Genomic DNA, 56,038 nt, shown 5'->3' on the forward strand with positions numbered 1-56,038 from the left:
TCGCAAGCCCGATGACCTTCGCCTTGGACGCCTGTGCCTGCAGCAGGAAAGAGGAGAAGTCGGCGGTGTTGATCGGAGCCTTGACGCCACCGAGCACCTTGCCGCCATTGGCGGTCACGACGGCCGACGTGTCGCGCTCGAGCGCATGACCGAAAGCGTAGTCCGCGGTCAGGAAGAACCAGCTGTCGCCGCCGGCCTTGGTCAGCGCCTTGCCGGTGCCGTTGGCGAGCATGTAGGTGTCGTAGGTGAAGGAGACTGTGTTCGGGGTGCAGGCCTTGCCGGTGAGATCGGCGGTTGCGGCGCCGGAGTTGAGCAGAACCTTGTTCTTTTCCTTGACGAGATTGTTGACGGCCAGCGCCACGCCCGAATTCGGCGTATCCGCGATGGCGTCGACCTTGTCGTTGTCGATCCACTGCCTTGCGATGTTGACGCCGACGTCGGGCTTGTTCTGGTGATCGCCGCTGATGACGTCGATCTTCCAGCCCTTCTTGGTGAGACCGGAATCTTCGACCGCCATCTTGATCGCGACCACCGAATTGGGGCCGCCGATGTCGGCGTAAAGGCTCGACATGTCGTTCAACACGCCGATCTTGACGGTCTTGTCCTGGGCCAATGCTGGCGTCGCGAGGCCGAGCGCGGCCAGCGCCACGGAAGCGGCGAAGCGCCGCGCAATTCTATTCGTCATGGTATTCCCTCCGAAAATGGTTGTTCGCCGGCTCTCTTTTCGGAACCTGCCAGCTGCCCTGCGATAGTATTTCTCGCACGCAGGGGCAATCCACCTATCGTAGCGCGTCGGAGGTCAGCTTGAACTTCTGGATCCGCTTCCCGGTATCCACTTCGGCGGTATAGACGTTGCCCTTGGCATCCACCGCCATGGCGTGAATCCAGTGGAACTGCCCCGCATTGCGGCCATTACGGCCAAAACTGCCGACTACGGTACCATCGTCCCGCTTCAGCACCCGGATTTCGTTGTTTTCGCCGTCGGCGCTCAGCAGATAGGTCTGCTTCGGGTCGGGCCAGATCGCGATATCCCACACCGCGCCGTTGCCACGTGTGTTCTTTTCGTAGAACCATTCCTTAACGAAGGTTCCATCTTTCCTGAACACCTGGATGCGGTTGTTGATGCGATCGCAGACATAGAGCAACCCGTCGTTGGCAAGTTTCACGCAATGCACGGGGTTGGCGAATTGCGGCGGAGCCGGTGCATTGGGGTCGTAGGCCGGCTGCTTGTCGTCGTTCGGCGGGTTGCCATAGGCGCCCCAGTGCCGCTTGTAGGCGCCTGACGCAGCGTCGAACACGATGACGCGGCGATTGCCGTAGCCGTCGGCGACGAAGATTTCGTTGGCGTCCTTGTCGATCGCGGTCTCGGCGGGCTTGCCGAGTTGGGTGGTGTCGTTGGAGCCCTTGCTCGGTGCGATCTTGCCGATCTGCATCACGAACTTGCCGTCGAGGGTGAATTTCAGGATCGCGTTGTCGTTGTCGGCGTTGCCACCGACCCACACGAAACCTTTCTCGTCCACCTCGATGCCGTGCTCGCGGCCGACCCATTCATAGCCTTCGCCGGGTCCGCCCCAGGAGCGCAGCAGATTGCCGTCGGTGTCGAACTCGAGCACCGGTGGCGCCGACACGCAGCATTTCGAGCGAGGCGGGGTCAGCGCGGCACCCTTCTCATCGTCGGTGAGCGAGCGCGGGCGATGGATCACCCAGATGTGGCCCTGCGAGTCCACCGTGATGCCGCCGACCTGGCCGAGGATCCAGTTGTTCGGCAGCGGTTTTGGCCAGGACGCGTCGACGGCAAAGGTCGGGATCTCGCCGGCCTGCGACGAAGCCGGCGCCGCAACAAGCAGTGCAGCGGTGAAGCAGGCAGCGATGGTTCCGGAAAGAGTCAGGCGAGCGCGCGTGCACTTCGGCGTCATGGGTGCCTCCCCGTGATTTTTCTTGGCGGGTTGTCCCGCTTGGAAGGCAGTCAATCGTGCGGAGGTGTGGGAGTCAACGGTTTGGCACCGTCATTGCGAGCCAACGGGTCGCGCGAATGCGCGCCCGATGACAGGCTCCGCGAAGCAATCCATTTGCCGCTTGTTGAGGCATGGATTGCTTCGCTGCGCTCGCAATGACGGAGAAAAACGCTCACGCCGGCGGATGAAAACTCATCAGCGTGCGAGTACCGTAGTCGTAGAGTTTGCCAGTCTCGGCCCACTCCGGCGCGCACATCGGCACGATGAATTCCGCCGCCTGTTCCGGCGTATCCAGCGTCATCGGGTCTTCGCCGGGAAACACGCTGGCGCGCATGCGGGTGCGGATCGGGCCGGGGCTGAACAGATTGACCCGCAGTTTCGTGCTCACGGTCTCGTTGGCCCAGGAGCGCACCAGCGTGTCCAGCGCCGCCTTCGAGGCCGCGTAGGGGCCCTGATAGGCGTTCGCCTTGCTGGCGGCGCCCGAGGTGATGAACACGGCGCGGCCAGCGTCGGAGACCTTGAGTAGCGGATCCATGCAGCGGATGAGCTGGAAGTTCGCGGTGACGTTCACCGCGATGACGTCGTTCCATGGCTTCAGTTCGATATGGCCGAGCGGCGAGGAGGGGCCGGCGACGCCGGCATTGCCGACGAGAATGTCGAGCTTGCCGTGGCGCTCATGCAGCGCCGCGCCCAACCGCGCGATGCCGTCGAAATCGGTGAGATTGAGCGGCACCAGCGTGGCGCTGCCGCCGTCTTTGCGGATCTCGTCGTCGAGCTCCTCCAGCCCGCCCTGCGTGCGCGCGACGGCAACGATGTGCGCGCCGGCCTTGGCGAGCGCACGTGCGGTCGCATAGCCGATGCCGCGGGAGGCGCCGGTGACGAGCGCGATGCGGGTGGCGAGGGGTTTGGTCATGATGCTGGTCCGTCCACGTCTTTGCGGCGGGTTTTACAGACGTGGATGGCCGGGACAAGCCCGGCCATGACAAAAACTCTGCGTCTGAATCTCGGCCTATTCCGGCCCGCCGCCAACCGAAGGCCCACGATCTATGCGATCATCCGGCGTGACCTTCATGCCCTGTCGGAACGCAAAAAAGACAAACCCAACCAACAACAGGCCGCCGACAATTGCGATTATCGGCTGCATCGTTGCGGCCTCGCCTCAGCTCGCTTCCGCCAGCAGCGACAATTGCCGGGGCTGCGCCTCGACCTGGTTCTGGTCGGTAAGGTTGGTCGGATAGGCGCCGGTGAAGCAGTGGTCGGAGAACTTTGGATTGGCGGGATCGCGGCCGGGCTCGCCCATGGCGCGGTACATGCCGTCGATCGACAGGAACGCCAGCGAGTCCGCGCCGATGATGTCGCGCATCTCCTCCAGCGAATGGGTGGCCGCGAGAAGGCCGCCGCGGTCCGGCAGGTCGATGCCGTAATAGTCGGGATAGAGGATCGGCGGCGAAGCGAGGCGGAAATGGACTTCGCGGGCGCCGGCATCGCGCATCATGCGCACGATCTTCTTCGATGTGGTGCCGCGCACCAGTGAATCATCGATCAGGATGATCCGCTTGCCCTCGATCGCGGCGCGGTTGGCCGAATGCTTCATGCGGACGCCGAGTTCGCGCACGCTCTGGGTCGGCTGGATGAAGGTGCGGCCGACATAGTGATTTCGGATGATGCCGAGTTCGAACGGAACGCCGGAATGCTGGCTGTAGCCGAGCGCGGCAGGCACGCCGGAATCCGGCACCGGCACGACGACGTCGACCTCGACATGGCTCTCGCGGGCAAGCTGCGCGCCAAAAGCTTTTCGGACGTCATAGACCGAGCGGCCGCCGACGATGGAGTCCGGCCGCGAGAAATAGATGTATTCGAAGATGCAGGGCCGCGGTGGTTTCGGCGGGAACGGCTTGTGGCTGTGCGCGCCGGCCTCGTCGAACACGATGATTTCGCCGGGCTCGATGTCGCGGACATATTTGGCGCCGATCATGTCGAGCGCACAGGTTTCCGAGGTCAGGATCGGGCGGCCATCGAGGTCGCCGAGCACCAGCGGACGAATGCCGAGCGGATCGCGCGCGCCGATCAGCTTCTTGTTGGTCATCGCGACCAGCGCGTAAGCGCCTTCGATCGCACGCAGTGACTCGATGAAGCGGTCGATGAAGCGGCCACGCCTGGATTGCGCGACCAGATGCAGGATGACCTCGGTATCGGTGGTCGACTGCATCATCGCGCCGCCCTTGACCAGTTCGCGGCGAAGCGTCAGCCCGTTGGTGAGATTGCCGTTGTGGCCGACCGCAAAACCGCCGGCATTGAGTTCGGCGAACAGCGGCTGGACATTGCGCAGGATAGTGGCGCCGGTGGTGGAATAGCGGACATGGCCGACGGCCATAATGCCGGGCAGGCGCTCGATCACCTCGCGGCGGGAGAAGGTATCGCCGACGAGGCCGAGGCGGCGTTCAGAGTGGAAGCGGCTGCCGTCGAAGGAGACGATGCCGGCGGCTTCCTGGCCGCGATGCTGGAGGGCGTGTAGTCCGAGTGCGGTGATGGCTGCGGCCTCGGGGTGGCCGAAAATGCCGAACACGCCGCATTCCTCGCGTAGCGTGTCGCCTTCGAGATCGTCCTGCAACTCGATGCCGAGATCTAGATCAAGGTTTAGATCGAGTTGGCCGGCGGGATCGGAAGGGTTTTGCATCGCGTCCATCGCCTCTCTATTTTGGCCAGAATTAGCGGCCCGCGGGTTTCTCGATCAGCTTTTTAAGGCCGTCACGGGCAGGTTTACTGTAGCCATCGCCGGACGCAGGGGCTGCCTGGTCGGCGTCAGTTTGATCGTCTTCCGGTTTATTCTTCTTGAATCTCTTTAAGATGGTGTTCTCGGGGTCGTCCGGCAAGAGCGACATTAACCATTGCCCGGTTCCATCCAGCACGGTTCGGGACTTCGCGTTGGTGATCCAGTCCGGCCGCTGCTTGTCCGGGACCAGCCAGCTGAAGAACAGGAACGCGACCACCACGATCAAAAGGCCGCGACCCAACCCAAACAGGAATCCGAGCGTACGGTCGAGCGCGCCGATCCGGGAATCCAGGATCATGTCCGAGATCCTGACCGTGATGACGGACACCACGATCAGCGTACCGATGAAGGTGCCCGCAACGACCACCACAGCCGCGATCGTATCGCTGCCGAAATAGGTCTTGGCCGTCGGCAGCAGCTTCGAGAACGCATACAGCGTCACCAGCGCCGCCGCGCCCCATGCCGCGATCGACAGGATTTCGCGCATGAAGCCGCGCACCATGGCGAGCAGCCCCGAAATCAGCATCACTCCGAGCAGGACGAGATCGAGTATCGTTATCGGCATCGGCTGGTCAGGTCCGCTCGTAAGTTCTCAAGCAGCGAATCGGCGGCTCAGGATCACCCCAAGTGAGGGGCAGATGGCGCATCCCGCAAGGCCGGATATCGTGCCATCCCGCCCGCCTTTTGCGCGCGTTGTATAGCGGCGAGGGCGGGGCGCGTCACGCCGCTTTAGCTGTTTTCACGACGGAATCGCGCCGGTGTGGCATTTTTCTCCGTCACACCCTCGCGATTGGTGTCCCGGTTGCCGGTGCCTGCGCCTCTCGGACTGCCACGTGCCGCGATATCGGCAACCAGGCTGGTCAAGCCGCCGATGCTGCTCAGTGCAAGCCCGCCATCGCCGCCGACGTCGCCACGGGCCGATTCGGGCAGAACGGCGCGCCCAAATCCCAGTTTTGCGGCCTCCTTCAATCGTGCCGAGGTCTGCGCCACCGGCCGGACCGCACCCGACAGCGAAATCTCGCCGAAATAGACCGCATCCGTTGGTAACGGTGCGTTCACCAAAGATGACACCAGAGCGGCTGCCGCGGCGAGGTCGGCTGCGGGCTCCTGGATCCGCAGGCCGCCCGCCACGTTCAGATAGACGTCGTAGCCGGACAGTTTGACCCCGCAATGGGCCTCCAGTACCGCCAGCACCATCGACAGCCGGCTCGGGTCCCAGCCCACCACGGCCCGCCGGGGAGTGCCGAGTGTGGTCGGCGCCACCAATGCCTGCAATTCCACCAGTACCGGGCGGGTGCCTTCGATCCCGGCAAAGACCGCGGTGCCCGGGCTGCCCAAGTCGCGTTCAGACAGGAACAATTCGGAGGGGTTGGAGACTTCGCGAAGGCCCAGCCCCGTCATCTCGAACACGCCGATTTCATCGGTGGGGCCGAATCGGTTCTTCATCGCGCGCAAAATCCGGAAATGTTGCGAGCCTTCGCCTTCGAACGACAGCACCGCGTCGACCATGTGCTCGACCACGCGGGGGCCCGCGATCTGGCCGTCCTTGGTGACGTGTCCGACCAGGATGATCGCAGCCCCGGATTTCTTGGCGAAACGGATGAGCGCCTGCGCGGAGGCGCGAACCTGCGTCACCGTTCCCGGCGCCGATTCCACCGTGTCGGTCCACATGGTCTGGATCGAATCGATCACGATCAGGCGCGGCACCGCGCCCTCCGACAGCGTCGAGACGATGTCTTCGACCGAAGTCTCGGCGGCAAGCTGCACCGGCGCGTCCGCAAGCCCCAGCCGCTCGGCCCGCAGCCGCACCTGCGCTACGGCCTCTTCGCCCGAAATGTAAACCACGCGGTGGCCGGCGCGGGCCATCAGGCTGGTCGCCTGCGTCAGCAGCGTCGATTTGCCAATGCCGGGATCACCGCCGACCAGAAGCACCGAGCCGCGGACAAACCCGCCGCCGGTGACGCGATCGAGCTCCGTCATGCCGGAGGACAGGCGAGGGGCGTCCTGAGTCTTGCCGGTCAGCGATTCCAGCTGGAACGTCCGGCCCTTGCGTTTGGAGCGGATCGACACCGGCACGCTGCCGGTCGTGTCCTCCTCGGCCAGCGTGTTCCACTCACCGCAGGACTCGCACTTGCCCTGCCAGCGATTATACGCCGCGCCGCAGTTCTGGCAGACAAAGGAGAGGGTGGATTTGGCCATGAGGGGAAATAGCAGTCTCGGTGGAATGGGCTGCGACTCATAGCATGAAAAGAAGCTGAGGGCGCGATGAGTGCTCATGCATCCATCGCGCGCTTACGCGACGTTGGCACACGTCCAGATGCCGACCGGTTGCTCGAGACCGCGAATGATCTGGGCCGGCTGCTCGACAAGCAATACGAAGTCGGCGCTCGAATGGCTCGATTCCGTCCGCGCCTGCTGCACCAGCGCGTCGCTGACCACGATCGCGCATCCGAATTCGCGGGTGAGCGCCTCGAGCCGGCTCGCCGCATTCACGGTGGTGCCGATTACGGCAAATTCGAGCCGGTTGAGGCCGATGTCCCCAAGCACGACCTGGCCATAGTGCAATCCGACGCTGACCTGGATCGGCGGCTCGTTGCGATCCTTCCGTTCTCCGTTCAACTCCGCAATCGAAGCGATCATGCCTCTCGCGCAACGCAAGGCATTCAACGCGTCGGAATCGCCGGCGAACGGCGTACCGAACGTCGCCATCAGGCCATCGCCGAGATATTTGTCGAGGGTTCCGCCGTGCCGGAACACTTCTCTTTCCATTCGTTCATGGAATTGTCGCAGCGTGCCGATGACCTCCTTCGGGTCGCGTCCATCGGCATAGGTGGTGAATCCCACGATATCGGCAAACAACACGGCGACGTCCTGGGTGTGAACCCGCGTGAGCGGCTCGTCATTTCCAGATAATTGCTCGACGACGTTGGGTGAAAAATAGCGCGCCAGGTTGGTCCGCTCGCGTTCGATCCCGGCGTGGCTGATCAGCAGGGCGTTGGAGCGGCGCACCGCCAGCGCCAACGTCATGGCGACGATCAGGAACACGGTGATTTCCTGGAATCGCGACGGAATGTCGATCGATGAGGGGTTGATGATGTGGAACATCCTGACGTCGGAGCCGACAGCGGCCCGCACGCGTTCCGACAACTCCGCATGGCTTGCGGGCTGCAGGTAGGCCCAGCCGACGCCGATCGCCCACACGGCCGAGGTCCAGAAGCCCATCGCGACCACCGTTCGCCACGAATAGGCAAGGGTCGCGGTTGCCAGGAAGACAAAGAAATAGATGAACGTCTCGAACCGGAATTGCATGCCGATCGGCCAGTTCGCGGCGCTCAACGGATTGGGCACGACCGTGAGCAACGTAATTAACGCCAGATCGCAAAAGATCAGGAAAAGCTCGGGCAACGAACGCCCTACTTTGCCGACGTTCAGTTGGGCCCAGCCGATCACGGCAAAAAGGCCGAGCATCACGATGTAGTAAATCACGTCCCAGTTCGGGTTGATGATCGGCAAGGTAACGGCAATCACCGCGAGCGCGATCCAGCGGGCCCGGACAGCGAGCAGAAGACCCTGGCGCTTGCTGTCCGCAATGGCCGCTTCTGCGAATTTCAGGGTGTCTTGCTCGGCGTTGGTGCGCTTGGACGCTCCGCTCCGAAGATTTGTGATATCGGTCGTTTCCGCCAATGTGCTCAAGACACTCGTCCCCAAACTGAATGTATCGGATGATGCACCATGCCGGGGCACAAGGCACCGTTTACGCCGGCATGATACCACCTCAGCGCATGCGTCCTAGCCCTTGAAAAAGTGCAGGGCGAAACGTTCGACGTCCGACCATGAATGCGCCAGATGCACGGCGCCGGCATCGCGAAGCTTGAGATCATGGCCTTCGCGAATGTGGCTGGCCGCGCACAGGCCGACGACCGTCATGCCGGCGGCAACGGCTGCTCGGATCCCGCCTGCGCTGTCTTCAATCACGAGACACTCGTCCGGGTGCACGCCCAATTTGCTGGCGGCGAACAGAAAAATGTCCGGGTGCGGCTTTCCTCGCGCGACCATATCCGCACTAAAGACATGACCGCCGAATTCCCATTCCAGGGCCAATACCGAAAGGCACAGTTGCAGGCGATCAATCGAACTGGAGGAGGCGATGCATCGGGGGATGTGGGCAAACCGTCTGATGAAATCCGTCGCCCCGCTCACTTCCTTCAAATTCGTCCGGAACCGTTCCAGCGTCGCAAGCTTGAGCTGGCCGGAAAAATCCGAAGGCAGCGGCCGTCCGATCGCCGCTTCGATCTCCGCCACGGCTTCGTCCCACCTTCGGCCGGAATAGCGGGTCAGCGCTTCGTCCAGCGTCGTCGCGTGACCGAGCCTGGTAACGGTTTCCGCCAGAACGGTATTGGCGATCGCCTCGCTATCGGCGATGACGCCATCGAAGTCAAAAATCAGTGCGCCCACAATTTCAATCCGGGAAAGATTCAGGGGTCGGGCATTTAGCATGCGGCCCGGCAGGAAGGGACTCGCGCAGCCGAAAACAGTCGAACACTTTCGGTTGCGTTGTGTGTCAGCGGTCGCCGCGCTTCGCCGTTCGGCCGCGCGGTGCCGGCGCGCCCAATCATCGCCGGTTCTTGGGAAGGTCGCCCTTGCGCTTGCAAAGCAGATAGGGCTTGCCGTCGATCCTGAGCGTGTCGTTTGGACCGGGCGCAAGCTTGATCGTCACCTTCCGGCCGTTGGCGCCCTTGTTGTAGTCGTCCCAGAATTCGAAACAGGTCGTGGTCAGGACCAAGCCGTCGCCGGCCGGCGTCTTGCGATCGACCCGGCAATGATTTTCATATTGATCGACGAGCGGTGCGGGCTTGCCCTTGATGACGTTATCAAGGTCGATGAACGTCTTGCTGTCAGGCCCGTCCTGGTCGCGGCAATCTTTCCTGCTGGTGGCCCACAGCCCGTCAAACGTCTGCGCGGCGTGCGAGGACGTTGGCGCAGCGAGAGCCACAAGAACGCTCGCCAGCGTGACGGTGATGACTTTTCGCATGATCGGTCTCGGATGTCGGATACGTCATGGCGGCGTCCGAGATCATCTCGGGCGCCGCCACATTACAAACTTCAATTCTATTTCACCGAAACAAACGGCACCGCCGAGCCCGGCACCATTGTGGTAGGCAGCACGCCGTTCCAGCGTTCGGCCTGCACCAGGGTAACGAGGTTCGGATTGGTGCCAAGCGCCTTGGCGCGGGCCTCGATGGCGGCGGCTTCGGCTTCGCCAGTGAGCTTGATGTTGGTGGCGCGGGCTTCGCCGTTCAGCCGCAGCGCATCGGCGGCGGCCTGCGCCTCGGCGCGGACGGCGTTGGCCTTGGCGGTCGCTTGGGTGACGGTGATCTGTGGCTGCACCTTCTCGCGCTCGGCATTCTGCTGCAGCTTCTGCACCTCGACCTCGGCCAGCATGCGCTGTTCGATCGAATGCAGATAATTCGCGCTGAACTCGATGTTTTCGAGCTGGACGCTCTCGATCATGATCATCGGGTCGTCCTTCAGCGATCCCGTGATGGCGTCCTTGATCGCGGAGTTCAGTGGCCCGCGCTCCTGGATCGCCTTCACCGCCGTGTAGCGGCCGAACACGATCTTGACCTGCTGGTTGACGGCCGGGCTGACCACCTGTTTCACCGCGGTGTCCAGTCCGCCGAATTTTGCATAGAGATCGGCGACCTTGTCTGGCGAGGCGCGCAGGGTGACGCTGATCTTGAGGTCGGCCGGCTGCTGGTCGTAGGAGTAGGAGTTCATCTTGTCCCAGGCATAGGTGAAGGTCTTGACGCTGACCTTCTCGACGCTGTCGATCAGCGGGACCTTGAAGCCCAGGCCCGGCTGCGCCGTGCCGATAACCGCGCCGTAGCGCAGTCTCACCCCGCGCTCGGTCTGATCGACGGTGTACCAGCTTCCTGCCGCGATGATGACGACGACAATGACGGCGACGACGGCGCCGATAGCTCCCCTGTACATTTCTGTCTCTCCAGACGTAGGTGATGCGAATCCGTGCTGCGCGCCATTGATCCATGGTCGCTTGTCGAACCGATGTGACACGCGTCACTTGGTCGGCAGTTCACCGCAGTTGGTTCAGATCTAGCGGCTGCTTCGGCTGGATATTATGAAAACGCCGCCCAGAGCAGGGAGATGCCGGCGGCGATCATGATGCCGTCCATCAGCAGGCGGAAGATGTCGGGCTCCAGCTTCAGCACGAAACGTTTGGCGATGAAGGCGCCGAACATCAGCGAGGAGCCCGCGATCAGGCCTTTTAGCGCGACGTCCGGCGTCAGCGCGCCAAAGCGTTCGAACGTCACCGATTTGCTCAAGTAGAGCCCGAGCGAGCTTGCGGCTTCGGTGGCGAGAAAAGCGCCCTTGTTCAGCCCGTAAAACAGAAACAGCGGCACGCTGAGCGGACCGGTCGACACCACGATGCCCGTGAGGTAGCCGATGATCGCACCCCCCACCGCAAGGTGCCAGAGCTGCGCCTTGAGCTGATGGCGCGCCAGCCAATGCCGCACCGGCACCATCGCGATCAGAAACAGGCCGATCGCGATATCGACGGCGTGCGACGGCAGCACCAAGAGCGTCCGCGCGCCGAGTGCAGCCGCCGGAATCCCCGTGACCGAATAGGCGAGGCATGCCCGCCAGTCGACCTCGCGCCACCAGGCAAGGATGCGCGAGAAGTTCGCCATCACGGCCGCGACCGCCATGATCGGAACGGCTTCCTTCGGGCCGTACTGATAGATGAGCACCGGCATCAGCATGATCGACGAGCCGGTGCCGACGATGCCTGAGATGGTGCCGGCGAGCAGGCCGACAATGAGAACGAAGATGAAGCCCAAGGATGATTCTCTGGAATGACGGCGAGCCCGTAATCATACAGCATCGCAGGATCGTCAAAGGCGGAACACCGCCGTGCCCACCGTTTTCTTTGACGGCACCGGGCCTCCATCGCCGCGCGTATCGAACTGCCCTTCAGCCTTTGCACAAACCCTTCGGCTTCCACTCTCGCTCCGGTGTCGTGGGCGGCTTGCCGGAATCATGCAGGATGAGCACCAGCGCCTTGCGCTGAACCGTTCCCGTTGCGGTCAGGTGCATCGGCGGTCCGGCGGGCACGATGACGTGGTGACTGCCGGCCTTTCCGACTTGCATGCCATCAGGTGTTTCCAGACATGTTTCGCCGGCAAGCGTGTACCAGGCCTCGGGACCGGAGTGACGATGTTCCGGGGCGGTCATGCCCGGATCAAAAACCGCTTCCATGTATTGCGCGGAATAATTCTCGCCGGCGTTGATCACGAGCGGTCCGATTTCGGCGACGTGTTCGCCGCCGGCCGGTGCATGCCAGTCGCGGTCCTCGATCGAAAGCAGCCATATCTTGTCGAGCGATTTGACGACCGTTCCGTGCGGACCCTTGGCCTGCTCGGCGGCTGCGAGGGTCGGATAGGTGTCCAAATGCCAAAATGTCTGTGGCTGGGTGAACTGTCCGAGCGGCTGGTGCGCGATGATCCAGCAGCCCACGGCGTTGCCGCTTCGCTGCTCGACGGGCCTGCAGATTTGTGCATTTGCGCTTTCAGAAAGCGCCAACAGGCCGATGCAGGCGATCACAAAGACATGAGGACGCATGTTCACCTCCGATGTCCGCGATGGATGATATTCTCGCAGCGGCAGGTTGCAAGGCGGAACAGGGCCAGCTAGCCAATTCTGACCTGACGTGTGCCAATCGCTGCTGCTGACAGCATGCTGTCAGCAGGCCTCGGCTAGGACCTCGGCCATGTCGGATCATTCGGGAGGAACACATCGTGCCAATCAAGGGAAGCTGCCATTGCGGTAACACACAATTCGAGGTGAGCGAGGCGCCGTCTGACGTGACACGGTGCACCTGTTCGCTGTGTTCCAAGCGCGGCGCGTTATGGGCCTATTATACGCCGGCGCAATTTCGCCTGACGTCGCCACCGGAAAATGTCGCGACCTATCTGTGGGGCAGCCGCACCGTCAAACATCATTTCTGCGCCGGCTGCGGCTGCGGCACCTATTCGGAATCGCCGGATTGGTCGACCGGCAAGCCGGACTTCGACAATCCGAAGGTCGGCATCAACGCGCGGCTGTTTGACGATTTCGACCTCGACGCCGTGCCGGTCACCGTCATCGACGGCAAGAACTTATGGTGACGGGCGGCCGGCCAGCAAGACTAGGCTGCGTAAAGCTCGATCGGGTCGTCGAATCCCTTGAGCTTGAATGCCTTCGAAGGGCTGTCCTTTAAATCCGGTTGCGTGCGGTCAAACACAGCCTTCGTCACGAGGATCTGGTCGGCTTCGGCGACCGACTGGGCACGGGAGGCGGTGTTGACCACGGTGCCGATCGCCGTCAGATCCCGATGGGTGTGACCGAATTCGCCAAAGCTGAGTTCGCCGGAGTGAATGCCGATGCCGATCCCCAGTTCGCTCGCGGTGAGGCCATGGGCTGCAACGAGAGCCTCGCGCCGTTCGCGCCAGCCTTTCTGAATGTCGCGCGCTGCCCGCACGGCGTTCCCGGGATGCTCGGCCCGCACCATGGGGAAATTGAAGACGGCCATAACGGCGTCTCCAATCGTCTTGTTGAGGAGCCCGTCATACGCCCAGATCGCGTTGGCGCATTCGTCGTAGAATGCGTCGAGCAGGCTTGAGACGGCATCCGGCGACTGCGATTGCGAGAGGCTGGTGTAGCCGCGCAGATCGGCAAACATGATGGTCGCGTCGATCGTGATCTTGCGGGCCCGCATCACCTTCGTGAACATCAGCTCGCAGATGGTGCAGGTGTTGGGGTTCATTCGGCTCGGACGAACGCCGAACGCGCGAAATGGCGCCGAGATCACACCGCGAAGCGGCACCGGGACATGCATCTGCTCCCAGCACCCTTTGCAGATCACCGATTGTTCCAACTCCGCCATGTCAGCAATGATCCAAGAGAGCAGGAGACATCCTGATCCTACTCGCGGGGGTCAGTGCGGGCAAGGCGACGACATCACCGCAGCGCACACCTGCCGGCTGGCGGCCCAAGGTAAAGCTGCTAGGATCGTGTCAAAATAAAAGGAATGGAGGACCACCATGGACGCCGTGACGCCGCAGACCGCTGACACGCATTCCCATCTTGTCCGCCCCGACAGCATGGAATGGCAGAAGACCCGTTTCCCCGGCTGCGAGGCCAAGACGCTGCTGTTCGATCGCAAGACCGGCCTGATGACCGCGCTGATGCGGTTCGCGCCGGGCGCGGTGCTGCCCGACCACGAGCATGTCAACATCGAGCAGACCTACGTGCTCGAAGGCTCGCTCGTCGACAAGGAAGGCCCTGCGCAGGGCATCGAATGCAAGGCCGGCGAATTCATCTGGCGCGAGGAGGGCAGCCGCCATGTCGCCTGGTGTCCGCAAGGTGGGCTGATGCTCGCGATCTTCCAGGTGCCGAACAAGTTCTTCGAAGCTGACGGCCGCGTCATCGACGCTACGGGCGAGGATTGGGACGCGGCCTGGGGACATACCCGCAAGGGATGATTGATATCCGTTATTCGCGTGATCAAGGGGGCGTTTACCATGGCCCATGTCGGCCGTTCCCGGTGATCATATTAAGCCTTGCTTAGGTGTTCGCCCGCTACCGTACAACCCATAATTGACGGTGCTGGGGATACCGATGTCGCTCTTCAATGCTTTGGATCGGATCTCGCCTGCCGTTGATCGGCAGGCTGCGACAACTCGACTGACGTCATGGCTCTATGCTGCGACGTTATTCGTCTCGGCGCTGCTTCTGTTCTCGATCCAGCCGATGTTTGCGAAGATGGTGCTTCCGAAACTCGGAGGCGCGCCGGCGGTCTGGTCGGTCGCAATGGTGTTTTTTCAGACGGTGCTGCTGGGAGGTTACGCCTACGCCCATTTGTTGAACCGTCTGTTGCTGCCCGGGCGGGCGGTCATGTTCCATCTGCTGCTGGTCGGTGCAACCGCGATGATGCTTCCGATCGCGATTGCGCCCGAATGGGGTGCTCCGCCGCTGGATGGAACTGCGCTTTGGCTGTTCGGCCTGTTCGCGGCTTCCATCGGCCTTCCGTTCTTTACCTTGTCAGCCAGTGCGCCGCTGCTGCAAAGCTGGTTTGCCGCGAGCGGACATCGACAGGCGAGCAATCCATATGTGCTCTACGCCGCATCCAATCTTGGCTCGTTCGCCGCGCTGTTCGCCTATCCGATTGTCATCGAACCGTTCCTGACGCTGAAAACGCAGACGGCGGCCTGGTCCATCGGGTTTGCGCTGCTGGCCGTTCTCTTGAGTGTCGTCGGATTGTTTGCCACGCGCGCGGTGCCTGCCGCGGCCCAGGCCGAGGTTGCGGATGATGTTCGCACGAGTGCCGGGGAGCGGATGCGCTGGATTGCGCTGGCCGCCATTCCGTCGGGTCTAGTCATCGCCGTTACGGCGTACATGACGACCGATATTGCTGCCGCTCCATTCCTCTGGGTCGTTCCGCTTGCGATCTTCCTGCTGACTTTCGTCGCCGTATTTAGCGAGCGGCCATGGATCGCACATGCCAGCGTGGTCAGGTTTGTTCCGTTCGCGGTGGCGCCGCTCGCGGTGAGCCTGATCGGCGGGGAGAAGGTCTTTTGGCTGACCACGATTGCCCTCAATCTCGTCGCCTTCGCGCTGCTGACGCTGATGTGCCACGGCGAACTCTATGCCCGGCGCCCAACCCCCCGACGATTGACCGAATTCTACCTCTGCACCTCGTTTGGCGGGGTGATCGGTGGCGCCTTCGCGGGCTTGGTGGCGCCGCTGATTTTCAACGGCAATTACGAATATCCGATCCTGATCGCGCTGGCGCTGCTGTGCATGCCCGGCTTCTTCGCCGGCGGGCTACCCAAGGCGCTGACAGACGCGACGCCGTGGCTTCTGCTCAGTGCGGTGCTCGCGGTGATCTGGTACGCCACCCTCTTGCAGCCGCCAGCGACCCTGGAGCTGCCGTTTCAAGTGCTGCTCGCGCTACTGGCGGCCGCGATGCTGTTTCAACGGCAGCGGCCGATGCGCTTCTTCGGCCTGGTCGTCCTGAGTTTTACAGTGACGGCCCTGTGGCGACCTGGATTAGCGCCGATCGAAACGGCTCGCAGTTTCTTTGGCGTTCATAAGGTCGCCGAGGTCGGCGACGGTAAAGCCCGCGTCCTTTATCATGGCACCACGATTCATGGTGCCCAGCGCTTGCGGAACGACGACGGCACGCCGGTCAGCGGTCCACTGTTGCCGCAGACCTATTACTATCCGGGAGGTCCGTACTCGGAGGCAATCGGTGCCGCGCGCGCTGTTCGCGGAAATCTGGACCGCGTTGCCATCGTAGGTCTGGGCACTGGTACGCTTGCCTGCCATCGCAAGGGCGGCGAGCTTTGGACGTTCTTCGAGATCGATCCGGAAGTCATTCGCATTGCACGTGATCCGCGTCGCTTCGAGTTCCTGTCACGCTGCGCGCCCGATGCGCCCGTGGTGGCCGGAGACGCGCGCCTGACATTGGAAGCATCGCAGGACCGCTACGACCTGATCGTGCTGGATGCCTTCTCGTCCGATTCCATTCCGGTGCATCTGCTCACGCGTGACGCGCTTGCAGGTTATCTTTCGAGGCTTTCGCCGCACGGTGTTATCATCGCGCACATCTCCAATCGCTACCTCGATCTGGCGCCGGTGGTGGCGAACGTCGCTCATTCCCACGGGCTAGCCGCCTTCATTCGCGAAGACAACAGTGCCGGTGATCTCCCGGTGACATTGAAGGCAAATGCCCGCCTTGTGGTAATGGCGCGCGAGGCGGGCGATACCGGAAGCGTCGCGGCAAGCTGGACACCGTTGCGTTCCGATCCGTCAAGCGCGCTGTGGACAGACGACTATTCCAACATCCTCGGAGTCATGCTGCGCAAGAAATTTGGCGGGTAGGGCTGGCGCGGAGCTACTTCAGCACGATCCACGCCGGCGCGTGGTCGCTGGCGCCTTCGTCGCCACGCACCTTGCGATCGACGCCGGCCTTGAGCAGTCGCGGAGCAATCGCCGGGCTCAGCAGCAGATGATCGAGCCGCAATCCGGCGTCGCGCGGCCAGCGGTTGCGCTTGTAGTCCCAGAACGTGAACATCGGTTTTGACGGATGCAGTGTGCGGATCGCGTCGGTCCAGCCCTGGTCCACCAGCGCCTTGAACGCAGCGCGGCTCTTGGGCTGGATCAGCGCGTCCTTGTTCCAGGACTTTGTCGGATAGATATCCGATGCGGTCGGCGCGACATTGTAGTCGCCGGCCAGCACCACAGGGATATCCTGCTTGAGCAGTTTTGCGGCATGCGACCGTAGCCGCTTGAACCAGTCGAGCTTGTAGTCGAATTTCGGCCCGGGCTGCGGATTGCCGTTCGGCAGATAGATGCTGGTGACGATGACGCCGTTGACGGCGGCTTCGATATAGCGTGCCTCGTCGTCATCGCGATCGCCGGGCAGCGCGGTGCGGGTCAATACCGGCTCGGCGTTGCGCGCCAGGATGGCGACGCCGTTCCAGGTCTTCTGTCCACGCCACACCGCGCCGTAACCTGCCTTCTCGATCGCCATAATCGGGAACTCGGCATCGGTCGATTTCAATTCCTGCAGGCAGACCACATCGGGTTTGGCCGCACGCAGCCAGCGCAACAGATTCGGCAGGCGGCGGTTGACATTATTGATGTTGAAGGTCGCGATCTTCATGTAGAGCTAGCCGGCATCACTATGCTTGGCCTGACACTTCGCTGACATCTGGAGATTCCATGTCGAAATTACGCTTCGCCGTTCTCGCGCTCGCCATCGGATGCTCCGGATCGGCGGTTGCGCAAACCTCCGACCAGCGTGGCGCCTGCAAGGCGGATTATGACAAATATTGCGCCGGTACGCCGCCCGGCGGCGGCCGCGTCGTGGCATGCCTGACCAAGCAACAGAACCAGCTCAGCGACGCCTGCAAGCAAGTGTTGGCTAGCCGGAAGAAGCAGTAACACACAACCTCGACATGAGGCGCGGCAACGCAACCCTGGGAACGAAGAACTAGGTGGAAGCGGCAGCCGGCTCCGCTGGAGGCGGAGCAGGGGGCTCTGCAGCGGCGTTACCGCCCTTGTAGATTCGCGCGTAGCGGCTGCCGAGGCTTGTCATCACTTCGTAGCCGATGGTGCCGAAATGGTGGGCGAGCTCGTCGACCGTAATGCCTTCGCCAATCAGGGTCACCATATGGCCGCGCCGCACCGCATTCTTGTCGAGATCGGTGATGTCGACCGCCGTCAGGTCCATCGAAATCCGCCCCGCGATCGGGCAGCGCTTGCCGGCGACCACCACCTCGGCGCCGCGGGTGCCGTCATTGGAGCTGGCGGCGCGGAAATAGCCGTCGGCATAGCCTGCGGAAACGATCGCTAGTCTGGTCGGACGCCGCGCCGTCCAGGTGCCGCCATAGCCGACGGTATCGCCGCGGTCGATGTTGCGGATCTGCACGATGCGCGCCTTCAGTTCGACGACCGGCTGCATCGGATTGTCGGCTTCCGGCGTCGGATTGATGCCGTACAGCGCGCAGCCCGGCCGCACCAGGTCGAACGAGAATTGAGATCCGAGGAAAATACCTGATGAATTCGCCAGCGACGCCGGCACGCCGGAAAACACGCTCGCGATCTCGCGAAAGGCGGTGAGCTGTCGGGCGTTGGTGGGATTGTTGAGCAGTTCGGCGGAGGCGAGGTGGCTCATCACGAGCGTAATGCCGTGATCGCCGGCATTGATGCGCGGGATGATGCCTTGCGCCTCGGTGACCGTCAGGCCGAGCCGGTTCATGCCGGTATCGATGTGGATGGCTGCTCCGCCCGACCAACCCGAGCGGCGGCAGAAGACGTCCCATTCGGCGAGCTCGTTGAGGTCGCCGATAACAGGCTTGCAGTCGATCCTGGCGTAGGCCTCGCCGGTGTTCTGGAAGAAGCCGCCGAGCACGTAGATTGCGGCCGCGGGCGTCGCGGCACGAACCACGCGGGCCTCATCGAGCGTGGCGACGAAAAACGTCTTGCAGCCGGCGCCAGCAAGGACGCGCGCCACCTGTTCGGCGCCGCAGCCATAGGCATCCGCCTTGATGACGCCGGCGCATTCGGCTGGCACCGCCGTCTTCTCGAGCTTGCGCCAGTTGGCGACGATGGCGTCGAGATCGACCGTCAGCACGCCGGTGGCGGTCGCGAGCGTGGCGGCCTGGCTCGCCTCCGGCGAGAGCAGGGTGCCTTGCGGAATCGATTTGGGATCGGGGGCAATGTTCATGCCCCTTTTTACGCGGCGGAACGCGGTGGTTCAACCGCGCTGAGGGCCGGCCTTAGGGCACCCGGTAGGGTAGACCATCCCCTTCGACGAAATCACTAAACCGCGTGAATTGCCCTTCGAATTGCAGTGGGACCGTACCCGTTGGTCCGTGGCGCTGCTTGGCGATGATGACCTCGGCCTTGCCGTGAGCGAGCTCCATGTCGAGTTTCCACTTCTCGTGCTCAGGTGTACCGGGCTTGGGTTCCTTGTTCTGCAGATAATATTCTTCGCGGTACACGAACAGCACGACGTCGGCGTCCTGCTCAATCGAACCGGATTCACGCAAATCGGCCAATTGCGGATGCTTGTCGTCGCGGTTTTCGACCTGCCGCGATAGCTGCGACAGTGCGATCACCGGAATATTCAGCTCCTTGGCCAGCGCCTTCAGGCTGGTCGTGATCTCGGTGACTTCCTGCACGCGGTTGTCGTTGCCGCGCTTGCCCGAGCCCTGCAGCAGCTGGATGTAGTCGACCACGATCATGTCGAGGCCCTTCTGCCGCTTCAGCCGCCGCGCGCGCGCCGTCAGTTGCGAAATCGAAAGGCCGCCCGTCTCGTCGACATAGAGCGGCAAATGCTCCAGCTTGATGGTGTAGTCGCGTATCCTTTCAAACTCGTCCTGTTTGATCCCGCCGCGACGGATCATGCTGGACGCAATGCCGGTTTGCTCGGCGAGAATACGTGTCGCGAGCTGCTCGGCCGACATTTCGCAGGAGAAGAAGCCGACAATGCCGCCATTGACCGACTTCATGGTGCCGTCGACCTGAACTTCTGACTGGTGCGCTTCGGCAATGTTATAGGCGATATTGGTTGCGAACGCGGTTTTGCCCATGCCGGGGCGTCCGGCGACGATGATCAAGTCGGATCGCTGCAGGCCGCCCATCTTTGAGTCGAGATCGCGCAATCCGGTAGAGATGCCGGACAATTTTCCGTCGCGCTGATAGGCGTTGGCCGCCATATCGAGCGCGACCTTCATCGCCTGCGAGAAACGCTGGAAGCCGCCGTCGTAACGGCCGGATTCGGCGAGTTCATAGAGCTGTCGCTCGGCATCCTCGATCTGCGCGCGCGGGGCAAAATCCACCGGTGCGTCGAAGGCGACATTGACCATGTCCTCGCCGATCCGGATCAAGTCGCGTCGCAGCGCCATGTCATAGATGGTGCGGCCGTAGTCCTGCGCGTTGATGATCGTGGTGGCTTCGGCCGCCACGCGGGCGAGGTATTGGCCAACCGTCATGCCACCGATATCGGTATCGGCAGGCAGGAAGGTTTTCAGCGTGACGGGGGTCGCGACCTTGCCCATCCGGATCAAACTGCTGGCGGTCTCGAAAATGGTCTGGTGGATCGGTTCGAAGAAGTGCTTCGGCTCCAGGAAGTCGGAAACGCGGTAGAACGCGTCGTTGTTGACCAGGATGGCGCCCAGCAGGCTCTGCTCCGCTTCGATATTGTGCGGCGCGCTCCGGAAAACGGGAGTTCCCGCGTCGGGAGCGAGTTTGAGGACGTTCGAATCAGTCAGAGCCATGGCGTCAGGTTATGCTCGTGATTTTTGGTGTTGCCAGCATTTCCGAAGAAGGGCGGCGATAAAGCGCCCGTCCCGGGCAAAGCGGAAGCGAAAGCTCGGCGCTATGCACCGTTCTTCTAAAATGTGGATGAATCCGTCTGGCCCACGGCGTGAAGCTTGACGGGCTTTCGGCCAAAACGAGGCGGTTCGGGTGCGTTTTCCGCGAAATGCCAGGTAAAATCTTAGGATAGCCTGAACCTTACCGCGACTTGGGCAGACCTATCCGAACGCGTGGGATGTTTTCGGGCCGCGCCTTAAGCGTTGATCAAACCAGCATCAGGTAGACGAACGCGAACAAGGCGGCGCCCACCCCGATTGCGATCAAGGCGTAGTCGATCCTGATGTCGGAATCGAATGGGGCTGGGTAGGTCTGCCGGTTCATGGCGGTGATGTACGACGGGCCGCCGAGGGCCTCTGTGAAGTAGATCACATCGGGTGTGATTTTCTTCGTCGCAGAATGGATTGGTTACGAAAATCGGGAACGGGCCGGCGATCTTCGAGTTGCCAGCAGTAACGGACCGGAAGGACAGGCGATGGGTCAGCAAATCCCGGGATGGCGATCGGCGAGCGGCCAGCGCATGTGGCTGTCGATGCTGATCGACGCGATGGACGCGATTTCGAGCCCGGAACTGCGTGCCGTACCCTGTGACGAGCAGTTGCTGGCCACGGTGCGCGCCCAACTTGCCCGTCCCGCCTATGCTCGTACGCCCTATGGCTCGGCCTACAGCCTGCGGAACTGACGCCACCCTGATGAGGGCGGCCTATTCGCCCGCCAACTGCAGCCGCGACTGCCTCCCGAGTTCCATCCCGCGCAGTCTCGCTTCTTCCCGGGTCATGTAATCCCGCGTCATCGGCACGATCCCCTGACGCCGGGTCAGCTGGATCTGGAAATTCATCAGGTTTTGCTTCCGGAACGACATTTCCGACGCCGCCAGGTAAAACTCCCACATGCGGGCAAAACGCTCGTCATAGAGGCGCACCGCCTCTTCGCGCCGCGCCATGAAGCGGTCGCGCCAGGCCTTTAGCGTTTGCGCATAATGCAGCCGCAGGATTTCGATGTCGCAGACCAGAAGCCCTGCCTTCTCGATCGCGGGAACGACCTCGGAAAGGGCGGGGATATAACCGCCCGGGAAGATGTATTTCGTGATCCATGGGCCCGTCACATCGGGACCGGTCGAACGGCCGATCGAGTGCAGCACCATGACGCCGTCGTCGCTGAGAAGTTCGGCGCATCGCTTGAAAAAGGTTTCATAGAAGTCGATGCCGACGTGTTCGAACATGCCAACCGACACGATCCGGTCGAACGGGCCGGCGATATCGCGATAGTCGCTGGGCAGGAATCTGGCCGAACCCGTTAGGTTCTTTTCGGCGGCGCGGGCGTTCGAGGCCAGCAATTGCTCTGATGACAGCGTGATGCCGGTGACGTCGGCGCCGGTCATTTCGGCCAGATAGAGGCCGAGGCCGCCCCAGCCCGAGCCGATGTCGAGCACGCGATTGCCGCGCCCGATCAGGAGCTTGGCGGCAAGGTGGCGTTTCTTGGCGAGTTGGGCATCGTCGAGCGTCGTATCCGGCGTTTCGAAATAAGCGCAGCTGTATTGCCTGTCGGCGTCGAGGAACAGGGAATAGAGCCGCCCGTCGAGATCGTAGTGGTGGGCGACGTTGTTTTTGGCCCGGCCACGCCAATTGAATTGCCGGGCGTGCCGGCCAAAATAACGCAGCCACCATTGCAGCTTGGCCCAGCGCGGCACCATTTCGGGCTGATTGAGCAGGATCGCCAGTGCGTCCGCGATCGAGCCGTTCTCGACCACGAACGTGCCGTCCATATAGGCCTCACCCAGCGCCAGTTCGGGATTGAGGAGAATGCGGCGCTGGGTCCGTTCGGTTAGGAACCGCGCGGATACCGGTCGGCCGGTTCCGTCACCGCAGGTGAATTTGGCTCCGCTCGCGGCCGTAAATGTCATCGTGCCGCGGCGAATGAACTGACCCAGGAAATAACGCAACAACCGGTCCATCGAAGCACCAATGGAGCGAGCAACCGTCACACCGGCACAGCCTGGAAAGGTTTGTTCCAAGGATGCACCAACAAAAACATAAGTAAGATGATGTCGTGGCACTAGTGCGTTGGAGTCAAAGCGGATATTCACAAATGTCACACTCACGCAGATGCGTACTGGGCGCGCTTCCATTCGCGCCATAATCGGCTAAAAGGTGACCCCGCCGCCGGCCACGTCATGCGATGCCGGTAGCGATTCCAGGTCTGGAGAAGCAGGGAATGTTGAGCCGAGCGCTCAGTCTAGCGACGGTGACACTCCTGATCGGCTGCCTCACAGCAGGCGTGGCGCAGGCGGTCGAAAATCTCGACGCTGGCAAGAGCCCGTCCCAGATATTCTCGAACACCTGCAGCGCCTGCCACAAGAGCCCGCGTGGCCTGTTGAAGAACACGCCAGCTTCGTCGTTGCCGGGGTTCCTGCGCCAGCACTACACGACCGGTACCGACATGGCCTCGGTGCTGTCGTCGTATCTGATATCCAACGGGGCCTCCGACCCCCGGTACCAGAGCAAGGATCAGCCGAAGCAGAAGGACGCCAAGCCGGACGGAAGGCCGGATCAGCCCGACCGGCTCGGTCGCCGGCAGCCGCCAGCCGCATCTGCGCAGGAGGCTTCCCGGCCGGACACCGATGGAGCACCGTCGCGAGGCGAGGGCGCGCGTCAGGGCCGAGACGCGAAGCGGTTGGCACGGCCGCACGCAGCGCCCGAAGCCGCCAACCCTGTAGATGGGCAGGCCCCGGTGCGGGCATCTACCGACAGCAAATCGGGCTTCAGGCAGAAGCAGGGCAGACGAGGCAAGCCCGTAATCGAAGAACCGCGGAAAACCGAGCCGGCAGCCCCCGGCGATGCCGCGCAGGAAGATCCGTCTCGGGATGCCGCCAAGGCTGAAACTTCCGCGACAGATTCCGGCAAGACCGATCCAGCCAAGACCGACGCAGTCAGGAGCGACGGCGACAAGCCGGCCAGCGAGTCGGAAAAGCCGGCACGCGAGGGCAGGTCCGACTCCGCTAAGGTCGATGCCCCCAAGGAGAACGTCGGCAGCGAACTCAATCCGCTCCGGCCTGATCCGGTGCCGCCGGCCACCCCTGCACCGCCAGCTTCGGCGGCGACCGCGCCTGACCCGTCCGCGAGCCCCTCGGAAACAACACCAGCGACGCCTCCGCCGGTGACGGCTACGGCGCCGGCGGTGCCTGCCGGTCCGCCCGCGCCGCCCGTCTCGCGATAGATCTTCAGATTTCCAAATGTCGCCATGTCGCCAATAGTGTTGCTTGACCAGACCTAGAGTATTACTCTAGAGCAATAATCCAGTACGTGAGGAAGGATCAAGGCGGGTGACCACGGCACGCGAGGATCTGCTGGCGGCAGGATTGGCGGTGTTCGACCGCGACGGTTTCGAGGGCGCCACCGTGGCCGCCATCAGAACCCGCGCGCGGGCGTCCAATGGCAGCTTCTTCCATTTCTTCGGATCGAAGAAGGAACTCGCCGGCACGCTGTTCCTGGAAATTCTCATCCGTTACCACTCGACCGTCATCGCGGCGGTCGATGAATCCTGTGGGGCGCGGGAAGGCGTGGCGCGGCTGATCCGCGCGCATCTTGCATGGGTCGTCAACTCCCGGCGCGAGGCGCGCTATCTGTTCGAAATTTCCCGCAGCGAATGGACCGAGGAGATCCGCGGCGCGCAGCGCGCACAAAATTCGCGTCTTGCGGAAGCCGTCCAGCGCTGGCGCGCGCCGCTGGTCGAGCGCGGCGAATTGCTGCCGATGACACCGTCACTGTTCTTCAGCCAGATTATCGGCCCGGCGCAGATTTTTTGCCGCGCATGGCTGTCGGGGCGCGATCGCGCCGATCCCAGAGAGCAGGCCGACATCCTGATCGCCTGCGCCATCCGCGCGGTGGTCGCGCCCGATGCGATCCATAAACCGGGAGAAACCGTATGAACGTGAATAACGATCCCGACTTCGCGCCGATTGCGACCCGTATCCGCGACAATGTCGGCCGTCAGGGCTTCATGACCCATATCGGGGCGGAACTGTCCGAGCTGACGCGCGGTACGTGCACGCTTGCGGTCGACCGCCGGCCGGAACTGTTGCAGCAGCACGGCCTGTTCCATGGCGGCGTCACTGCCTTCCTGGTCGATAACGCCACCACGATTGCGGCCGCGACATCGCGGGGGCAGTCGGCACTGACGGCGGAATACAAATTGAACCTGCTGTCGCCGGCGGTAGGCGAGCGTTTGATCTGCCGGGCGCGCGTGATCAAGCCCGGACGTCAGGTCGCTGTGGTTGCGGCCGACGTGTTCTGCGTGACCGATGGTGTCGAGAAGCACACGGCGACCGCGTTGGCGTCCATTGCCATGCTTGACGAGAAGGCGGCGGCCAGAATCCCAAGCCCGGCCTGAAGGGGCCGGGCTTGAAAGGCAATACAACACTATGTGTTCGACCCTCATGGTGAGGAGGCGCGTAGCGCCGTCTCGAACCATGTGGCCCCGTCTGTGGCCTGCATCCTTCGAGACGCCGCTACGCGGCTCCTCAGGATGAGGATCGATGACGCGTTACTTCTCGGTCGGAGCGGGCGCCGGCTCGTCGTCGTGCTGGGCTTCCGGATCGAAGAACTCACCGGCGGCGGCCAGCGCCTCGGCGGCGGCATCCTGGTCTTCCTGACGGGTCGAGATGTCCTCGCCGCGGTTGATGCGCTCGGCCTCATCGGCGCTGCGCGCCACGGTGACGCTGACGCTGACTTCGACTTCCGGATGCACGGCGATGGCGATCGCGTGCTTGCCGATGGTCTTGATCGGCGCATCGAGCAGGACCTGGCTGCGGCTGATGGTGACGCCGTCGGCCTCGAAGGAAGTGATGATGTCGCGCACGCTCACCGAGCCGAACAGCTGGCCGGTCTCGGAGGCCTGACGCAGCACGACCACGTTGCGGCCGTTGATCTTCTCCGCGACCTTGGTCGCTTCGCCCTTGGCCTTGAGGTTGTTGGCCTCGAGCTCGGCCTTCATGCCGTCGAACTTGGCGCGGTTGTCGGCGGTGGCGCGCAGCGCCTTGCCGCGCTTGAGCAGAAAGTTGCGGGCAAACCCGTCCTTGACGCGGACGACTTCGCCCATCTGACCGAGCTTGGCAACGCGTTCCAGCAAGATGACTTCCATTTTAATCTCCTTTTGAGTGTTCGATATGCGGTTGAAGTGAATGGTTGCAGTTTCAGGATGCGGGCAGAGGCGGCGGCTTGCCGCGCAGATAGCGTTGGCGAAGGCCAAAGACCGCGTCAGCGAGCCCAAGCGCGATCATCGCCAGCACCGGCCAGCCGAACGCGACGACGATCGCGTAAGTACAGCAGAGCCAGAAGACCCGGCTCTTGAGCGCCAGCGTCAGCGTGTGCAACACCGCAAAGCCGGTGAGGCCGTAGGCCATCATCAGCGCGGTCGTCGCGATTTGCGCGAACATCGCGGCGAGCCCGCCGATAAAGCAAAAGGCCAGCGCAACCGACAGCGCCACCAGCGTCATCGGCGGTAATTCCGCGCTCTTCAGATCGGGCCACGGCCGGTGCAGCCGGCCGGACGTCGCCGTGATCTTGCCGGCGAGCCAGAGGTTCAGCGTCAACGTCATCATGGCGACGATCGTTGCAGCCGCCGGCGCGATGATGGCAAGCGCCGCGACCCAGCGTTCGATATCGCCCGCCGACGCCGCATCGCGGGGCCCCAGAATTCGCAAAAGGCCGCGGCGCAGCGAGTTGGTGATGGTCTCGGCATCGGTGCCAAGCGTCAGCATGGCCGCGATCGTGGTCAGCGCGGCAAAGCCGGCGATCCAGAGCAGGATGCGGCCGATCGGATACCATTCGAGCTGGAGCGCAGCGGGCGCCGAACCGCCTTCGGGGGCGGTGGCGGGTAGCGGCCGTCCCAACAAGGCGAGATGGCCGAGCCACCAGGCAGGCAGCGCAACGGTCATGACAAAGGCGATGCAATAGGGCAGGCCGAAGATCGTGCCGAGGCCGGAAGCGGCGACAGTGCCGCCGACCGTCGCTGCGATCGGTCCCCATCCCAGGGCCGCCACCATCAGCGGCAGCGGCGACAAATAGAACAGCAGCAATGAGATCAACGCGCCCGAGATGATCGAGGCGAACATCAGCGCCGACGCGCAGCCGGCCGCAAGACCAATGAGGATAATCGCGATCATCAGCTGTCCCGCCCCCTTGAGCGGTTAGGGGTCTATTGGACCCCAACCATCGGCGACCGGACGACCCGGAAGCCTTATGAATAATAATAACGACCGGCGGCGTGGATGCCGCCGGTCGAAGATGTCTTAGCGAATGACGTAGGGCAGCAGGCCGAGGAAACGCGAGCGCTTGATGGCGCGCGCGAGTTCACGCTGCTTCTTGGCGGAGACGGCCGTGATGCGGCTCGGCACGATCTTGCCGCGCTCGGAGACGTAACGCATCAACAGCTTGGAATCCTTGTAGTCGATCTTCGGCGCATTCGGACCCGTGAACGGGCAGGTCTTGCGGCGACGGAAAAACGGACGGCGTGCACCAGCTTCAGCCATGATTCTTACTCCTCTTCCGTCGCTTCGACAGCGGCGTCTTCGCGCGGACGGCGCGGGCCACGGTCGCCACGGAAGCCACCGCCTTCACGATCGCCACGGAAGCCGCCTTCGCGGTCACCGCGGAAACCGCCGCCGCGATCGTCGCGCTCGCGGTCACGATCGGCCTTGCGCATCATCGCCGAGGGACCTTCCTCGTGCTCTTCGACGCGGACGGTGAGGTAACGGATGACGTCTTCGGAGATCCGCTCCTGCCGCTCGATCTCGGTGACCGCGGCGGAAGGCGCATCGATGTTCATCAGCACGAAATGTGCCTTGCGATTCTTGTTCATGCGATAGGTGAGGGAGCGTACGCCCCAGTTCTCGGTCTTGGTGATCTTGCCGCCGAGCCCTTCGACGATGCCCGTCATCTGGGTGGTCAGCTCTTCGACCTGCTGGGTGCTCGCATCCTGGCGCGCGAGAAAAACATGCTCGTAAAGAGGCATGGGTGTCCTTTCCTAGTGTTGGCGCGGTTCCCGGCGGCAAGCCCTTCGAGACCTTCGGAAAGGACTCGGGATAAGCTCAGAAGGCGGAAGCACGGGACGACGGGCCGACTGGCCCTGCCACATCAATCCAAAGGTGAGATTGCTGAGACCGTCCGTTCAGCTCCCGGCCGGGATCCACGGATGCGCGGTTTATAAGGATTTTCGGCGGGCTGGCAAGGCTTCTTGCGGGGGCGGAAAGGGGGTGGCCATCCCACGGCAGACGGCCAGCCAGGGGCCTGATCGGTTGACATATTTGTTTGTATATCATACAAACAGTAAGCGAGAGGGTAAAAATGGCTCCCAAATCCGTTCAGACAGATGCCGAAACGCCATCCGGCGACCCCAAGCACGCCGCTCGTGCAACCCGTTCGGCCGGGCGCCAGATGCGCTCGCGGCTGCTCGACGGCGCCAGCCGGCTGTTCAAGGAGCGGGGCCTTGCCGGAACCTCGATCTCGGACATTGCCGCGGCCGCGGACGCCTTTCCCAGCCAGATCACTTATTACTTCCGTACCAAGGAAGCGCTGTTCGTCGAAGCTGCCTGCCGCGACGTGTTGTATGTGGCGCGCGCGGCCGAGCAGACCGCATTGCAGGCCCACACGCCGCGGGACTACACCCGCGCACTGGTCGAGACCGTCACGGCGACGGATGCGGTCGCCTTCTTTACCGAAGCGCTCACGCTCACCCGCCGCCGCCCGGATCTCGCGCCGCTGGTGGAACGCACCATCGAGCGGCTGCACGGCGAGGGGCTGCGCGCCTATACCGGCCAGATCGAACGGCATGGCTGGAAGAGCCTGCGCGATCCCGACGCCAGCTCACGCCGGTTCTGGGCGCTCGCCATCGGCGTGACGGTCGAGGGCCATGCCATGGGCCGATCGACCGAGGAAATGTGCGCCGAGATGCTGCGCGTGCTGGGCGATCAGGCGACGACGAGCACCAGCGGCGACAATACGCGGCTACGTCTCGTCGGCGACCGTGATGCACCCGATTCAGATTCACCTGACAGGGAGAGATCGTCATGACCGCGCTTCGCATGCGTGCCCGCGACTTCCTGAGCGAGGACCAACTGATCACCGTGCGCCAGCGCGTGACGTGGAAGGGGATCGCCCTGATCGCCCATGCATGGGCGCTGATACTGGGTTCGATCGCGCTGGTGGCGTGGTGGCCCAATCCGCTGACCTTTCTGCTGGCGGTCGGCATCATCGGCTCGCGCCAGCTCGGACTTGCGATCCTGATGCATGACGGTGCGCATGGATGTCTGTCGGCGGACGAGAAGGTCAACCTGACGCTCAGCCAGTGGTTCTGCGCCTATCCGATCTTCGCCGAAACCCGCGCCTATCGCCGCTATCATCTGCAGCATCACGCGCGTACGCAGCAGGAAGACGATCCGGATCTGATTCTTTCAGCGCCGTTTCCGATCACGGGAATAAGCTACCGCCGCAAGTTCCTGCGCGATATCACCGGACAGACCGGTTATCAGCAACGCAAGGCGCAATTGCTGAATGCGCTCGGACCGAAGGAATGGCCTCTCGCGCAACGCGCCGCGCATTTCTGGGAGAAGCTCGGTCCGCAGCTTGTCGTCAACGCCGTGCTCTTTGCGGCCCTTGCCGCCGCTGGTGTGTGGTGGGCCTATCCGCTGCTATGGCTGTTGCCGCTGCTCACCTGGCAGATGGTCATTACCCGGATCCGCAACATCGCCGAACATGCAGTCGTTCCCGACTCCAGCGATCCCTTGCGCAATACCCGCACCACGCACGCGAATTTCCTGGAGCGGTTGTTCATCGCGCCGTACTACGTCAACTATCACCTCGAACATCATCTGTTGTTCTACGTGCCCTGCTACAACCTGCCGCGCGTTCACCGCATACTCAGTGAAAGCCGGTATTCAGATCGCATGGAGGTGCAGCCCAACTACGCCACCGTGCTCCGGATGGCGACGGCGAGGCCAAGCCATGAGGACCGGCCGGGCAACGTCGTGAGCAGCGCACGCCGCGCCCGAGCCGGGAAAGAGGTTGGCGGCGACCAGCAAGCGGGCGGCTTCTAGAGACCGCTCCGGGGCTTGAGCCTGTCCCGGCGATTCCGCACCGCGGCTTGACATCCCGGCCTCGGTCAGTGTCTTACGGCCCCATTCGAACGAGGGAGCGCCGATGACGGCTGCATTTACGTTTCCGGGGCAGGGTTCCCAGGCGGTCGGTATGGGCAAGGCCCTGGCGGAGGCCTTTCCGGCCGCGCGGGCGGTATTTGACGAGGTCGATTCGGCGCTCGGCGAGAAGCTGACCGCCATCATCTGGGACGGTCCGGCCGAAACCCTCCAGCTCACCGAAAATGCCCAGCCGGCCCTGATGGCGGTCTCGATCGCCACGCTGCGCGTGCTGGAGACCGAGGCGGGCTTTTCCGTGGGGCGGGACGCGGCCTTCGTCGCCGGCCATTCGCTCGGCGAATATTCCGCGCTGGCAGCCGCCGGCAGCCTCAGCGTCAGCGATACCGCGCGCCTGCTGCGTACCCGCGGTCTTGCGATGCAAAAAGCGGTGCCGGTCGGCGCCGGGGCCATGGCGGCACTGCTCGGGCTGGATTATGAGGCCGCGATGGCCGTTGCCGGCGAAGCCGCGCAGGGGCAGGTCTGCCAGGCCGCCAACGACAATGGCGGCGGACAGGTAGTGGTGTCCGGCCACAAGGCCGCCGTCGAGCGTGCGCTCGAAATCGCCAAGACCAAGGGCGCCAAGCGTGCAATGCTGCTGCCGGTGTCCGCGCCGTTCCATTGCAAGCTGATGCAGCCCGCGGCCGACGCGATGGCGGCGGCGCTGGCCGAAGTAACGATCAAGACGCCGGCCTCGCCGCTGGTGTCGAACGTGCTGGCGGCGCCGATTACCGATCCCGACGAGATTCGTCGCCGCCTGATCGAGCAGGTCACCGGCACCGTGCGTTGGCGCGAGTCGGTGGCTTACATGGCGGCGCATGGCGTCACCCGGTTCTTCGAAATCGGCGCCGGCAAGGTGCTGAGCGGGCTGGTCAAGCGCATTGCCGACGGCGCGGTCGGCGTGTCGATCGGGGGACCCAACGATATTGCGGCGGCCAAGGACGCATTGGCGGCTTCGGCCTGAAGCTCCCGGAAGGAGACATTGATGTTCGATTTGACGGGCAGGACGGCGCTGGTGACCGGCGCGACCGGCGGCATTGGCGGGGCGATCGCGCAGGCGTTGCATGGGCAGGGCGCGACGGTGGCGATATCTGGAACGCGCCGCGAGGTGCTGGATTCGTTTGCCGCCAAGCTTGGCGATCGCGTCCACGTGCTGCCCTGCAACCTTTCCGACCGCGCGGAGGTCGAGGCGCTGGTGCCGGCGGCGGAAGCCGCGATGGGCCAGGTCGACATCCTGATCGCCAATGCCGGCATCACGCGTGACAACCTTTTTGTGCAGTTGCGTGACGAGGATTGGGACGACGTCATCCAGATCAATCTGACCGCGACCTTCCGTCTCGCCCGCGCCGCAACCAAACTGATGATGCGCAAGCGCTTCGGCCGGATCATTGCGATCACCTCGATCGTCGGTGTGACCGGCAACCCCGGACAGGCCAACTACACCGCGTCGAAGGCCGGAATCATCGGCCTGATCAAGACGCTGGGTGCGGAATACGCCAAGCGCAACGTGACCGCCAACTGCATTGCACCGGGCTTTATCAAGACGCCGATGACCGACGCGCTCAACGACAAGCAGCGCGAAACCATCCTGACGAAGGTTCCTGCGGCGCGGCTGGGGACGCCGGAGGACATCGCCGCGGCGGCTGTCTATCTCGCCTCGAACGAGGCCGCCTACGTCACCGGCCAGACGATTCACGTCAACGGCGGAATGGCCATGTTTTGAGCCAGTTGTCGCCCCGATCGATGCGGCCTAAGTCGTTTCCCGGGGCGGTTGAGGCTTGTAGTCAAGGCTTGGGAAGTATGGTAACCGAACCCCCGACGGATGGGCAAACAAGGCCATTGCAGGATTTTGAAACCCTGTATATTGGCGTGGCAACGCCTGCCGTTCGCCGGGGCTTTGTCGGCTACCAACGTGCCGAATCAAGACTATGCGATAGCGAAGGAAGTTTAACGACCACGATAGCTCGTAGCGTTTCTGAAGCGTCTTGGGGTCGGGTCCATTGGAACAAGCACGAGGTTGAACGATGAGTGAGATTGGCGAGCGGGTTAAGAAGATTGTGGTCGAACACCTCGGTGTTGAACCCGACAAGGTTGTCGACAACGCAAGTTTCATCGACGACCTCGGCGCCGACAGTCTCGACACCGTCGAGCTTGTGATGGCATTTGAAGAAGAGTTCGGCTGCGAGATTCCCGATGACGCCGCCGAGACGATTTTGACCGTCGGCGACGCCACGAAGTTTCTCGAGAAGAACGCGAAAAGCTGACGTCCCGGGCGGGTAGAGACAGAGCCGGACGGGCCGTTTTCCCACGGTCCCCCGGTTTCTTGTTTTGGGCCGGCATGTTCGGGCTGGAGTTTTTGATATGAGGCGGGTTGTCGTCACGGGGCTGGGCATGGTTACGCCGCTCGGCTGCGGCGTTGACACAACGTGGGCGCGTATCCTCAACGGCGAAAGCGGCGCCAGGACGATCGATACATTCGAAGTCGCCGATCTTGCGAGCCGGATCGCTTGCGTGATTCCGCGCGGCGACGGCAGTGACGGCACTTTCAATCCCGACCAGTGGATGGAGCCAAAGGACCAGCGCAAGGTCGACGACTTCATCATCTTTGCGATGGCCGCGGCGCGCCAGGCGCTCGACGATGCCGACTGGCATCCTTCGACCGAAGAAGACAAATGCGCGACCGGCACCCTGATCGGCTCCGGGATCGGCGGCCTGTCCGGCATCGCCGACACGGCGCTGCTGCTCAAGGAACGCGGGCCGCGGAAAGTATCGCCGTTCTTCATCCCGGGACGCCTGATCAATCTCGCTTCCGGCTACGTCTCGATCGAGCACGGCCTCAAGGGCCCCAACCATTCCGTGGTGACGGCGTGTTCGACCGGCGCGCATGCGATCGGCGATGGTGCGCGCCTCATTGCGCTCGGCGACGCCGACGTCATGGTCGCGGGCGGAACGGAATCGCCGATCTGCCGGCTGGCAATGGCGGGCTTTTGCGCCGCGCGCGCGCTCTCGACCGGCTACAACGAGACGCCGCAACGGGCCTCGCGGCCGTATGACAAGGATCGCGATGGGTTCGTGATGGGCGAGGGCGCCGGCATCGTGGTGCTCGAGGAATATGAGCACGCGAAAAAGCGTGGTGCGAAGATCTATGCGGAGGTGGTCGGCTACGGCCTGTCGGGCGATGCCTATCACATCACCTCGCCGGCGCCGGATGGCGATGGCGGCTTCCGCAGCATGAGCGCGGCGATCAAGCGCGCCGGGATTTCGATATCCGATATCGACTACATCAACGCCCACGGCACTTCGACGCAGATCGGCGACGAGATCGAACTCGGCGCCGTGGAGCGGCTGCTCGGCAACGCCGCTTCCAAGGTGTCGATGTCGTCGACGAAATCGTCGACCGGGCACTTGCTTGGTGCCGCTGGCGCGATCGAGGCCATTTTTAGTATCCTTGCGATTCGCGATAACGTGGCTCCGCCCACCATCAATTTGGAAAATCCGTCGGTGGAAACGGCAATCGACCTGGTGCCGCAGACGGCGCGCAAGCGCGAGATTAACGTCGCGCTGTCGAATTCCTTCGGTTTCGGGGGCACCAATGCCTCCGTGATCGTTCGGCGGGTGGCTGACTAGCAAGTGTTTATAACTACTCCACCGTTTTGCCGTATTCGGCGATGACTTCTACATGCGGGCGTGTGCTATCGGCTGGGCAAGGGAATTGTCCGGCCGCGATTGAACCGACAGGATTCAGGTTGCATCGATGAGTGAGAGGCCGCCCATTTCACCGCGAAGTCCGCGCGCCGCGCTGGAGCCCGAGCAGGTGCCGCCGCCGCCGAGGCGGTCGGAGCGCGCCCGCAATCCTTTCGTGGTGGTCGGCAATGCCATCATCACCATCCTGATCATTCTGATGATCGGGGCCGCAACGGTGTACTATTACGGCAGGCAGATGCTGGAGACCCCCGGCCCGCTGCAGGACGACAAGATCGTCAACATTCCCTCGCGAGCCGGCAAGCGCGACATCGCCGACGCGCTGCTGCGCGAGGGCGTGATCAACGTCAATCCCTGGGTATTCATCGGCGGCGTGTTTGCGCTCAAGGCAAGTTCCGACCTCAAGCCGGGCGAATATTCCTTCCAGAAGAAAGCCAGCCTGCGCGATGTCATCGCCACCATCGTCGAGGGCAAGGTGGTGCAGCACTCCGTCACGATCCCTGAAGGCCTGACGTCCGAGCAGATCGTCGGGCGGCTCGTCGACAACGACATCTTCGCGGGCTCGGTGCGGGAAATGCCGCGCGAAGGCACGCTGCTGCCCGAAACCTACAAATTCCCGCGCGGCACGACGCGCGAGCAGGTGATCCAGCGCATGCAGCAGACCCAGAAGCGGGTGCTCGCGGAGATCTGGGAACGCCGCAATCCGGACGTTCTGGTCAAGTCGCCGGAGCAGCTCATTACACTGGCCTCGATTATCGAGAAGGAAACCGGCCGCGCCGACGAGCGCAGCCGCGTCGCCGCCGTTTTCACCAATCGCCTGCGGCAGCGGATCAAACTGCAGTCCGACCCGACCATCATCTATGGCCTCGTCGGCGGCAAGGGAACGCTGGGCCGGCCGATCAAGCGTTCCGAAATCACGCAGCCGTCGCCCTACAACACTTATGTCATCGAAGGCCTGCCGCCCGGACCGATCGCCAATCCGGGCCGCGCCTCGCTCGAAGCCGCCGCCAATCCGGCGCGCACGCGCGACCTCTTCTTTGTCGCCGACGGCACCGGTGGACACACCTTCACCGAGACCTACGACCAGCACCAGAAGAACGTCGTCAAGCTGCGGGCGCTCGAAAAGCAGATTCAGAACGACACCGTCGAACCGTCAGAGGATGCGCCGCCGCCGACGGCGGCCGGAGGACCGGCCGATACCAATCCAACCGCGACCACGCCGCGGCCGGGGGCACCGGCGAAAAAGCCGCCCGCCCGTCCTGCGGCGCCTACGCCTGCGCCCGCGACGGCACCCGCCCGCCAGGGTGCCGCGCAATCGACCACGACGCCGGCGGTGGTTCAGCGCTGACGCCGGCCAGTTAAGTCGGTATTTCCGCTATAGCCGGAACGTAATTCCACTTTGGCGGAAATCGGCTTAAGGTCGCGCCGTTCCTTTCGAGTCTCGAAATCCCTGTCTTTCGGAGAGTATTACGCGATGGCGCTATCGAGCATGACCGGTTTTGCCCGGAGCCACGGCGCCAGCGGCACCTATACGTTCGAATGGGAACTGAAGTCCGTCAACGCCAAGGGCTTTGACCTGCGCTTGCGCCTGCCGCCCGGCTGGGACGAACTTGAGGCCTTTGCCAAGAAACGCGCCGGCGAGGTGCTGTCGCGGGGCACGGTCTACGCCAACCTCAGCGTCAAGCGCGCCAACGCAGTCTCGACCATACGCATCAATGAAGACGTGCTGGCCTCGATCGTGAAGGTCGCGGGCGAACTCGCCGGCAGGATCGACGCGGTGGCGCCGAGCATCGATGGGCTGCTCGGCATCAAGGGCGTCATCGAAGTCGTCGAACCCGAAAGCGACGAGGCGGAAGACAAGGCAGCAAAGGATGCGGCAGCCACAGCCTTCGAGCAGGCGCTCGCTCAACTGGCCGAAATGCGCCGCCGCGAAGGCGTGACGCTTGGGCAAATCCTGATCCAGCGCATGGATGAAATCGAGAAGCTGGCGAAAAAGGCCGAGGCCGCACCCGGCCGCAAGCCGGAGGCGATCAGGGCGCGGCTGGCCGAACAGGTGGCGGCGCTGCTGGAGACTTCCGAACGCTTCGATTCCGACCGGCTCAATCAGGAAGCGATCCTGATCGCGACCAGGGCCGACATCCGCGAAGAGCTCGACCGCATCGCTTCGCATGTCGCGCAGGCCCGTGAGATGATCGGCAAGGGCGGACCGGTCGGCCGGCGGCTCGACTTCCTCGCCCAGGAATTCAACCGCGAGGTCAACACCTGCTGCTCCAAATCGAACGATCTGGAATTGACCCAGACCGGGCTCGAGATGAAGAACGTGGTCGAGCAATTCCGTGAGCAGGTTCAGAACCTGGAGTAACCGATGACGGCTGGAGGTTTCGACGGGGTGGAACGGCGAGGGCTGATGTTCGTGCTGTCGTCGCCTTCGGGCGCGGGCAAGACCACGCTGTCTCGCTTGCTGCTTGAGCGCGAGCCGGGCCTGAAGATGTCAGTTTCAGCGACGACGCGTCCGATGCGACCTGGCGAGGTCGAGGGCCGCGACTATTTCTTTGTCGACAAGCCCAGATTCGAAACGATGGTGAAGCAGGGCGAATTGCTCGAATGGGCGACAGTGTTCGACAATCTTTACGGGACGCCGCGTGCGCCGGTCGAAGCGGCATTATCGGCGGGACAGGACGTTTTATTCGACATCGACTGGCAGGGCACCCAGCAGCTGCATCAGAAGGCGAGCGTCGATGTCGTCCGGGTGTTCATCCTGCCGCCATCGGCCGCCGATCTGGAGAAGCGGCTGCACACGCGCGCACAGGATTCCGATGAGGTCATTCGCGGCCGCATGAGCCGCGCCACCCACGAACTCAGTCACTGGGCGGAATACGACTATATCGTCGTCAACCATAGCGTCGATGACGCGTTCGCCGAGGTGCAGTCGATCCTCAAGGCCGAGCGGCTCAAGCGTGAGCGCCGTACCGGCCTGACCGAGTTCGTTCGCAAGCTGCAGCGTCAGCTGGAAAAATAGCCGCCGCTTCCGCCTCCGTCAGTTCTGCGCGCTGCGGGCGAGCCGGGACAGCATTTCCGTCACCTGCAGTTCCTGCTCCCGATCCTGGGGCACGTGCCGCCGCTCCTGGGGCGGGCGTGGCCGCTCCTGCGGCACGCGCGTCGTCCGTTCCTGAGGCACGCGCGTCCGCTCTTGGGGTACCCGCGGCCGCTCTTGCGGTACGCGTGCACGCTCCTGAGGCGCGCGCGTCCGGTCCTGCGGCACGCGTGGATTGGACACCCCTCCGGTGCGCCGCAGCCCGGCGTCCTCGTCGCGGAACATCGGTTGCGGCGAACGCCGCTTTGTCTTTGCGGAATCCCACATCGCGCGGCGCTTGCGGCGCATGGCGCGACGTGCCCGCATGCGGCCGATCCGCACGATCGCGCTGACCGTGAGGCCGGCCAGCGCGAGGGCTGCGGCCATGACCAGAAGCAGCTTCTGCAGCGATGCGGTCGGCTTTGCCGCCGCCGCGTCCGCTGCGGCGACGGGCATAACTTGATCGACCGCGGGCTGCTGCACTGCCTCGGCCTGCGGCGGCTGGGCTGCGGGCGGGCTGGCGGCGGCGACCTGGAGATCGGTTGAATTGAGTGAAGTGCGCGTCGCGGTGGGAGCGTCATTCCATCGCATCGAAGACAGCGGCGCCGGCGCCAGCACGTTCGGCATGGCTGCGCGCGGATTATTTTGCACGGCCGGGGCGGGAGCCGCCGCAACCGCTCGTTCGACTCTGGCGGGCGAATTTGGTTCGGCGCGGGGTTGCTGGGAAACCCATTCGGCACGCGCGTCGGCGATCGACTTGCGCGTGATCGTTCGTTGCTGCGGCGACGCCGGCTCCTCTGCTGCCGAAGCTGCGGCTGGCGGAGAGGTTGCGGCTGGCGCCGAAGCCGGCGGCGCGGCGCGCGCGAACTTGTCGTCGGCCGCGTCGCTCTCCTCCCGGAGATACCAGCACTGACGTTTGGTGACGCGGTCGATGCGATAGTACCAATGGCTGCCCGAGGGAGTCGCGCCCTTCGGCGCCGACAGGCAGCTGTCCGCGCCAGCCTGAGGCGCTTGCGTGGCGGCTTCCGCAGTTGTTGAAATGACCTGGGCCCGGAGATCCGTCATGGCGGCCAGATTGGCTCCCGCCACAACACCGGCAAACAGCGCCGGAGCGAATTTCACGGAACGGTTCGACATGCACAACCCCGGCAACGCAACGCAACACGACTCTCGACGTCCTTAATCTGGTCAGAGACTTGGGTGGCAATGAGCCGCAATTTCGGAGCATATGGGGTATAATTGGGGCCAGCCGGTCGCCTCAATTGAGGCCGGCCTAAACCCTCGAAAAACCAGCGAAAAACAGGGGCTTTCCGACGGCCTGTCGGCTACTGTTTAGAAGCTGTCCAGCGTCCGGTACATCCGTCCGATCGCACGAAGGAACCGGAGCCGTTGCGGGCCGAGAAACGGCCGGTACTGGTCCAGCTCAAACCCTGCACCGATCCCCCGGTCCTGGTGGCGCCATTGGGGCTGACCGATCCGGAGCTCAAGTCGCCCGAAATCCTGCCACCGGAGATGACAAATCTCTCGGTGCTGCTACCGCAAGGCGTGCCCACGGCAACGGCAACCCATGAGCCGTCGAAATTGCCGCCGCCACCGCCGGAGCCTTCGCCCCCGCTTCGGCGCGATGCGCGGCGCGGCTCGTCGGAGTCGGGATTGGCGCGCCGCGCCGCCTTGGAAGGTTCGGCCGAGCGCGGCTTCTCGCGCGAACCGGACAGAGATTTTTCGTCGTTGCCGATGCTGCCGCCGGCGCTGCCGGATTGCGCCAGCGCCGCGCCTGATATGGCGACCGAGATCAGGAGCGGGCAGAGGCAAATTCCGATCGAACGTTGAGCCACGTATTCCATCATGACCTGTTCCAAATATTTCCCGGCCGTGGCGAGCCACCGCGCTATTGCTTCGATGCCGTCCATCTTCCGGTGCAGCCGTCGGACTGCCGGAACGTTCCGCCGCCGCTGCGGCCGGACAGGCGGCCGGTGGTGATGACCGTGATGCCATTGCCGGTGGAGGTGCCGTACACCCGCCCGTCGGGACTGACGGTGCCCCGGGCGGTCTGACCGATAATCTTGCCGCTGGTGACGACGACCGCGTTGCTGCTGGTGCCCTGACAGGTCACGCCGACGCCGCTGACGATCCAGGCGCCATCGAAATTGTTGCCGCCACCTCCACCGCTCTTGCGTCCGGCGCGGCGCGGTTCGTCCGGCTCGCCCTCGTTGCGTCGCGCGGGTTTTGAGGATTCGCCCGAGCGTGAACCTGACAGCGATTTTTCATCGTTGCCGATGCTGCCGCCGGCACTGCCGGATTGGGCATAAGCAAGGCCGGAGCCACACAGCAGCGGGATTAACAGGGCAAGGAGCGGGATCGAACGTCGAATGGCAGTTTGCATGAGCAGGTGCTTCCAATATCGCGAACAAAAAAATCTAGCGGCCGGACCCGTCGGCACAGACCGCGCCAATAATGCGACAGGATTTGCCAGCCTTGCCGCACTCGTCAAGCGCCGCCTTCCTGGCCAGCTGAACGGTGTCGCGCTGAATCAGCGACCACGACGCGTCCGAGATCGCGAACGCGCCGCATCGGGAGCCATAGAAACTCAACTCCATCGGACATTTGTTGGCGCCGCACTTGCTGCGGGCGTCGTCGATGGCCGCCCGGCGCGAAGCGTGATTCCATGACATTCCCCATTTGTCGCCGTCAGGCCCGTAGACGATCGAGGCCCACGGTTTCAGATCGTCCATCTTGCGCAGCCGCGTCAGCACACCTTCGGTGGCTTCACCATTCGGCGTCATCTTGACCTTGTCCTGAAACTTGGAGATCGCCAGGCGCATGCCGTTCTTGCCGTCCAGCGGCTCCGGGTCGTAATTCAACTCGAACAGTCGGTCGCTCAATTCGCGCAGCAGCACGGGATCCCTGATCGGTATACGATCGGGATCGGGACGCAGCGTCGAGGCCGGCGGGTCGGGCTGTGGCGCGACCGCGAGCTGTTGCGACGACGCGGCCGGGGCAGGGGCCACGAAATAGAAATTGCCGTCAATTGGCGAGGAGGACACCCAGGGCTGTTGCGATCCGCCGGTCTGGCGCTTCACGGCGAGGCCGACCTGGTTGAAGGTCTGGAAGATGTCGAGCCCGGCCTGCTTGATTGTCCCGGCCAGCGCTTTTGTATAGGGGCTGTGGCCGTCGGTGCCGTCGAGCGCGACATTGCCGGGCTGCGTCGCGTAAGAAATCAGCGTGCCCTCCGGGGCGCGCATCTGCGCGAGGCCGCCGTCGGAGGCGCGCAATCCGCGGGCGCCGAACGGGTTGTTCCGGCAGGCATCGAGGATCACCATGTTGAGACGCGTGCCCGAGCCCTGCATCTGGCGCAGCACGAGGTTGACGTCCACCATCTGGAAATCGACATCGGCCTCGCGCGTCGGGTTGGCGCTGACCGGAACGAGATAGTTCGCGCCGGAGACCTGCACGCCGTGGCCGGCATAATAGAACAGCGCGACGTCGGCGCCCTGAACCTGGCGGCCGAAATTCTGCACGGCCAGATCCATCGCCGGCTTGTCGAGATCGAGCTGCGCGCGGCCGCCGATCAGCGTGAAGCCGAGCGTGCCGAGCGTCTCGGCCATCAGCGCCGCATCGTTGCGGGGATTATCGAGCCGGGTGACGTTTTGATAGGCGGAATTGCCGATGACCAGCGCGACGCGCTTTTCCGCGGCGGCGGGTGCTGCGAGGGTGAGCGCCAGCCCTGCCGCCAAGGTTGCGATTTTCCAGATTTTCCCGCTGAAATCCCCGCCCATATCAAAAAAAGCCCTTAATGAAATGACGGCAGATTATCAGGCGGCGCGCACTGCGAAAAGCGGGGCAGTGTCGCAAACAAGGGGCTGACGGGGCAGGGTATGCCGGTGCCCCGATACGCGTCAGTTGTTTTCAATTGGTGTGGGCCAACTATCGGATACGACATGGCGATCTCGCGGCGCGTTGCGCCCGAAGTTATGCGATCTACGGTACCCTCTTGAAAGCAGAGGGCGCAGGGAAAGCCGGGTGCCCATGACACCCGCAGTCGTGCGCACAAGATGCACGCGGCGGACCGCAGGTGCGCCGGAACACCCGGCCTTCCCTGCGCAATGGTTTTACGGCTTATGCCGCGCTCTCCCCGGAGCCGAATTCCTCTGGCCTCCGTCGCCGACGGATTGGCGATCGATCGAAGGCCCGGTCGGGCCCGACAATCTCCATCAGCTTGACACCAGCCACGGGTGCCAGGACCACACGGTTTTGCCGTTCGCAGCTTCCTCAAGTCATACGCCTCGACCGGCCCGCATGCTGCCGGAAGAAGTTTCGACCGAGGCGTTTAAGCGCCGTCCGTCTGCGCGCCATGTCCGCTCACGGAAGACCCGCCCTGCGAACACACCTCGCGTCCGACGCTGCCGCGTCCACCGCAACCCGTCCCAACGTTCGTGACGATGGCCAACGCCCCTCTTCTCGGGACAGGATGGCGGGAGTTGTAGGTTTGATTTGGGTGCCGCGTTAAGCGAAAAATTTTGAGTGGGTGAGAAATAAGTTTCTTGCCGTGTAAGGCAAATCAGTGATCGGGGCGCCCGGAGAAAATCGTATGAGCGGGCGACGCGGATATTGGGTGTCACCGTCATTCTTGAAAAATAGGCGCGCGATCACAGGTGGATGCGATACAGCCTCAGCGCGCCTCCATGAACGGCGACCGTCATCAGCCAGACGCCATCGGCTGACACTTGCACGGGGCGTTGTGCGATCGAGACGATCCGTTGCCGCTCGCGGCCGGTGGCACTGTCGCGCACGACGATCTCGCCGGTCTTGGTGTCTTCCCGCCAGAATGCCTCGACGCGCAGGCCATGGCCCGTCAGAACACTCCTCGGCAGACTAGTTGCAGGGTCTGGACTACGGCGATCGCCTTCATCGGCGCTGCCGATCAGCGCTCCGGTCCGTGTCTCGAAACTCAGCGTTCGGCATATCCAGTATGCCGGATCGGTGTCGCTCGGTGCGCCCGGCAGCACGCCGCAAAATTTCAACCGGATGGCTTTCTCATCCATCTGACTTTGATCTCTCTGCGCGGTCAGCTTGCCGATCAGATCCATGGGCATCGATACCGTCACGATCTCCCGGTCGTGTGTCAGATCGCGAATCCGAAACGGTTTGCCGCCGTAAGGGAATTGCCATGACCACACGCTGTCGCCGATCCGTTCGAGCCCTCTGGTCTCGCCACTCTCCGCACCTTCACCATGGCGACGGATATCGAGCGCCTGCATCGTAGGCACATCGAGCCGTATGGCCATCGGATCGTCGGGTTTTGGCTCGTAATGCTGGCTGCACACGAGCCACAGGCTCTTGCTATCATTGGAAAACAGCATTGGCTCGCGGGCGTAGACGTCGAAACAGGTATCCTCGCTGTTCGAGAACTCTCCGGCCAAGGTCATCACCGGCAGGGCGTAGAGCCGTACGCGGCTCTGATGCCGCATATAATGGGTGTTCGGGATTGGCACCTCCGCGCCGTCGCTGCGAAGCGCGAGGTAGCGGCCGTCCGGGCTCCAGACGATGGCATAACGCTCCAACGGTGCAAGCGCACCGGCCAATTGCCGCAACGCATGGCCGGTCGCGAGATCCACCTGCACCAGCGTGTGGTCGACGGTGCGGACAATCGCACTCCGTCCGTCCGGGGCGATCACGGAGGCAGCCATGCGGGCAACAGGAATCGCGACGTCATGGGAATAGGCGAGAACCGTCTCGCCCTGCGAGCTGTCCCGCGATGGCGCCAGCGATAGGGCCCTGCGTAGCTCCGGCGCGCCGGCAACAACGCCGCGCGGTCCTGCGAGGTGACCGACGAACGGCGCCAGCACGGCAATCTGCAACGGAGCGATCAGCAACAATGCCAATCCGCCGGCACGATGGGGCGCGAAAAGCCGGGCCTGCGGCGTGCTTGTCTCCGCCAATCGGCGGGTCATCGCGACCACGAAAATCGCCGTGGTCGCGCCCCAGACCGCGCCGACGCCGGCGCGTACCGCGAGCGCGTGAAAGCGCTGTGTCCAGGACTGGCCGTTGAGCCCCCAATCATTGAGAGGGTGATGATCGATCGTCATCTGGTAGAGCTGCTCGGCGATACCCGAGACGCACGCACCGACGACGGAGGCCGCCAGGAACAGCAACGTCGCTCGCCGCAGCCCGGATGTAAAACCGAGCGCCCACGCCGGAATCAGCGACGTCAACGCGCTGGTCGTGATCGTCCAGAGCAGAAACGGCCCCCACGGCAGATCGAGCATGCGCGCCGCGTTCAACGTGCCTGCCAGACGCTGGGGGAGGGCTACGCGTTGAAGCTGGAATTGGGTCTGGAAGCCGGCTTCGATCAGGGCCGGCCCCTGACCGTGCCGGCCTGACATCAGCACGAACCACAAGATGCCCGACAGCAGGATGCAGAAGAAGCAGAATACGACGCTGAGCTTTAGCAGGACACGCTTGAGCACGAGCCCCTGCATGATCGGAGGGGCCAGTACCGCGAAGGCGATAACGCCCAGAATGCCAATATTGATCAGTGCCGGGTGCTCCGCATTCAGCGAGATTTGCTTGCCGAAGGCCGTCGCGGAGATGGTGCTGAAGACTGGAGTCAGCGCGGAGACGAGCACCCAGGCAAGCCAAATGGGCCAAGTAACAGGTCGCAGGGAGACGGGAGGGGCAGGCTCTGTTGCACTCATGGAGGAATTTCAGCAATCCTTGTTCACAGGCGCGACCCGCAGAGCCTCGGGTCATCGCCGCACAACAGGAAATAGGCGTCACGTGCCGGATTGCCGCAAGCGTCATTCGCAGCACAGTTAGGCATTCCGCCGGTCGCGATGTGCGGACTTGTGCGGATCTGTGAGCGTCTGTACGCGGGGCGCGGCCGAATGCTTGCACATGCATAAAATTTACTAAATTTGCGATTGATGGTCGGTCAAACCCGAATTTGTTTTGGGTTTAAAAGTTCGCTGGATTGTCTCACTCATGGGTGCAGTCCAGCACTATTACTGTAATAAAGCCGCGACGCTGCAGATAACGCTGCAGGAGCGGCGGTAGCCGCTCCTGTTCGCATGAATCCTGTTCCTGCTTCCGATGCGCCGGTACTCCAGCCTATGGTCATTCCGCAAACCAGATGCCAATCGATGCGCGTTGGAGCGTCAGTGCAGACGGTTTGCAATTAGGTGGTCCGTAGGGCGGATTGAAGCCGAAGGCGTAATCCGCCGCCGGGCTGCAGCAAACCATCCTGTGATACGCCCCGATGCCGCAGCAACTTCATGAACTCGCACCTTGGTCAAACAAGCGCTGGCGCGGCTCGGGCTTCATAACGGCGCTGACCGCGCCGACCGTGCCAGACTGGCTTCGGGCCTCAGCGCGCTTCCATGCAACGGCTATCGACGCACCCGGTTGAGCCCGGTACGATGCGCTTGAAATTGAAGCGGCGGGAGCGCTTTGGTCGGCTCGGGTGGCAGCAAGCAGCGAGAACTCACACGGGGGGCGGCAATGGTGCGGGTGGGGCGTGCGGTGCTGGCGGCGGCGATGATGGCGGCGATGGGCAAGCCCGTCGCGGCGGAAGTGCTCGACGCCACCTATCGCGGCACGATGGTGTGCGACAAGCTGCCGTTTACCAGCCAGCAGACGCGCGAGGCCATCGAGGTCACGATTTCCGGTGGCGCCGTGCGCTACAATCATGTGGTGCGGCTGCGCAACGCCGCCGTCGAAGCCACTGCGGAGCAGGGCACGGGGACGATCGATGGCCAGAAAATCAATCTTCAGGGCAGCTGGAAAAGCGGCAGCCGACAGTACGAGGCAAAATACAGCGGCAGCTTCGTGCGGCGCAGCGCCAGGCTCAAGGGCACGCAGACTTGGACCGACGGCGGCAAGATCGCAACCCGTGCCTGCGCGGGCGCGATCAAGCGGCCGCTGAAGCCATTCCTGCCGCGCGACAAGAAGTAGGCGGCTGCGGCGCTTGTGACGCTCCTCCACTTTTCGGAGCAACATGCCCGCACTATCTCCGTCATCCCGCCATACGGTTTCACACGTCTCGCTGGAGCTGCGAGCCTTGCGGCAGACCTGCGGAGCCGGGCGTGCCTCGCTTCCCCGGCTAGGCGATCTCGCTGTGAGGCGCTATTCTTCCTTCACCCGCGTTGTCTCGGCTGCAGCAAACTGGTGACCCATGGACAGCGATCCCTCACAGATTCCGGTTGTGCCGGTTCCGTTCGATTACGGCCTGACGCACTTTGCGCTGAGCCTCAGAGGACGGGCCAAGATCGTCGCGATCGGCTCGTCGTCGACGGTCGGCCACGGCAGTATCAGGCCCTATCCGGAGCGGCTGCTGGCATTACTCCAGGCCCAATATCCCAACGCGAAGATCACGATGGTCAATCAGGGAATCGGCGGCCAGGAAGCGCCGATCGAGTTTCAGCGGTTTCATACCGACGTCATCGCCGAGAAGCCCGATCTGGTGATCTGGCAGGTCGGAACGAATGCGATCTGGCAAAGCCCGAGCTCGGTTCCTCCACCTCCGTCCTTTGACGAAACCACCAGCGCCATCCGCGATGGACTGGTCGAACTGCGCGACCAGACGCAGGCCGACGTCGTCCTGATGGACCTGCAATATGTGCCGGCCGTGCTGACCCCGGCCAAGAAGGCCAGGGCGATCGCGATGGTCGATGCGATCAGCGACCTAGCGCGGGGCGCCGGCGTCAATGTGTTCCGCCGCTTCGCCTTCATGAAGGGCATGAGTGAGGTTGAACAGGTTTCGTTCGACCGGATGGTCGACCCGGCGGATGAGCACAGATTGCACGACAGCGACTGGACCACGGACCGTGTGGCGTGGGCGATGAAGCTCGCGATCGTCGGCGGCGTCGACAAGGCACGGCCACCGGCAGCCGCGCCGTCGTGACCATCACAGGCAGGTTGAGCGCACGGTCAACCTAGGCGCGTAATGAGCTGCCCCGACCTGAGTACCGTTCGCACGGGGGTCAACGCTTTTGATACGGGTGGAAGATGTGGTCCTTCGCCTTCACTGCCACGTGGCACGAATGTCCGCAGTCCGAGGGGCTGGGATCGGCCGTGAAATTGTCGGAGGCGGCTTCGTAGTTGAACAGGGCGTATCCCCATCCGCCGCTTTGCGGAAACCGCTTGCTGTCCTTTTCCATGACGAAGGCCTGCGTGAAGACATCAGGCACATCCACGACGAACGGCGCCTCGGTGCTCTTCTTGGGCTTCCACTGAAGCTTCGCGATCTTGGAGCCATCCGGGAAAGGCTGCCCGTTGTTCGGAACGCCGGCCTTGTAGGCCTCGATCATGGTCGGATTCGCGACGATCACCTTGAGCACTTCGTCGGTCCGCGCGGAAGAGACCACCGCCCAGTCCTCGTATCCCCTAAAATCAGAGAACGCTATTCCGCTTGGCGAACTCAGCGAATACTTGTCCTGCGCGTAAACGGCCGCGCCGCCCACGACGGCAAGCCCTGCCGCGGTTATCGCAATCGTGAGTTTGCTTTTGCGCTTCATGGCTGATCCCTTTTGGTGCCGGTTTCATCTTGGCCCATTGGAGGTTCCATCTTAGCCATTTGGCCGTGCGGGGGTTATGCGCTTTGCGAGGATCTGCCGTCCATGTGCCAGCGTGTCCACCGGGAAAGCTTCGATTCCCGTTCTTTCGGCAACCCCCACGTTGCCGACATATTGTGGAATCACATACCTTCCGCGCGGGGTAGCTAAGAAACGGGATGGAAACAATGAAGGTCCATGTCCTGGAGCGCGCCCTGACGGCTGCCTGCATCATCGCTGCTATCGCTGTGGTATGGTGGGGCTTCAAGATCCTGTCTGCGTGAGTTAGACGGCATCGGTGGGCTCGACACGCGAGGCGGGACCCGCTGCCCGGGATCTGGCAAGAAGCGCAATTCTGCAAAGCCGTGTCTGAACGGCTTCGCTCAGCGTGGCAAAAAAGATTCACTCGTCCGAACCCAGCAAACAAGGCCAAAATCTGGTTGACGCCGATTCAGAGCTGAATCATGTTGGCGAATCATCGTTGCAAGTTGCGATTTTGCTTCCGCGTAAACCTTCTTCGAATTTTTGGGTGACGCGGCAATGTATTACGGCCTCTATCTGTTCGCGATTGCGCTTGTCATCATGATAGGCCAGCTGGCCTTTGCGCTCGATCAAGTCGCAAGCTTGCTGTATCTGTCATAAGCAGCGACCGAACTCGCGCCTTCGCGAGACGGCGGATTACGCTGTCGCTCATCCGCCTGTCGGCTGGGCTGAAGACTCTATGATGCTCCCTCCAGCGCCTTGCGAAGCGTCACGGCGAGGCGCTCATATTCCTCCGGCTTCGTCGCTTTCAGCGTAGCGAGGTCGGCTGCGATGCGGTCGAGGCGTCGGGCGGCAGCTTGTGCCTTGATGCCATCGATCTCGCGACGGAGCTTGGCGAATTCTTCGAAAGCCGGTGCATCCTGCTGCTCCTTCGGCAAGTCAGCAATGACAACGGCAAGTGCATCCATGACGCGGCCTAGCTGACGACCGTAGCTCTGCGCGGCGACAATCTCTCGTTCGGTATCAGGCGCGCTTGAATTCTGCTCGGTGATGTTGTTCACGATACCGAACCATCCGGGCAATACGGGCTGTATGAAATTCCGGGGCATCGCAAAAAAATCGAGAGGATTGGGCATGGGGCCCTTCATCCAGGACGTCCAGTCCCACCCCGGTGGGTTCGAAAGCTGAGAGTCGCTGCTCATGACGCGGCCTCCTTCCGGCGAAGTCGACAGATGGAACCATACGATATTGGGTCTGGTCGCACGCATCAATGCGCGCCGTCCGAGGTGACCGCAATTTGACAGCTTTGCCATCGCCCGGTCGGGCTCAATTGCGAGCAGCGCGCCGGATTTTACGAACGGCCGGAACCGCGACTACTTTAGTGGCGGATTACGCCGATCGGGCCCGCGCCTTGCGTGATCCCGTTCGGCTCCAATCCGCCCTGCGGAGTATAGCGATGCGGATGCGCTGCGCTCAGTTCTTCAGCACGATCCTTCCTACGACTTTTCCGGCCCGCAATTCCTCGATCCATTTCTGGACGTCGGCCATCGGCTCTTCCTTCATCGGCGTCGGCTTGATCTTGCCGGCGCGGGCGAGCGCCATCAATTCCTTGGCCTCAGCGAGGGTGCCGACCATGAAACCTTCGATGGTCATGCGCTTGTAGACCCATTGCACCATCGGCAGGCTGAAATTGCCGCCCATCAGGCCGGACACCACGACCTTGCCGCCGCGCGCGACCGTCGAAACGGCGAACTGCATCGATTTCTCATTGCCTGCGAAATCGACCACGCCGTCGAAGCCGCCTTCGGTCTCCTTCAGGATGCGCCTGACGATCTCAGGCTCGGACGGATCGTAGGCCGCCGCGGCGCCGTTCTTGAGCGCGGTCTCGCGCGCGGCCGGCGAGAGATCCGCGACCGTGATGTTCTGCTTGAACATCGCCTGCGCAAATGACAATCCCATCATGCCGACGCCGCCGAGCCCGATCAGCAGCAGATTGCGCTGCCGCGGGCGGTCAACCAGCCGCTTCAGCGCGCCATAGGCGGTCACCCCCGAGCACATCAGCGTCGCCGCCTGGTTGACCGGCAACGGATCGTAATCCAGCAAATACTTTGCGTCGGGCACCAGCACGTGGGTGGCGAAGCCGCCGTCGATCGAGACGCCGAGGAAGCGCTGTTTGACGCAGAGGTTTTCATCGCCATTGGCGCAGTCGCGGCACTGTCCGCAGCCGATCCAGGGGAATACCGCCTGCTTCTTTCCGATCAGCTCCTTCGGGGCATCGGGACCGACTTCATCGACCACGCCGGCGATCTCGTGGCCGAGCGTGAACGGCAGCGTCATGCCGCGCGTGGTGTCGAGCCTTTTGCCGCCGCCCAAATCGGCGTAGCCGTCCTGGATGTGCAAGTCGGAATGGCAGAGCCCACAGCGTTCGATGCGGACGAGGACTTCGCGGCCCTGCGGCTTCGGTGTGTCGACGATGGTTTCGCACAACGGCGCATCGAACTTGACCAGCGACTGGCGACGCATCAGCGCCATGGCAATATCTCCCTTGAGCAAACGTTTCTTCAGAGCGTTTGGGTTTTTGTGCTTCGTATATCGGTCAATTCGCGGGCCATGGCAACAAAGCCGGAGACCGGAATGGTCTCCGCCCGCCTTGTGGCGTCGACCCCGGCGGCCTCGGCCAGCCTTGCCGGGTCGACGGAGAGCGATTTGAGGCTCTGCCGCAGCATCTTGCGGCGCTGGCCGAAGGCCGCGGCCGCCACCTGTTCGAGGGCGCGGCGGTCGCATGGCGCAGGCGCGCTGCGCGGCACCAGCCGCACCACCGAGGAGGTCACCTTGGGCTGTGGCACGAACGCGGCCGGCGAAATGTCGAACAGGATTTTGGTTTCAGCGCGCCAGTTGGCGAGCACCGCGAGCCGGCCATACGCCTCGTCATCCTCCTGCGCGACGATGCGCTCGGCGACCTCGCGCTGAAACATCAGTACCATCATGTCGTACCAGGGCGGCCATGGCTCGATCGAGAGCCAGTCCACCAATAGCGCGGTCGCGATGTTGTAGGGCAGGTTGGCGACGATTTTTGCGCGTTGGCCGTCCAGCATCGGGCGGGGATCGAAACGCTGCGCGTCGGCGTGCACGATCTCGAGCCGGCCGGGATAACGTTTTGCGATATAATCGAGCGGGGCCAGCGCGCGCTCGTCGCGCTCGACCGCGATGACGCGCTTCGCGCCCAGCGCCAGCAGCGCGCGCGTCAGCCCGCCGGGGCCGGGGCCGACCTCGATGATGGTGGCGCCTTCGAGGGGACCGGCGGCGCGCGCGATCCGCGCTGTGAGGTTGAGGTCGAGCAGGAAGTTCTGGCCGAGCGATTTGCGTGCCGACAGGGAGTGTTCGCGAATGACGTCGCGCAGCGGCGGCAGATCGTCGATCGCGCTCATGAAGGCTTGGTTGCCGCCATCCGCGCGGCGAGCCGCAAGGCTGCCGCGAGACTCGACGGGTTGGCCTTGCCGGTGCCGGCAATGTCGAAGGCCGTGCCGTGGTCCGGCGAGGTCCGGATGAACGGCAATCCCAGCGTGACGTTGACGGCGTCCTCGAACGCGATCGTCTTGATCGGGATCAGCGCCTGGTCGTGATACATGCAGATGGCGCAGTCGTAGCTGGCGCGGGCCGCGGCGTGGAACATGGTATCCGCCGGCAACGGGCCGCGGGCGTCGATGCCCTCCGTGCGCAGCGTTTCGATGGCGGGTGCCACGATGTCGATGTCTTCGCGACCGAGCGAACCGTCTTCGCCGGCATGCGGATTGAGGCCCGATATCGCGAGCCGCGGCCGGGCCAGGCCGAAATGCGCCTGGAGATCCGCGACCGCAATCCGCGCGGTCGTCACGATCAGCTCGCTCGTGAGCTGGGCCAGCGCCTCGCGCAGCGACAGATGGATGGTGACGGGAACGACGGCGAGCGCCGGCGACCACAGCATCATCACCGGCTGCGGCGCGCGGCCGCCATCGGCGGCAAGCTCGGCGAGAAACTCGGTGTGGCCGGGATGGCGGAAGCCGGCGCGGTACAGCACGCTCTTGGCGATCGGGTTCGTGACGACGGAGGCGGCTCGACCGCGCCTCACATGGTCGACGGCCTGGCGAATCGAGGCCAGCGCAGCGGTCGCGCTGCTATCGTCGGGCTGTCCGGGACGTGCGGTTGCGATTTCGCCCGTCGCCACCACGGGCAACGCTTTCGCAAATGCCGTGCCGGCTTCCTCGGGCGCGACGTCGGCAAGCTCGACTTGCAATCCCAGGATTTTCGCGCGGCCGGCGAAGAACGCGCGGTCGCCGAGCAGATAGAACGGTGGAAGGTTGAATTCGCTGCGCCGCAGCCAGGCTGCGAGGGCGATGTCGGGGCCGATGCCCGCGGGCTCGCCGGATGTCAGCGCGAGAGCCTTGGTTCCCAGAACCTCTGTCTTCAGAGCCTTGGTCTCCAGAGACTGGGCCATCAGAGCCTGGCCATCAGCGACATTCGATCATCGCGGCTTTGCGGAGGTCGTTCAGATAGGCTTTCTGCTTCGTCTCGTATTTCTGGGCGAACATCTTTTCGCGGATTTCCCGCTTCTTCGGCGTGTCGATCTTGGTCGGTTTCCGGTCGCACAATGCCACCATCTCCACGCCCTGTTTGGTGATCTCGGGCGGGGTCAAATGACCGATCGGCGTCTTGTCCAGCAGCTCGCGAAGCGGGCCGGGAATGTCGGCGGAAGTCTTGGTGACCGTCTCGCGGATCGCAGCATTCTGCATCGACTTGAAGTAGGAGTTGGCCTGCTCGCAGGTCTGGACGCGCTCGCGCAGGGATTCCGCTTCCTTGCGCCGCAGGTCAACCGCCGTAGACGCCGAACCGCGCGGCACGATCAGCACGATCGGCTGCAGCTTGTATTCGAATGCATCGGTCTGGGTCGTTTCGCCGCTTCCCTGGGCGGCGTCGTTGACGTCCTTCTCACCGACTTGCAGGCTCTCCTTGAAGCGGCCGCGCACCAGGCTGCTCCATACCATCTCGGCCTTGAGGCGGGCCTTCAGCGTTTCCGGCCGGACACCCTGGCTCTCCAGGGATTTGGTCAGCTGTTCGGGCGACAGACGCATCCGCTGGCTCATTCCCGAATAGGCTTGATCGACATCGCTGGCGGTGGGATCGACGCCATACCTCTTGGCCTCCTTGAGCTTCACCTTTTCGTTGGTCAGCTCGTCGAGCACTTCCTGCCGGGGCATCTGTTTGCGCGTGGTCAGGAAGTTGAGCTTAGTACGCTGCTCGATATCGAGACTGGTGATGGGTTCGCCGTTGACCATGCAGGCAATGGATTGCGCCGGCAGCGGCGAAACCCCGCCGGCCAGTACGGCAAGCGCGACGGCGCAGCCGGCGGCAAGGGACCAGACACGGGCCCAAGGTCGGCCAGAAAGCAGCTTGATGGTGGTCATGATCATGTCAGCCGTATCAACCAATTCGTACCGCGTTGCGCTGGGTACTCTCCGGCACGGAAGGGGGCCTCACGCTACTGAATGCCGCCGCCGCCGGCCGTCGAGGACGAATTCGCAAGCGTCCGCAGGCCGATCTGCAGCATGAATGCGTGGCTAAGCACCGGCGGCGTCGTCCCGGCGGAGTAGCTGTAGGACGTGACGTAATTGGCCGCCAGCACGAAGCAGTCATCCACATAGCCGGCGCCGACGACGTACTGGTTCAGCTTGTTGGCTTCAAGATCCCACCGTGCCGAGCCCGACACGACCCAGTTCGCCGCCACCTTGACCGAGGCGCTGCCAAGCAGGCCTTCGCGCCGCGTCAGATAGCCGAGCTCCGGCTGCGCGGCATAATTGCCGTAGATCATGCTCACCGACCAGCGGTCGAACGCGGCGCGCCCTTCGGCTTCGAAGCGGTTGAGGTTCTGCGTCGTCTCATCAATGCGCGAGCGCACGCTGAACGTATAGGTGCGGTTCGGCGAATAATTGATGCGGGCGACGTAGTCGGAGCGGGCGTTCTGCAGGCCGGAATCGAGCCCGGTATTGGTCGCGTCCTTTACCGCATACGAATTCAGCCCGAACAACTGGTAGGATTGTCCGAAAAGGACGTTGACGCTGCCGCCACGATCGAACTGCGTGGTCGCCTGGACGCCGACATTGGCGCGTCCGCCGCCTTCGACGCGGTCGTAGCCCGAGAACTTGTCAACCGCGAACAGGTTGCTGGCGTCGAACACCATGCTCTGGGCGTCTTCGTTGGGCAGCTTGCCGGCGTAGGTCTCGTTGGGACGGGCGATAATCTGCGCGATCGGCTCGATCGTGGTGGTGCCCCAGGGCTGAACGTTGATGAAAGGATAGCGATACTCGAGGCCGACGGCCGGCATCGGGCGCAGCGCCTGGGTGTCGCCGACGGGAAGGAAATTCGAAACACCCGGCTGGTTCGAAACCGAGGAATTGATGGCGTCGACGCGCAGAATCGCAAACGGCGTCCAGATTTGACCGAACGGATCGGTGTACGACTTCCGCCATTGCGCCTCTGCCGTCAGGCGCGTGTAAGTGCCGGGGAAGCCGCGCAACAGGCATTGCGACGGCGTCCGCGCCAGTGGATCGGCGGAGGTCGTTGTGCACAGGCTGGCGGTGTTGGCCAATGTCGTGATCGGGTCGAAGGCCGCCGTGTCACGCGAGAGGTTGGTGAAGTTGGTCTTGTAGCTGACTTCGCCGCCAAAGATCGGGCTGTTGATCACGTTGTTGTAGTCGATCACTGGATAGATCACCGGCACCTGATTCTGATTACCGGAGAAAGAAAGGTAATAGATCGTGCGCATGTCGAAGTAGCTGCGGCTGCCGACACCGGTCAGATATAGCTGCGAGATCGCTTCCGTCGGCAGGCTCAGGAACGAGCCCAGCGGGTCCTTGTACTGGGCCAGCCGATAGTCCGAGAAGAAGTAGTAGTCCGACAGCAGAACGCCGTCCCAGCCCCAAACCCATTTGTCGTTGATCGCGAACTGGCCTTTGGTGTCGAAGCCGCCGCGGAACTGGCGGTCGCCGGGCTGACCGGCGTAGGCGCCCGGGTCGAGCTGGTCGATGCCGTAGGCGCGGATCTGGTAGGAGCCGTTGATCAGGCGCTGGCGGAATTCGCCCTGGAGCAGCACGCCCTGCCGGCTGGTGAAGCGCGGATTGAAGGTCGCGTCATAGTCCGGCGCGATCGCCCAGTAGAACGGGGTTTCCACGCCGAAGCCGTAGCCGGTGACCGTTGTGTAGGACGGCATCAGGAAGCCGGTCTTGCGCTTGACGGTCGGATCGGGCGTCGAGAAATACGGCAGATAGGCCAACGGCACGCCGAAGAACTCGAGCTGCGCGTTTTCGAAGTACAGCATCTTGTCGGTCTGGTCGTGGATGATACGCGCACCCTTGACCTGCCACAGCGGCGGCTTCTTCGGATTGTCCTTGCAGGGCGCGCAGGCGGTATACACGCCGTTTTCGAACACAGTGTAATTGCCGGCGGAGCGGTCGGCGCGCGTCGCCGCCATCCGCGTCGCGTCCGCGGTATCGACGCGCAGCGAATCGACGAACCCGTCGCGGTAGTCGTCGCTCAGGTCCATGACGTTGGCGTAGGTGACTTTGCCTTCCGCATCGGTCAGGCGGATGTTGCCTTCCGCATGCAGCCGCTTGGTCTTCTGGTCAAAGATGACCTTGTCGGCCTCCACGCTGGTGCCGTTGTAGAACATCTGCACGTTGCCGACCGCCGACACGCGCTGGTTGTTGTAGTCGTAATCCACCTCGACCGCTTGCACGGTCATCTTGCCGTCATTGGTGACGGGACGCGGCGACGGCTTGGGTGGCCGCGGATTGTAGGTGAAGCTTTGCGCCGAGGCGGGAGCCGTCAGGGCAAGCTCAAGCGAGCCCGCGAAAATGAATCCGGCGAGCAGCGCAAACATAGAAACGCCAAAGGCAGCCATGCGGGTTCGATCGCGGCGCACATCGGTGCGCCGCCTGAACGCAGGCGACCTCAATTGGCGGGCGGCGACAACGGCCACTACCCGTCCTCCTGGTACAACAAGGCCAAAAAGCCGGTGAGGCCACCCACACAAACGGGCAACCACGCCGCAGCGATCGGATGCATCAACTCAGCCTTGCTCAAATCCTCAGTAACTTTCGATAAAACGTAGAGCAGAAAGCCTGCGCCCACGCCACTCAAAACCATCTTTTGCACGCCGCCCATCCGGAAGAAGCGAAGGCTTACGGAAGCCGCCAACATCACCATTGCAGCCAGCAAAAATGGCTGTGCGATGAGCTTATGGTACTGCAGACGGTAGCCTGCGGTCGCGAAGCCCGAGCTTTCGGACGAACGGATATAGCCGGGCAGTTGCCAAAAAGACACGGTTTCGGGGGTGGAGAAACTGTTGCGAACCTGGGCCGGGGTGAGGGTGGTCGAGAGGTAATAGCTGTCCTGATCAACCGGGGGTTTGTCCAGGGAGTATCGACGTACCGATTTGAAGGCCCAGCGGCCTTTTTCGAGGGTGGCTTCGCGGGCTTCGATTCGCTCCTTGAACTGGAGATCCGGATCGAACCGGAACACGGTCAGTCCGGTCAGGCGGACACCCTGCTGCTCGCTGCGCGCCGCATTGATGATCGACTGGCCGTCGCTGTTGATCTGGTTGAGCCAGAAGCCGGAGGCGTCCTGGATGCCGCCGCCGGGGGCCGAACCGAACAGTTCGGCCTCCATCCGCTTGGAGAGTTCGCGCAGGTTCGCCGACATCGGATTGTAGGCGACCGTCGCCAGGGCGCCGAGGATGATCGCGCTTGCCAGCGCCGGAGAGATGAACTGCCAGGCGGAAACGCCGGCGGCGCGCGCGACCACCAGCTCCAGCCGTCGCGACAGCGCCAGATAGCAGGTCATCGCGCCGATCAGGACACAGAACGGCATCAGCTTTTCGAGCAGCTGCGGCACGCGGTAGAGCGAGGTCTGCGCGATCGTGATCGCGGAGGCGCCGATGAGGCCCGAGGTCTTGCGGACCATTTCAATGTAGTCGACCAGCACGAGCAGCACGAAAATGCTCGCAAACACGCCCACCGCCGAGACCAGGAAGCGGCCGGCAAAGTATCGCCCGAGCGTATTGGTCATCATGCTCATGCTGTGGCCGGCCGTCCAAAGAGCCGCGCCAGCCGCGCGTTCGACCTGTTGATGGCCTCCATCAGCGCCGCCGGCGGCTCTACCACGATTCCGCCAATGATCATCCACAGCCCGACGCCGATCGCACCGAACAGCATCAAATACTGGACGAGAGCCATACTCGGCGTCTTCACCGTCATTACGGATAGGGCGAATCCCGCCATGCGCAGCCCGAACACCGCGAAGATCGATCCGCCGATCGAAAAATTGCGGCTCTGGCGCGTGGTGCGCGGTGTGCCGAGAAACGCGAAGGTCAGTACCGCGAATGCGAAGGGATAGACCGGCGACAAGAACCGGTCATGCAGTTCGGCGTAAAATTGCCCTGACAGCTGCTTGACTATAGGATCGTCGTCGGAGGGTGAAACCAGCTCCCACAGATAGCGTTCGCGAATCCCAAGCGCGACGTCGCGGCCGCGGTTGGAGAATTTCGACATGTCGAAGGCATAGCGGGCGAAAGCCACCAGCGCCGGATCGCGCTTTCCCGCCTCGAAACGTTCGAGGTTGCCGTCCTCGAGCACCAGATAGGAGCCGCTCTCGTTCTTCAGCACCGTGCCGTGGTCGGCGATGATGGTGACGCGCTCCTTGGGATCGCGGCGGTCGTCGACGAAAATGCCGCCGAGAACGCCGCCCGGCTGTCGTTCCCGGATCCTGATCGTCAGGTTCTGGTCGAGCTGGGCGAAACGTCCGGGCTGCAAAATGTTGGTCAGCACGTCGGCCGTGATCTCGGCG

55 protein-coding genes (2 of these 55 running past the window's edge) are annotated in these 56,038 nt (G+C 63.2%); 20 read left to right on the plus strand and 35 right to left on the minus strand.

Going from position 1 to position 56,038, the window contains the following annotated elements; translation table 11 throughout:
• From ACPPVP_RS20445 to ACPPVP_RS20500, 12 genes are all read right to left on the minus strand, one after another.
• Positions 1 to 685 carry the 5' portion of an ABC transporter substrate-binding protein gene (locus ACPPVP_RS20445; RefSeq protein ID WP_426537487.1) on the minus strand. It extends 542 nt beyond the left edge of the window, so the window shows 685 of its 1,227 coding nt (coding positions 1-685); its start codon is at positions 683 to 685; the stop codon falls past the left edge of the window.
• Between the two features lie 94 nt (positions 686 to 779).
• The gene (locus tag ACPPVP_RS20450; RefSeq protein WP_426537489.1) at positions 780 to 1,916 is read right to left on the minus strand and encodes a hypothetical protein; all 1,137 of its coding nucleotides are present in this window, start codon (positions 1,914 to 1,916) and stop codon (positions 780 to 782) included.
• Positions 1,917 to 2,127: 211 nt separating this feature from the next.
• Positions 2,128 to 2,868 (minus strand): SDR family NAD(P)-dependent oxidoreductase, encoded by a 741-nt coding sequence (locus ACPPVP_RS20455; RefSeq protein ID WP_426537491.1) that lies wholly within the window; start codon positions 2,866 to 2,868, stop codon positions 2,128 to 2,130.
• 246 nt (positions 2,869 to 3,114) lie between these two features.
• Positions 3,115 to 4,641, minus strand: coding sequence for an amidophosphoribosyltransferase (gene purF / locus ACPPVP_RS20460; RefSeq protein WP_426537493.1), 1,527 nt, complete (start codon positions 4,639 to 4,641; stop codon positions 3,115 to 3,117).
• Between the two features lie 22 nt (positions 4,642 to 4,663).
• Positions 4,664 to 5,293 carry a CvpA family protein gene (locus tag ACPPVP_RS20465; RefSeq protein WP_426537495.1) on the minus strand — a complete coding sequence of 210 codons (630 nt, stop codon included), beginning with the start codon at positions 5,291 to 5,293 and terminating at the stop codon, positions 4,664 to 4,666.
• A 164-nt stretch (positions 5,294 to 5,457) separates the two neighbouring features.
• The gene (gene radA, locus ACPPVP_RS20470; RefSeq protein ID WP_426537497.1) at positions 5,458 to 6,927 is read right to left on the minus strand and encodes a DNA repair protein RadA; all 1,470 of its coding nucleotides are present in this window, start codon (positions 6,925 to 6,927) and stop codon (positions 5,458 to 5,460) included.
• Positions 6,928 to 7,020: 93 nt separating this feature from the next.
• Entirely contained in the window at positions 7,021 to 8,421 is a 1,401-nt protein-coding gene (locus ACPPVP_RS20475; protein ID WP_426537499.1) for an adenylate/guanylate cyclase domain-containing protein, read from the minus strand.
• A 96-nt stretch (positions 8,422 to 8,517) separates the two neighbouring features.
• Entirely contained in the window at positions 8,518 to 9,432 is a 915-nt protein-coding gene (locus ACPPVP_RS20480) for an HAD family hydrolase (protein ID WP_426537501.1), read from the minus strand.
• On the minus strand, positions 9,341 to 9,760 hold the full coding sequence (locus ACPPVP_RS20485; protein ID WP_426537503.1) for a hypothetical protein: 420 nt from the start codon (positions 9,758 to 9,760) through the stop codon (positions 9,341 to 9,343). Before ACPPVP_RS20485 ends, ACPPVP_RS20480 begins: the two co-directional genes overlap by 92 nt.
• A gap of 77 nt (positions 9,761 to 9,837) precedes the next feature.
• Positions 9,838 to 10,722: a prohibitin family protein gene (locus ACPPVP_RS20490; protein WP_426537505.1), complete on the minus strand. Its 885-nt coding sequence runs from the start codon at positions 10,720 to 10,722 to the stop codon at positions 9,838 to 9,840.
• 143 nt (positions 10,723 to 10,865) lie between these two features.
• Entirely contained in the window at positions 10,866 to 11,588 is a 723-nt protein-coding gene (locus tag ACPPVP_RS20495) for a sulfite exporter TauE/SafE family protein (protein ID WP_426537507.1), read from the minus strand.
• Between the two features lie 133 nt (positions 11,589 to 11,721).
• Positions 11,722 to 12,369, minus strand: coding sequence for a hypothetical protein (locus tag ACPPVP_RS20500; RefSeq protein ID WP_426537509.1), 648 nt, complete (start codon positions 12,367 to 12,369; stop codon positions 11,722 to 11,724).
• Between the two features lie 176 nt (positions 12,370 to 12,545).
• Here ACPPVP_RS20500 and ACPPVP_RS20505 point away from each other — a divergent pair, with 176 nt between their 5' ends.
• Positions 12,546 to 12,914, plus strand: coding sequence for a GFA family protein (locus ACPPVP_RS20505; protein ID WP_426537511.1), 369 nt, complete (start codon positions 12,546 to 12,548; stop codon positions 12,912 to 12,914).
• A 20-nt stretch (positions 12,915 to 12,934) separates the two neighbouring features.
• On the opposite strand, the gene ACPPVP_RS20510 is transcribed toward ACPPVP_RS20505, so the two are convergent.
• A complete protein-coding gene (locus tag ACPPVP_RS20510; RefSeq protein WP_426537965.1) occupies positions 12,935 to 13,663 on the minus strand; it encodes an adenylate/guanylate cyclase domain-containing protein in 729 nt (242 codons plus the stop codon).
• A 166-nt stretch (positions 13,664 to 13,829) separates the two neighbouring features.
• On the opposite strand from ACPPVP_RS20510, the gene ACPPVP_RS20515 reads away from it, so the two are divergent.
• Both ACPPVP_RS20515 and ACPPVP_RS20520 read left to right on the plus strand, forming a co-directional pair.
• Positions 13,830 to 14,270: a cupin domain-containing protein gene (locus ACPPVP_RS20515; protein ID WP_426537513.1), complete on the plus strand. Its 441-nt coding sequence runs from the start codon at positions 13,830 to 13,832 to the stop codon at positions 14,268 to 14,270.
• Positions 14,271 to 14,898: 628 nt separating this feature from the next.
• Positions 14,899 to 16,671 (plus strand): spermidine synthase, encoded by a 1,773-nt coding sequence (locus tag ACPPVP_RS20520; protein WP_426537515.1) that lies wholly within the window; start codon positions 14,899 to 14,901, stop codon positions 16,669 to 16,671.
• A gap of 13 nt (positions 16,672 to 16,684) precedes the next feature.
• On the opposite strand, the gene ACPPVP_RS20525 is transcribed toward ACPPVP_RS20520, so the two are convergent.
• Positions 16,685 to 17,455 carry an exodeoxyribonuclease III gene (locus ACPPVP_RS20525; RefSeq protein ID WP_426537517.1) on the minus strand — a complete coding sequence of 257 codons (771 nt, stop codon included), beginning with the start codon at positions 17,453 to 17,455 and terminating at the stop codon, positions 16,685 to 16,687.
• Positions 17,456 to 17,514: 59 nt separating this feature from the next.
• On the opposite strand from ACPPVP_RS20525, the gene ACPPVP_RS20530 reads away from it, so the two are divergent.
• On the plus strand, positions 17,515 to 17,736 hold the full coding sequence (locus tag ACPPVP_RS20530; protein WP_426537519.1) for a cysteine rich repeat-containing protein: 222 nt from the start codon (positions 17,515 to 17,517) through the stop codon (positions 17,734 to 17,736).
• 49 nt (positions 17,737 to 17,785) lie between these two features.
• Here the strand turns inward: ACPPVP_RS20530 and alr are convergent, their stop codons facing one another.
• From alr to ACPPVP_RS20545, 3 genes are all read right to left on the minus strand, one after another.
• Positions 17,786 to 19,021, minus strand: a complete 1,236-nt coding sequence (gene alr / locus ACPPVP_RS20535) for an alanine racemase (RefSeq protein WP_426537521.1) — start codon at positions 19,019 to 19,021, stop codon at positions 17,786 to 17,788.
• Positions 19,022 to 19,073: 52 nt separating this feature from the next.
• Positions 19,074 to 20,576 carry a replicative DNA helicase gene (locus tag ACPPVP_RS20540; RefSeq protein ID WP_426537523.1) on the minus strand — a complete coding sequence of 501 codons (1,503 nt, stop codon included), beginning with the start codon at positions 20,574 to 20,576 and terminating at the stop codon, positions 19,074 to 19,076.
• Between the two features lie 304 nt (positions 20,577 to 20,880).
• Complete coding sequence (locus ACPPVP_RS20545) at positions 20,881 to 21,045, minus strand: hypothetical protein (protein ID WP_426538461.1); 165 nt, start codon at positions 21,043 to 21,045, stop codon at positions 20,881 to 20,883.
• Positions 21,046 to 21,148: 103 nt separating this feature from the next.
• Between ACPPVP_RS20545 and ACPPVP_RS20550 the strand changes: the two genes are divergently transcribed.
• Positions 21,149 to 21,355 carry a transcriptional regulator gene (locus ACPPVP_RS20550; protein WP_426537525.1) on the plus strand — a complete coding sequence of 69 codons (207 nt, stop codon included), beginning with the start codon at positions 21,149 to 21,151 and terminating at the stop codon, positions 21,353 to 21,355.
• A 21-nt stretch (positions 21,356 to 21,376) separates the two neighbouring features.
• Here the strand turns inward: ACPPVP_RS20550 and ACPPVP_RS20555 are convergent, their stop codons facing one another.
• Positions 21,377 to 22,627 carry a class I SAM-dependent methyltransferase gene (locus ACPPVP_RS20555; RefSeq protein WP_426537527.1) on the minus strand — a complete coding sequence of 417 codons (1,251 nt, stop codon included), beginning with the start codon at positions 22,625 to 22,627 and terminating at the stop codon, positions 21,377 to 21,379.
• A gap of 260 nt (positions 22,628 to 22,887) precedes the next feature.
• Here ACPPVP_RS20555 and ACPPVP_RS20560 point away from each other — a divergent pair, with 260 nt between their 5' ends.
• The 3 genes from ACPPVP_RS20560 to ACPPVP_RS20570 all read left to right on the plus strand — a co-directional run bounded on the left by ACPPVP_RS20560 (position 22,888) and on the right by ACPPVP_RS20570 (position 25,062).
• Positions 22,888 to 23,889: a hypothetical protein gene (locus ACPPVP_RS20560; RefSeq protein WP_426537529.1), complete on the plus strand. Its 1,002-nt coding sequence runs from the start codon at positions 22,888 to 22,890 to the stop codon at positions 23,887 to 23,889.
• 106 nt (positions 23,890 to 23,995) lie between these two features.
• On the plus strand, positions 23,996 to 24,601 hold the full coding sequence (locus tag ACPPVP_RS20565) for a TetR/AcrR family transcriptional regulator (RefSeq protein WP_426537531.1): 606 nt from the start codon (positions 23,996 to 23,998) through the stop codon (positions 24,599 to 24,601).
• Entirely contained in the window at positions 24,598 to 25,062 is a 465-nt protein-coding gene (locus ACPPVP_RS20570) for a PaaI family thioesterase (RefSeq protein ID WP_426537533.1), read from the plus strand. The genes ACPPVP_RS20565 and ACPPVP_RS20570 overlap by 4 nt, the downstream gene beginning before the upstream one ends.
• Positions 25,063 to 25,215: 153 nt before the next feature.
• On the opposite strand, the gene rplI is transcribed toward ACPPVP_RS20570, so the two are convergent.
• From rplI to rpsF, 4 genes are all read right to left on the minus strand, one after another.
• Positions 25,216 to 25,812: a 50S ribosomal protein L9 gene (rplI, locus tag ACPPVP_RS20575; protein ID WP_426537535.1), complete on the minus strand. Its 597-nt coding sequence runs from the start codon at positions 25,810 to 25,812 to the stop codon at positions 25,216 to 25,218.
• 52 nt (positions 25,813 to 25,864) lie between these two features.
• Entirely contained in the window at positions 25,865 to 26,836 is a 972-nt protein-coding gene (locus tag ACPPVP_RS20580; RefSeq protein ID WP_426537537.1) for a hypothetical protein, read from the minus strand.
• Between the two features lie 126 nt (positions 26,837 to 26,962).
• Positions 26,963 to 27,202 (minus strand): 30S ribosomal protein S18, encoded by a 240-nt coding sequence (gene rpsR, locus ACPPVP_RS20585; protein ID WP_002711478.1) that lies wholly within the window; start codon positions 27,200 to 27,202, stop codon positions 26,963 to 26,965.
• 5 nt (positions 27,203 to 27,207) lie between these two features.
• Complete coding sequence (rpsF, locus tag ACPPVP_RS20590) at positions 27,208 to 27,684, minus strand: 30S ribosomal protein S6 (RefSeq protein WP_247515827.1); 477 nt, start codon at positions 27,682 to 27,684, stop codon at positions 27,208 to 27,210.
• Between the two features lie 332 nt (positions 27,685 to 28,016).
• On the opposite strand from rpsF, the gene ACPPVP_RS20595 reads away from it, so the two are divergent.
• From ACPPVP_RS20595 to gmk, 9 genes are all read left to right on the plus strand, one after another.
• Entirely contained in the window at positions 28,017 to 28,742 is a 726-nt protein-coding gene (locus ACPPVP_RS20595) for a TetR/AcrR family transcriptional regulator C-terminal domain-containing protein (protein WP_426537539.1), read from the plus strand.
• Positions 28,739 to 29,764 carry a fatty acid desaturase family protein gene (locus ACPPVP_RS20600; RefSeq protein ID WP_426537541.1) on the plus strand — a complete coding sequence of 342 codons (1,026 nt, stop codon included), beginning with the start codon at positions 28,739 to 28,741 and terminating at the stop codon, positions 29,762 to 29,764. The genes ACPPVP_RS20595 and ACPPVP_RS20600 overlap by 4 nt, the downstream gene beginning before the upstream one ends.
• 103 nt (positions 29,765 to 29,867) lie before the next feature.
• Positions 29,868 to 30,821, plus strand: coding sequence for an ACP S-malonyltransferase (fabD, locus tag ACPPVP_RS20605; protein ID WP_426537543.1), 954 nt, complete (start codon positions 29,868 to 29,870; stop codon positions 30,819 to 30,821).
• 21 nt (positions 30,822 to 30,842) lie between these two features.
• Entirely contained in the window at positions 30,843 to 31,580 is a 738-nt protein-coding gene (gene fabG, locus ACPPVP_RS20610; RefSeq protein WP_426537545.1) for a 3-oxoacyl-[acyl-carrier-protein] reductase, read from the plus strand.
• Positions 31,581 to 31,881: 301 nt separating this feature from the next.
• Positions 31,882 to 32,121, plus strand: a complete 240-nt coding sequence (locus tag ACPPVP_RS20615) for an acyl carrier protein (protein ID WP_008969609.1) — start codon at positions 31,882 to 31,884, stop codon at positions 32,119 to 32,121.
• 97 nt (positions 32,122 to 32,218) lie between these two features.
• Positions 32,219 to 33,484: a beta-ketoacyl-ACP synthase II gene (fabF, locus tag ACPPVP_RS20620; protein ID WP_426537548.1), complete on the plus strand. Its 1,266-nt coding sequence runs from the start codon at positions 32,219 to 32,221 to the stop codon at positions 33,482 to 33,484.
• Positions 33,485 to 33,611: 127 nt separating this feature from the next.
• Positions 33,612 to 34,907 (plus strand): endolytic transglycosylase MltG, encoded by a 1,296-nt coding sequence (gene mltG, locus ACPPVP_RS20625; protein WP_426537550.1) that lies wholly within the window; start codon positions 33,612 to 33,614, stop codon positions 34,905 to 34,907.
• Positions 34,908 to 35,033: 126 nt separating this feature from the next.
• Positions 35,034 to 35,921, plus strand: coding sequence for a YicC/YloC family endoribonuclease (locus tag ACPPVP_RS20630; protein ID WP_426537552.1), 888 nt, complete (start codon positions 35,034 to 35,036; stop codon positions 35,919 to 35,921).
• A 3-nt stretch (positions 35,922 to 35,924) separates the two neighbouring features.
• Entirely contained in the window at positions 35,925 to 36,578 is a 654-nt protein-coding gene (gmk, locus tag ACPPVP_RS20635) for a guanylate kinase (protein WP_426537554.1), read from the plus strand.
• 18 nt (positions 36,579 to 36,596) lie between these two features.
• Here the strand turns inward: gmk and ACPPVP_RS20640 are convergent, their stop codons facing one another.
• On the minus strand, positions 36,597 to 37,769 hold the full coding sequence (locus ACPPVP_RS20640) for a hypothetical protein (protein WP_426537556.1): 1,173 nt from the start codon (positions 37,767 to 37,769) through the stop codon (positions 36,597 to 36,599).
• Positions 37,770 to 38,021: 252 nt separating this feature from the next.
• On the opposite strand from ACPPVP_RS20640, the gene ACPPVP_RS20645 reads away from it, so the two are divergent.
• Positions 38,022 to 38,462, plus strand: a complete 441-nt coding sequence (locus tag ACPPVP_RS20645) for a hypothetical protein (RefSeq protein WP_426537558.1) — start codon at positions 38,022 to 38,024, stop codon at positions 38,460 to 38,462.
• Positions 38,463 to 38,520: 58 nt separating this feature from the next.
• Here ACPPVP_RS20645 and ACPPVP_RS20650 read toward each other — a convergent pair whose 3' ends face one another.
• From ACPPVP_RS20650 to ACPPVP_RS20660, 3 genes are all read right to left on the minus strand, one after another.
• The gene (locus tag ACPPVP_RS20650; RefSeq protein WP_426537560.1) at positions 38,521 to 39,015 is read right to left on the minus strand and encodes a hypothetical protein; all 495 of its coding nucleotides are present in this window, start codon (positions 39,013 to 39,015) and stop codon (positions 38,521 to 38,523) included.
• 34 nt (positions 39,016 to 39,049) lie between these two features.
• Positions 39,050 to 40,408 carry a caspase family protein gene (locus ACPPVP_RS20655; protein ID WP_426537562.1) on the minus strand — a complete coding sequence of 453 codons (1,359 nt, stop codon included), beginning with the start codon at positions 40,406 to 40,408 and terminating at the stop codon, positions 39,050 to 39,052.
• An 870-nt stretch (positions 40,409 to 41,278) separates the two neighbouring features.
• Positions 41,279 to 43,327 (minus strand): hypothetical protein, encoded by a 2,049-nt coding sequence (locus tag ACPPVP_RS20660; protein WP_426537564.1) that lies wholly within the window; start codon positions 43,325 to 43,327, stop codon positions 41,279 to 41,281.
• 802 nt (positions 43,328 to 44,129) lie between these two features.
• Between ACPPVP_RS20660 and ACPPVP_RS20665 the strand changes: the two genes are divergently transcribed.
• Positions 44,130 to 44,582: a hypothetical protein gene (locus ACPPVP_RS20665; protein ID WP_426537566.1), complete on the plus strand. Its 453-nt coding sequence runs from the start codon at positions 44,130 to 44,132 to the stop codon at positions 44,580 to 44,582.
• A 220-nt stretch (positions 44,583 to 44,802) separates the two neighbouring features.
• Positions 44,803 to 45,531 (plus strand): SGNH/GDSL hydrolase family protein, encoded by a 729-nt coding sequence (locus tag ACPPVP_RS20670; RefSeq protein WP_426537568.1) that lies wholly within the window; start codon positions 44,803 to 44,805, stop codon positions 45,529 to 45,531.
• Between the two features lie 79 nt (positions 45,532 to 45,610).
• Here ACPPVP_RS20670 and ACPPVP_RS20675 read toward each other — a convergent pair whose 3' ends face one another.
• The 9 genes from ACPPVP_RS20675 to lptF form a co-directional block, all read right to left on the minus strand.
• A complete protein-coding gene (locus tag ACPPVP_RS20675; RefSeq protein ID WP_426537570.1) occupies positions 45,611 to 46,144 on the minus strand; it encodes a cytochrome P460 family protein in 534 nt (177 codons plus the stop codon).
• A 755-nt stretch (positions 46,145 to 46,899) separates the two neighbouring features.
• On the minus strand, positions 46,900 to 47,364 hold the full coding sequence (locus ACPPVP_RS20680; protein WP_426537572.1) for a hypothetical protein: 465 nt from the start codon (positions 47,362 to 47,364) through the stop codon (positions 46,900 to 46,902).
• 271 nt (positions 47,365 to 47,635) lie between these two features.
• Complete coding sequence (locus ACPPVP_RS20685; RefSeq protein WP_426537574.1) at positions 47,636 to 48,694, minus strand: alcohol dehydrogenase; 1,059 nt, start codon at positions 48,692 to 48,694, stop codon at positions 47,636 to 47,638.
• Positions 48,695 to 48,723: 29 nt separating this feature from the next.
• Positions 48,724 to 49,590 (minus strand): 16S rRNA (adenine(1518)-N(6)/adenine(1519)-N(6))-dimethyltransferase RsmA, encoded by an 867-nt coding sequence (rsmA, locus tag ACPPVP_RS20690; RefSeq protein ID WP_426537576.1) that lies wholly within the window; start codon positions 49,588 to 49,590, stop codon positions 48,724 to 48,726.
• The gene (gene pdxA / locus ACPPVP_RS20695) at positions 49,587 to 50,636 is read right to left on the minus strand and encodes a 4-hydroxythreonine-4-phosphate dehydrogenase PdxA (RefSeq protein ID WP_426537578.1); all 1,050 of its coding nucleotides are present in this window, start codon (positions 50,634 to 50,636) and stop codon (positions 49,587 to 49,589) included. The genes rsmA and pdxA overlap by 4 nt, the downstream gene beginning before the upstream one ends.
• Positions 50,637 to 50,649: 13 nt before the next feature.
• The gene (locus ACPPVP_RS20700; protein WP_426537580.1) at positions 50,650 to 51,603 is read right to left on the minus strand and encodes a SurA N-terminal domain-containing protein; all 954 of its coding nucleotides are present in this window, start codon (positions 51,601 to 51,603) and stop codon (positions 50,650 to 50,652) included.
• Between the two features lie 74 nt (positions 51,604 to 51,677).
• Complete coding sequence (locus ACPPVP_RS20705) at positions 51,678 to 54,074, minus strand: LPS-assembly protein LptD (RefSeq protein WP_426537967.1); 2,397 nt, start codon at positions 54,072 to 54,074, stop codon at positions 51,678 to 51,680.
• 98 nt (positions 54,075 to 54,172) lie between these two features.
• Positions 54,173 to 55,270: an LPS export ABC transporter permease LptG gene (gene lptG, locus ACPPVP_RS20710; protein ID WP_426537582.1), complete on the minus strand. Its 1,098-nt coding sequence runs from the start codon at positions 55,268 to 55,270 to the stop codon at positions 54,173 to 54,175.
• Positions 55,267 to 56,038, minus strand: partial view of an LPS export ABC transporter permease LptF gene (gene lptF / locus ACPPVP_RS20715; RefSeq protein ID WP_426537584.1) — the 3' portion only. It continues 398 nt past the right edge of the window; 772 of the gene's 1,170 nt are visible here — the last part of the coding sequence; its start codon lies beyond the right edge, outside the window; it ends in the stop codon at positions 55,267 to 55,269. The genes lptG and lptF overlap by 4 nt, the downstream gene beginning before the upstream one ends.

This window comes from Bradyrhizobium sp. McL0615 (assembly GCF_049993905.1).
Classification (GTDB): Bacteria; Pseudomonadota; Alphaproteobacteria; order Rhizobiales; family Xanthobacteraceae; genus Bradyrhizobium.

What these genes read in the sequence shown, in the direction of transcription:
- ACPPVP_RS20450 (WP_426537489.1), bottom strand. Translation starts at nt 1,916, where the DNA reads ATGACGCCGAAGTGCACGCGCGCTCGCCTGACTCTTTCCGGAACCATC.
- ACPPVP_RS20455 (WP_426537491.1), bottom strand. Translation starts at nt 2,868, where the DNA reads ATGACCAAACCCCTCGCCACCCGCATCGCGCTCGTCACCGGCGCCTCC.
- purF (WP_426537493.1), bottom strand. Translation starts at nt 4,641, where the DNA reads ATGGACGCGATGCAAAACCCTTCCGATCCCGCCGGCCAACTCGATCTA.
- ACPPVP_RS20465 (WP_426537495.1), bottom strand. Translation starts at nt 5,293, where the DNA reads ATGCCGATAACGATACTCGATCTCGTCCTGCTCGGAGTGATGCTGATT.
- radA (WP_426537497.1), bottom strand. Translation starts at nt 6,927, where the DNA reads ATGGCCAAATCCACCCTCTCCTTTGTCTGCCAGAACTGCGGCGCGGCG.
- ACPPVP_RS20485 (WP_426537503.1), bottom strand. Translation starts at nt 9,760, where the DNA reads ATGCGAAAAGTCATCACCGTCACGCTGGCGAGCGTTCTTGTGGCTCTC.
- ACPPVP_RS20490 (WP_426537505.1), bottom strand. Translation starts at nt 10,722, where the DNA reads ATGTACAGGGGAGCTATCGGCGCCGTCGTCGCCGTCATTGTCGTCGTC.
- ACPPVP_RS20500 (WP_426537509.1), bottom strand. Translation starts at nt 12,369, where the DNA reads ATGCGTCCTCATGTCTTTGTGATCGCCTGCATCGGCCTGTTGGCGCTT.
- ACPPVP_RS20515 (WP_426537513.1), top strand. Translation starts at nt 13,830, where the DNA reads ATGGACGCCGTGACGCCGCAGACCGCTGACACGCATTCCCATCTTGTC.
- ACPPVP_RS20525 (WP_426537517.1), bottom strand. Translation starts at nt 17,455, where the DNA reads ATGAAGATCGCGACCTTCAACATCAATAATGTCAACCGCCGCCTGCCG.
- ACPPVP_RS20530 (WP_426537519.1), top strand. Translation starts at nt 17,515, where the DNA reads ATGTCGAAATTACGCTTCGCCGTTCTCGCGCTCGCCATCGGATGCTCC.
- alr (WP_426537521.1), bottom strand. Translation starts at nt 19,021, where the DNA reads ATGAACATTGCCCCCGATCCCAAATCGATTCCGCAAGGCACCCTGCTC.
- ACPPVP_RS20540 (WP_426537523.1), bottom strand. Translation starts at nt 20,576, where the DNA reads ATGGCTCTGACTGATTCGAACGTCCTCAAACTCGCTCCCGACGCGGGA.
- ACPPVP_RS20550 (WP_426537525.1), top strand. Translation starts at nt 21,149, where the DNA reads ATGGGTCAGCAAATCCCGGGATGGCGATCGGCGAGCGGCCAGCGCATG.
- ACPPVP_RS20555 (WP_426537527.1), bottom strand. Translation starts at nt 22,627, where the DNA reads ATGGACCGGTTGTTGCGTTATTTCCTGGGTCAGTTCATTCGCCGCGGC.
- ACPPVP_RS20560 (WP_426537529.1), top strand. Translation starts at nt 22,888, where the DNA reads ATGTTGAGCCGAGCGCTCAGTCTAGCGACGGTGACACTCCTGATCGGC.
- ACPPVP_RS20570 (WP_426537533.1), top strand. Translation starts at nt 24,598, where the DNA reads ATGAACGTGAATAACGATCCCGACTTCGCGCCGATTGCGACCCGTATC.
- rplI (WP_426537535.1), bottom strand. Translation starts at nt 25,812, where the DNA reads ATGGAAGTCATCTTGCTGGAACGCGTTGCCAAGCTCGGTCAGATGGGC.
- ACPPVP_RS20580 (WP_426537537.1), bottom strand. Translation starts at nt 26,836, where the DNA reads ATGATCGCGATTATCCTCATTGGTCTTGCGGCCGGCTGCGCGTCGGCG.
- rpsR (WP_002711478.1), bottom strand. Translation starts at nt 27,202, where the DNA reads ATGGCTGAAGCTGGTGCACGCCGTCCGTTTTTCCGTCGCCGCAAGACC.
- rpsF (WP_247515827.1), bottom strand. Translation starts at nt 27,684, where the DNA reads ATGCCTCTTTACGAGCATGTTTTTCTCGCGCGCCAGGATGCGAGCACC.
- ACPPVP_RS20595 (WP_426537539.1), top strand. Translation starts at nt 28,017, where the DNA reads ATGGCTCCCAAATCCGTTCAGACAGATGCCGAAACGCCATCCGGCGAC.
- ACPPVP_RS20600 (WP_426537541.1), top strand. Translation starts at nt 28,739, where the DNA reads ATGACCGCGCTTCGCATGCGTGCCCGCGACTTCCTGAGCGAGGACCAA.
- fabD (WP_426537543.1), top strand. Translation starts at nt 29,868, where the DNA reads ATGACGGCTGCATTTACGTTTCCGGGGCAGGGTTCCCAGGCGGTCGGT.
- fabG (WP_426537545.1), top strand. Translation starts at nt 30,843, where the DNA reads ATGTTCGATTTGACGGGCAGGACGGCGCTGGTGACCGGCGCGACCGGC.
- ACPPVP_RS20615 (WP_008969609.1), top strand. Translation starts at nt 31,882, where the DNA reads ATGAGTGAGATTGGCGAGCGGGTTAAGAAGATTGTGGTCGAACACCTC.
- fabF (WP_426537548.1), top strand. Translation starts at nt 32,219, where the DNA reads ATGAGGCGGGTTGTCGTCACGGGGCTGGGCATGGTTACGCCGCTCGGC.
- mltG (WP_426537550.1), top strand. Translation starts at nt 33,612, where the DNA reads ATGAGTGAGAGGCCGCCCATTTCACCGCGAAGTCCGCGCGCCGCGCTG.
- ACPPVP_RS20630 (WP_426537552.1), top strand. Translation starts at nt 35,034, where the DNA reads ATGGCGCTATCGAGCATGACCGGTTTTGCCCGGAGCCACGGCGCCAGC.
- gmk (WP_426537554.1), top strand. Translation starts at nt 35,925, where the DNA reads ATGACGGCTGGAGGTTTCGACGGGGTGGAACGGCGAGGGCTGATGTTC.
- ACPPVP_RS20640 (WP_426537556.1), bottom strand. Translation starts at nt 37,769, where the DNA reads ATGTCGAACCGTTCCGTGAAATTCGCTCCGGCGCTGTTTGCCGGTGTT.
- ACPPVP_RS20650 (WP_426537560.1), bottom strand. Translation starts at nt 39,015, where the DNA reads ATGCAAACTGCCATTCGACGTTCGATCCCGCTCCTTGCCCTGTTAATC.
- ACPPVP_RS20655 (WP_426537562.1), bottom strand. Translation starts at nt 40,408, where the DNA reads ATGGGCGGGGATTTCAGCGGGAAAATCTGGAAAATCGCAACCTTGGCG.
- ACPPVP_RS20660 (WP_426537564.1), bottom strand. Translation starts at nt 43,327, where the DNA reads ATGAGTGCAACAGAGCCTGCCCCTCCCGTCTCCCTGCGACCTGTTACT.
- ACPPVP_RS20665 (WP_426537566.1), top strand. Translation starts at nt 44,130, where the DNA reads ATGGTGCGGGTGGGGCGTGCGGTGCTGGCGGCGGCGATGATGGCGGCG.
- ACPPVP_RS20670 (WP_426537568.1), top strand. Translation starts at nt 44,803, where the DNA reads ATGGACAGCGATCCCTCACAGATTCCGGTTGTGCCGGTTCCGTTCGAT.
- ACPPVP_RS20675 (WP_426537570.1), bottom strand. Translation starts at nt 46,144, where the DNA reads ATGAAGCGCAAAAGCAAACTCACGATTGCGATAACCGCGGCAGGGCTT.
- ACPPVP_RS20680 (WP_426537572.1), bottom strand. Translation starts at nt 47,364, where the DNA reads ATGAGCAGCGACTCTCAGCTTTCGAACCCACCGGGGTGGGACTGGACG.
- ACPPVP_RS20685 (WP_426537574.1), bottom strand. Translation starts at nt 48,694, where the DNA reads ATGGCGCTGATGCGTCGCCAGTCGCTGGTCAAGTTCGATGCGCCGTTG.
- rsmA (WP_426537576.1), bottom strand. Translation starts at nt 49,590, where the DNA reads ATGAGCGCGATCGACGATCTGCCGCCGCTGCGCGACGTCATTCGCGAA.
- pdxA (WP_426537578.1), bottom strand. Translation starts at nt 50,636, where the DNA reads ATGGCCCAGTCTCTGGAGACCAAGGCTCTGAAGACAGAGGTTCTGGGA.
- ACPPVP_RS20700 (WP_426537580.1), bottom strand. Translation starts at nt 51,603, where the DNA reads ATGACCACCATCAAGCTGCTTTCTGGCCGACCTTGGGCCCGTGTCTGG.
- ACPPVP_RS20705 (WP_426537967.1), bottom strand. Translation starts at nt 54,074, where the DNA reads ATGTTTGCGCTGCTCGCCGGATTCATTTTCGCGGGCTCGCTTGAGCTT.
- lptG (WP_426537582.1), bottom strand. Translation starts at nt 55,270, where the DNA reads ATGAGCATGATGACCAATACGCTCGGGCGATACTTTGCCGGCCGCTTC.